Source organism: Streptomyces sp. NPDC031111 (genome assembly GCF_055570675.1).
The window spans coordinates 3,918-61,125 of the sequence record NZ_JBVIGS010000011.1; the positions used below are offsets into that span (position 1 = coordinate 3,918).

52 protein-coding genes (1 of these 52 running past the window's edge) are annotated in these 57,208 nt (G+C 71.0%); 17 read left to right on the forward strand and 35 right to left on the reverse strand.

Translation table 11 applies throughout. From position 1 onward, the window contains the following. Positions 1–111 precede the first annotated feature (111 nt). From ACZ470_RS22595 to ACZ470_RS22650, 12 genes are all read right to left on the reverse strand, one after another. Positions 112–351 (reverse strand): hypothetical protein, encoded by a 240-nt coding sequence (locus ACZ470_RS22595; protein ID WP_468429745.1) that lies wholly within the window; start codon positions 349–351, stop codon positions 112–114. A gap of 138 nt (positions 352–489) precedes the next feature. After that, a complete protein-coding gene (dapD, locus tag ACZ470_RS22600; RefSeq protein WP_468429747.1) occupies positions 490–1,479 on the reverse strand; it encodes a 2,3,4,5-tetrahydropyridine-2,6-dicarboxylate N-succinyltransferase in 990 nt (329 codons plus the stop codon). Positions 1,480–1,570: 91 nt separating this feature from the next. Further along, entirely contained in the window at positions 1,571–2,113 is a 543-nt protein-coding gene (locus ACZ470_RS22605) for a TetR/AcrR family transcriptional regulator (RefSeq protein ID WP_468429749.1), read from the reverse strand. Continuing rightward, the gene (locus ACZ470_RS22610; RefSeq protein WP_468429751.1) at positions 2,113–2,433 is read right to left on the reverse strand and encodes a DMT family transporter; all 321 of its coding nucleotides are present in this window, start codon (positions 2,431–2,433) and stop codon (positions 2,113–2,115) included. Before ACZ470_RS22610 ends, ACZ470_RS22605 begins: the two co-directional genes overlap by 1 nt. 84 nt (positions 2,434–2,517) lie before the next feature. Further along, positions 2,518–2,850: a metal-sulfur cluster assembly factor gene (locus tag ACZ470_RS22615; RefSeq protein ID WP_129797254.1), complete on the reverse strand. Its 333-nt coding sequence runs from the start codon at positions 2,848–2,850 to the stop codon at positions 2,518–2,520. Next, entirely contained in the window at positions 2,847–3,311 is a 465-nt protein-coding gene (gene sufU, locus ACZ470_RS22620; protein WP_467643035.1) for a Fe-S cluster assembly sulfur transfer protein SufU, read from the reverse strand. Before sufU ends, ACZ470_RS22615 begins: the two co-directional genes overlap by 4 nt. Before the next feature lie 11 nt (positions 3,312–3,322). Beyond that, positions 3,323–4,579 carry a cysteine desulfurase gene (locus ACZ470_RS22625; RefSeq protein WP_468429754.1) on the reverse strand — a complete coding sequence of 419 codons (1,257 nt, stop codon included), beginning with the start codon at positions 4,577–4,579 and terminating at the stop codon, positions 3,323–3,325. Next, positions 4,576–5,340 carry a Fe-S cluster assembly ATPase SufC gene (sufC, locus tag ACZ470_RS22630; RefSeq protein WP_468429756.1) on the reverse strand — a complete coding sequence of 255 codons (765 nt, stop codon included), beginning with the start codon at positions 5,338–5,340 and terminating at the stop codon, positions 4,576–4,578. Before sufC ends, ACZ470_RS22625 begins: the two co-directional genes overlap by 4 nt. Before the next feature lie 7 nt (positions 5,341–5,347). Next, complete coding sequence (locus tag ACZ470_RS22635; protein ID WP_468429758.1) at positions 5,348–5,665, reverse strand: non-heme iron oxygenase ferredoxin subunit; 318 nt, start codon at positions 5,663–5,665, stop codon at positions 5,348–5,350. Further along, positions 5,662–6,846: a Fe-S cluster assembly protein SufD gene (sufD, locus tag ACZ470_RS22640; RefSeq protein WP_468429760.1), complete on the reverse strand. Its 1,185-nt coding sequence runs from the start codon at positions 6,844–6,846 to the stop codon at positions 5,662–5,664. Before sufD ends, ACZ470_RS22635 begins: the two co-directional genes overlap by 4 nt. A 58-nt stretch (positions 6,847–6,904) precedes the next feature. Further along, entirely contained in the window at positions 6,905–8,326 is a 1,422-nt protein-coding gene (sufB, locus tag ACZ470_RS22645; RefSeq protein WP_468429762.1) for a Fe-S cluster assembly protein SufB, read from the reverse strand. Further along, complete coding sequence (locus ACZ470_RS22650) at positions 8,323–9,036, reverse strand: helix-turn-helix transcriptional regulator (protein ID WP_468429764.1); 714 nt, start codon at positions 9,034–9,036, stop codon at positions 8,323–8,325. The genes sufB and ACZ470_RS22650 overlap by 4 nt, the downstream gene beginning before the upstream one ends. Positions 9,037–9,197: 161 nt before the next feature. Here ACZ470_RS22650 and ACZ470_RS22655 point away from each other — a divergent pair, with 161 nt between their 5' ends. The 4 genes from ACZ470_RS22655 to ACZ470_RS22670 all read left to right on the forward strand — a co-directional run bounded on the left by ACZ470_RS22655 (position 9,198) and on the right by ACZ470_RS22670 (position 12,911). Then, complete coding sequence (locus ACZ470_RS22655; RefSeq protein WP_468429766.1) at positions 9,198–10,010, forward strand: AAC(3) family N-acetyltransferase; 813 nt, start codon at positions 9,198–9,200, stop codon at positions 10,008–10,010. 31 nt (positions 10,011–10,041) lie between these two features. Continuing rightward, positions 10,042–10,965, forward strand: coding sequence for an ABC transporter ATP-binding protein (locus ACZ470_RS22660; RefSeq protein ID WP_468429767.1), 924 nt, complete (start codon positions 10,042–10,044; stop codon positions 10,963–10,965). After that, positions 10,962–11,732 (forward strand): ABC transporter permease, encoded by a 771-nt coding sequence (locus ACZ470_RS22665; RefSeq protein WP_468429769.1) that lies wholly within the window; start codon positions 10,962–10,964, stop codon positions 11,730–11,732. Before ACZ470_RS22660 ends, ACZ470_RS22665 begins: the two co-directional genes overlap by 4 nt. Positions 11,733–11,876: 144 nt before the next feature. Further along, positions 11,877–12,911: a COX15/CtaA family protein gene (locus ACZ470_RS22670; protein ID WP_468429770.1), complete on the forward strand. Its 1,035-nt coding sequence runs from the start codon at positions 11,877–11,879 to the stop codon at positions 12,909–12,911. On the opposite strand, the gene ACZ470_RS22675 is transcribed toward ACZ470_RS22670, so the two are convergent. The 4 genes from ACZ470_RS22675 to ACZ470_RS22690 all read right to left on the reverse strand — a co-directional run bounded on the left by ACZ470_RS22675 (position 12,869) and on the right by ACZ470_RS22690 (position 16,175). Then, positions 12,869–13,603: a nucleotidyltransferase domain-containing protein gene (locus tag ACZ470_RS22675; RefSeq protein ID WP_468429772.1), complete on the reverse strand. Its 735-nt coding sequence runs from the start codon at positions 13,601–13,603 to the stop codon at positions 12,869–12,871. The two genes, ACZ470_RS22670 and ACZ470_RS22675, sit on opposite strands and share 43 nt — an antisense overlap. Before the next feature lie 18 nt (positions 13,604–13,621). Then, complete coding sequence (locus tag ACZ470_RS22680; RefSeq protein ID WP_468429774.1) at positions 13,622–14,728, reverse strand: amidohydrolase family protein; 1,107 nt, start codon at positions 14,726–14,728, stop codon at positions 13,622–13,624. An 80-nt stretch (positions 14,729–14,808) separates the two neighbouring features. Continuing rightward, positions 14,809–15,129 carry a hypothetical protein gene (locus tag ACZ470_RS22685; protein ID WP_468429775.1) on the reverse strand — a complete coding sequence of 107 codons (321 nt, stop codon included), beginning with the start codon at positions 15,127–15,129 and terminating at the stop codon, positions 14,809–14,811. A 92-nt stretch (positions 15,130–15,221) separates the two neighbouring features. Next, positions 15,222–16,175, reverse strand: coding sequence for a heme o synthase (locus ACZ470_RS22690; RefSeq protein ID WP_468429776.1), 954 nt, complete (start codon positions 16,173–16,175; stop codon positions 15,222–15,224). Positions 16,176–16,517: 342 nt separating this feature from the next. Between ACZ470_RS22690 and tkt the strand changes: the two genes are divergently transcribed. The 5 genes from tkt to pgl are packed head-to-tail and all read left to right on the forward strand — an operon-like array spanning position 16,518 to position 23,135. Next, positions 16,518–18,605, forward strand: a complete 2,088-nt coding sequence (gene tkt / locus ACZ470_RS22695; RefSeq protein WP_468429777.1) for a transketolase — start codon at positions 16,518–16,520, stop codon at positions 18,603–18,605. Positions 18,606–18,639: 34 nt separating this feature from the next. Continuing rightward, complete coding sequence (tal, locus tag ACZ470_RS22700; protein ID WP_468429779.1) at positions 18,640–19,758, forward strand: transaldolase; 1,119 nt, start codon at positions 18,640–18,642, stop codon at positions 19,756–19,758. A gap of 4 nt (positions 19,759–19,762) precedes the next feature. Then, entirely contained in the window at positions 19,763–21,286 is a 1,524-nt protein-coding gene (zwf, locus tag ACZ470_RS22705; protein ID WP_468429781.1) for a glucose-6-phosphate dehydrogenase, read from the forward strand. Beyond that, positions 21,283–22,353 (forward strand): glucose-6-phosphate dehydrogenase assembly protein OpcA, encoded by a 1,071-nt coding sequence (gene opcA, locus ACZ470_RS22710; protein WP_468429783.1) that lies wholly within the window; start codon positions 21,283–21,285, stop codon positions 22,351–22,353. Before zwf ends, opcA begins: the two co-directional genes overlap by 4 nt. Further along, complete coding sequence (pgl, locus tag ACZ470_RS22715) at positions 22,350–23,135, forward strand: 6-phosphogluconolactonase (RefSeq protein WP_468429785.1); 786 nt, start codon at positions 22,350–22,352, stop codon at positions 23,133–23,135. The genes opcA and pgl overlap by 4 nt, the downstream gene beginning before the upstream one ends. A 122-nt stretch (positions 23,136–23,257) precedes the next feature. Here the strand turns inward: pgl and ACZ470_RS22720 are convergent, their stop codons facing one another. The 5 genes from ACZ470_RS22720 to ACZ470_RS22740 all read right to left on the reverse strand — a co-directional run bounded on the left by ACZ470_RS22720 (position 23,258) and on the right by ACZ470_RS22740 (position 29,900). Further along, on the reverse strand, positions 23,258–24,097 hold the full coding sequence (locus ACZ470_RS22720; RefSeq protein ID WP_468429787.1) for a carbohydrate ABC transporter permease: 840 nt from the start codon (positions 24,095–24,097) through the stop codon (positions 23,258–23,260). Beyond that, on the reverse strand, positions 24,094–25,458 hold the full coding sequence (locus ACZ470_RS22725; protein ID WP_468429789.1) for an ABC transporter permease: 1,365 nt from the start codon (positions 25,456–25,458) through the stop codon (positions 24,094–24,096). The genes ACZ470_RS22720 and ACZ470_RS22725 overlap by 4 nt, the downstream gene beginning before the upstream one ends. A 5-nt stretch (positions 25,459–25,463) precedes the next feature. After that, positions 25,464–26,792, reverse strand: coding sequence for an ABC transporter substrate-binding protein (locus ACZ470_RS22730; RefSeq protein WP_468429791.1), 1,329 nt, complete (start codon positions 26,790–26,792; stop codon positions 25,464–25,466). Between the two features lie 34 nt (positions 26,793–26,826). Continuing rightward, positions 26,827–28,446 (reverse strand): glycoside hydrolase family 13 protein, encoded by a 1,620-nt coding sequence (locus ACZ470_RS22735; protein ID WP_468429793.1) that lies wholly within the window; start codon positions 28,444–28,446, stop codon positions 26,827–26,829. Positions 28,447–28,628: 182 nt separating this feature from the next. After that, a complete protein-coding gene (locus tag ACZ470_RS22740; RefSeq protein WP_468429795.1) occupies positions 28,629–29,900 on the reverse strand; it encodes an ABC transporter substrate-binding protein in 1,272 nt (423 codons plus the stop codon). Positions 29,901–30,028: 128 nt separating this feature from the next. On the opposite strand from ACZ470_RS22740, the gene ACZ470_RS22745 reads away from it, so the two are divergent. Genes ACZ470_RS22745 through ACZ470_RS22755 form a run of 3 tightly spaced genes read left to right on the forward strand, consistent with a single transcriptional unit; the run spans position 30,029 to position 33,618 of the window. Then, positions 30,029–30,544, forward strand: a complete 516-nt coding sequence (locus tag ACZ470_RS22745) for a PadR family transcriptional regulator (RefSeq protein ID WP_468429797.1) — start codon at positions 30,029–30,031, stop codon at positions 30,542–30,544. Beyond that, a complete protein-coding gene (locus ACZ470_RS22750) occupies positions 30,541–31,293 on the forward strand; it encodes an ABC transporter ATP-binding protein (protein WP_468429799.1) in 753 nt (250 codons plus the stop codon). The genes ACZ470_RS22745 and ACZ470_RS22750 overlap by 4 nt, the downstream gene beginning before the upstream one ends. Positions 31,294–31,335: 42 nt before the next feature. Further along, complete coding sequence (locus ACZ470_RS22755) at positions 31,336–33,618, forward strand: FtsX-like permease family protein (protein ID WP_468429800.1); 2,283 nt, start codon at positions 31,336–31,338, stop codon at positions 33,616–33,618. Positions 33,619–33,739: 121 nt separating this feature from the next. On the opposite strand, the gene ACZ470_RS22760 is transcribed toward ACZ470_RS22755, so the two are convergent. The 12 genes from ACZ470_RS22760 to uvrC all read right to left on the reverse strand — a co-directional run bounded on the left by ACZ470_RS22760 (position 33,740) and on the right by uvrC (position 49,044). Then, on the reverse strand, positions 33,740–34,699 hold the full coding sequence (locus ACZ470_RS22760; RefSeq protein ID WP_468429802.1) for a hypothetical protein: 960 nt from the start codon (positions 34,697–34,699) through the stop codon (positions 33,740–33,742). Positions 34,700–34,788: 89 nt separating this feature from the next. Continuing rightward, positions 34,789–36,441 carry a glucose-6-phosphate isomerase gene (gene pgi, locus ACZ470_RS22765; protein ID WP_468429804.1) on the reverse strand — a complete coding sequence of 551 codons (1,653 nt, stop codon included), beginning with the start codon at positions 36,439–36,441 and terminating at the stop codon, positions 34,789–34,791. 105 nt (positions 36,442–36,546) lie between these two features. After that, entirely contained in the window at positions 36,547–36,882 is a 336-nt protein-coding gene (locus tag ACZ470_RS22770; RefSeq protein ID WP_078066843.1) for an RNA polymerase-binding protein RbpA, read from the reverse strand. 222 nt (positions 36,883–37,104) lie between these two features. Further along, a complete protein-coding gene (secG, locus tag ACZ470_RS22775) occupies positions 37,105–37,341 on the reverse strand; it encodes a preprotein translocase subunit SecG (RefSeq protein WP_208026456.1) in 237 nt (78 codons plus the stop codon). 95 nt (positions 37,342–37,436) lie between these two features. Continuing rightward, positions 37,437–38,213 carry a triose-phosphate isomerase gene (tpiA, locus tag ACZ470_RS22780; protein WP_468429806.1) on the reverse strand — a complete coding sequence of 259 codons (777 nt, stop codon included), beginning with the start codon at positions 38,211–38,213 and terminating at the stop codon, positions 37,437–37,439. 5 nt (positions 38,214–38,218) lie between these two features. Next, on the reverse strand, positions 38,219–39,430 hold the full coding sequence (locus tag ACZ470_RS22785) for a phosphoglycerate kinase (protein WP_468429807.1): 1,212 nt from the start codon (positions 39,428–39,430) through the stop codon (positions 38,219–38,221). 145 nt (positions 39,431–39,575) lie between these two features. Beyond that, positions 39,576–40,583 carry a type I glyceraldehyde-3-phosphate dehydrogenase gene (gene gap, locus ACZ470_RS22790; RefSeq protein WP_468429809.1) on the reverse strand — a complete coding sequence of 336 codons (1,008 nt, stop codon included), beginning with the start codon at positions 40,581–40,583 and terminating at the stop codon, positions 39,576–39,578. A 227-nt stretch (positions 40,584–40,810) separates the two neighbouring features. Further along, positions 40,811–43,765 (reverse strand): M14 family metallopeptidase, encoded by a 2,955-nt coding sequence (locus tag ACZ470_RS22795; protein ID WP_468429810.1) that lies wholly within the window; start codon positions 43,763–43,765, stop codon positions 40,811–40,813. Positions 43,766–43,911: 146 nt separating this feature from the next. After that, positions 43,912–44,901, reverse strand: coding sequence for a DNA-binding protein WhiA (gene whiA / locus ACZ470_RS22800; RefSeq protein ID WP_468429812.1), 990 nt, complete (start codon positions 44,899–44,901; stop codon positions 43,912–43,914). Next, complete coding sequence (locus tag ACZ470_RS22805) at positions 44,892–45,959, reverse strand: gluconeogenesis factor YvcK family protein (protein WP_468429813.1); 1,068 nt, start codon at positions 45,957–45,959, stop codon at positions 44,892–44,894. Before ACZ470_RS22805 ends, whiA begins: the two co-directional genes overlap by 10 nt. After that, positions 45,956–46,960, reverse strand: a complete 1,005-nt coding sequence (gene rapZ / locus ACZ470_RS22810) for an RNase adapter RapZ (protein WP_468429815.1) — start codon at positions 46,958–46,960, stop codon at positions 45,956–45,958. The genes ACZ470_RS22805 and rapZ overlap by 4 nt, the downstream gene beginning before the upstream one ends. After that, entirely contained in the window at positions 46,957–49,044 is a 2,088-nt protein-coding gene (gene uvrC / locus ACZ470_RS22815) for an excinuclease ABC subunit UvrC (RefSeq protein WP_468429816.1), read from the reverse strand. The genes rapZ and uvrC overlap by 4 nt, the downstream gene beginning before the upstream one ends. A 170-nt stretch (positions 49,045–49,214) precedes the next feature. Here uvrC and ACZ470_RS22820 point away from each other — a divergent pair, with 170 nt between their 5' ends. Together ACZ470_RS22820 and ACZ470_RS22825 are read left to right on the forward strand one after the other, a co-directional pair. Beyond that, a complete protein-coding gene (locus tag ACZ470_RS22820) occupies positions 49,215–49,382 on the forward strand; it encodes a hypothetical protein (RefSeq protein WP_468429818.1) in 168 nt (55 codons plus the stop codon). A gap of 194 nt (positions 49,383–49,576) precedes the next feature. Continuing rightward, on the forward strand, positions 49,577–50,524 hold the full coding sequence (locus tag ACZ470_RS22825) for a hypothetical protein (RefSeq protein WP_468429820.1): 948 nt from the start codon (positions 49,577–49,579) through the stop codon (positions 50,522–50,524). A gap of 5 nt (positions 50,525–50,529) precedes the next feature. Here ACZ470_RS22825 and ACZ470_RS22830 read toward each other — a convergent pair whose 3' ends face one another. Continuing rightward, the gene (locus ACZ470_RS22830; protein ID WP_468429822.1) at positions 50,530–50,949 is read right to left on the reverse strand and encodes a Rieske (2Fe-2S) protein; all 420 of its coding nucleotides are present in this window, start codon (positions 50,947–50,949) and stop codon (positions 50,530–50,532) included. 328 nt (positions 50,950–51,277) lie between these two features. Between ACZ470_RS22830 and ACZ470_RS22835 the strand changes: the two genes are divergently transcribed. Next, the gene (locus tag ACZ470_RS22835) at positions 51,278–52,402 is read left to right on the forward strand and encodes a LacI family DNA-binding transcriptional regulator (protein WP_468429824.1); all 1,125 of its coding nucleotides are present in this window, start codon (positions 51,278–51,280) and stop codon (positions 52,400–52,402) included. Continuing rightward, positions 52,383–53,300: a carbohydrate kinase family protein gene (locus ACZ470_RS22840; RefSeq protein WP_468429825.1), complete on the forward strand. Its 918-nt coding sequence runs from the start codon at positions 52,383–52,385 to the stop codon at positions 53,298–53,300. Before ACZ470_RS22835 ends, ACZ470_RS22840 begins: the two co-directional genes overlap by 20 nt. Before the next feature lie 65 nt (positions 53,301–53,365). Here the strand turns inward: ACZ470_RS22840 and uvrA are convergent, their stop codons facing one another. Next, on the reverse strand, positions 53,366–56,389 hold the full coding sequence (gene uvrA, locus ACZ470_RS22845) for an excinuclease ABC subunit UvrA (protein ID WP_468429827.1): 3,024 nt from the start codon (positions 56,387–56,389) through the stop codon (positions 53,366–53,368). 223 nt (positions 56,390–56,612) lie between these two features. Between uvrA and ACZ470_RS22850 the strand changes: the two genes are divergently transcribed. After that, positions 56,613–57,208: the 5' portion of a maleylpyruvate isomerase family mycothiol-dependent enzyme gene (locus ACZ470_RS22850; protein ID WP_468429828.1), read on the forward strand. 94 nt of this gene lie beyond the right edge of the window; only the first 596 of its 690 coding nucleotides appear in the window; it begins with the start codon at positions 56,613–56,615; the stop codon falls past the right edge of the window.

Below are 57,208 nucleotides of genomic sequence, written 5' to 3' on the forward strand. Positions count from 1 at the left end.
CACCCCCCCACCACCACAAACGAAAACAAAAAACACAAACACCACCCCCCCCCCCCCCCCCCCCCCCCCCCCCCCCCCCCCCCCCCCCCCCCCCCCCGGCGGGGTGAGTCGTCAGTCCCAGACGTACCCGTCCCCGAACAGCAGGGTGTGCTCCAGCACATCCTCCGCGGGGTCGTCGACCTGGCCGACGTTGGCGTTGATCAGTCCGACCCGGTGGCCGTTGTGGGAGGCGGTGTTGGTCTCGTCCGCGTGCGCGGATCCCGCCAGCGTGCCGCACAGCATCAGCACGGACACCACACCCATCACTCCGACCGCGCAGCGCAGCACGCCCCACACCCACTTGTTCGTCATCGCCCGTTCGTCCCCATTTCCGTATGTCAGTCGTCCCGGCGTCTGATCGGACCCTGTGTCCACCAGTTCATCTGCCAAAACGACCCCGAAGTCACGGGGAGTAACCCATACGTGAGCGTGCGGGGGTGACGAGCGGGGTCAGTTGTGGCTGTGGAGGATCTCGTTGAGGCCGCCCCAGACGGCGTTGTTCGGGCGGGCCTCGACCGTGCCGGTGACGGAGTTGCGGCGGTAGAGGATGTTGGAGGCGCCGGACAGCTCACGGGCCTTGACGATCTGGCCGTCGGGCATGGTGACGCGGGTACCGGCGGTGACGTACAGGCCGGCCTCGACCACGCACTCGTCACCGAGGGCGATGCCGACGCCCGCCTCGGCGCCGACGAGGCAGCGCTCACCGATGGTGATGCGCACGTTGCCGCCGCCGGAGAGGGTGCCCATGGTGGAGGCGCCGCCGCCGATGTCGGAGCCGTCGCCGATCACGACACCGGCCGAGATGCGGCCCTCGACCATGGACGTGCCGAGCGTGCCGGCGTTGAAGTTGACGAAGCCCTCGTGCATGACGGTGGTGCCCTCGGCGAGGTGGGCGCCGAGCCGCACCCGGTCGGCGTCGGCGATGCGGACGCCCTTGGGGGCGACGTAGTCCGTCATGCGGGGGAACTTGTCGACGGAGGTGACGGCCAGGTGCAGGCCCTCGGCGCGGGCGTTGAGCCGTACCTTCTCGAGGTCGTCCACGGCGACCGGGCCGAGGGAGGTCCAGGCGACGTTGGCGAGGAAGCCGAAGATGCCGTCCAGGTTCTGGCCGTGCGGCTGGACCAGGCGGTGCGAGAGCAGGTGCAGGCGCAGATACACGTCGTGCGCGTCGACCGGCTTCTCGGTCAGCGAGGAGATGACCGTACGGACGGCGACGACCTCGACGCCCCGGCGGGCGTCCGGACCGACCGCCGCGGTGGCGCCGCCGCCCAGCAGTTCCGCGGCCCGCTCGGCGGAGAGCCGCTCGGTGCCGGACGGGCCGGGCTCGTCGGCCAGTACGGGGGCGGGGAACCAGGTGTCGAGAACGGTGCCGTCGGCGGCGATGGTGGCGAGGCCGGCGGCCACTGCGCCGGAGGTGCTGTGAGCAGTCGTGTCGGTCATGAGGGCAACCTAACCGCCCGGCGGCCACGGACGCGAACCAGTGCTCCGGCATCTCACGCGCCGGACGACGGGGCCCCGGCCCGACGCGCGGTCACGCTCCCGCGACCACCCGCGCCAGGACCTCCCTGGCGTACGCCTCGTCGTAGGGCGTGTCGGTGAGCAGCACCTGGAGGCAGATGCCGTCCATCAGCGCGACCAGTGCCCGCGCCGTGACCGGGTCCGTGCGGCGGGACAGCTGCTCGGCGACGCCCTCGCACCATTCGGCCGCGACGGGACGCAGCGCGGGGCGGCGCAGGGCGGCCAGATACAGCTCGTACTCCAGCTCCACGCCGGTGCGCTCGCCGGCCAGCCACTCGCCCATCAGGGCCGCGAGTTCGGCCGCCAGGTCGGTGCGCGGGTCCTCCAGGCCGCCGCGGGCGGCGACCACCTTGGCGAAGCCCTCGTTGGCCTGGCGCAGGGCGGCGACCATCAGCTCGTCGAGCGTCCTGAAGTGGTACGTGGTGGAGCCGAGCGGGACATCGGCCTCCATGGCGACGCTGCGATGGCTGAGACCGGCGATACCGCTCCGGCCCACCACCCGGATCGCCGCGTCGATGATCCGCTGCCGCCGCTCGGGGTCGTAGCGCCGGGCCATCAGTGCGCGCCGCCCAGGTTCAGCACCACGACGCCGACGATGATCAGCGCGATGCCCGCGGCCCTGGCGGCGGTGAGCCCCTCCCCCAGGAACATGATGCCGATCGTGGCGATGGCGGCGGTGCCCACACCGGCCCAGATCGCGTACGCGGTGCCGATGGCGACCGTACGGAGCGTCTGGGCGAGGAGGGCGAAGGAGACCACGTAGCCGACCACGGTCAGCAGTGAGGGCCAGAGCCTGCTGAAGCCGTCGCTGTACTTCATGGCGGTCGTGGCGCACACCTCGGCGGCGATGGCCCCGGCCAGCAGCAGGTATCCCATGTGTACGAGCGTACACAACGGCGCCGTGCCGGAACACGGGAACGGCGGCGCCGAAGGGCGCCGCCGTTCTCGTCGAAGCGGGTCTCAGACGTTGAAGCCCAACGCCCGCAGCTGCTCACGACCGTCGTCCGTGATCTTGTCGGGGCCCCACGGCGGCATCCAGACCCAGTTGATGCGCAGCTCGCTGACCAGACCGTCCGTGGCGGACTTGGCCTGGTCCTCGATGACGTCCGTCAGCGGACAGGCCGCGGAGGTCAGGGTCATGTCGACGGTCGCCACATTGGAGTCGTCGATGTGAATGCCGTAGATGAGGCCGAGGTTGACGACGTCGATGCCCAGCTCGGGGTCGACGACGTCCATCAGGGCCTCGCGGAGCTCCTCCTCCGAGGCCGGCTTCATCTCCAGGGTCTCGCTCATGCCGTAGTCCTTTCGGCGTCGGCGCCCAGCGCCTGGGCCGTCGCGTCCTTCCACGCCATCCAGCTGAGGAGGGCGCACTTGACCCGGGCGGGGTACTTGGAGACACCGGCGAACGCGACCGCGTCCTCCAGCACCTCCTCCATCGCGTCGTCGGGCTCGATCTTCCCCTTGGACTGCATCAGTTCCAGGAAGGTCGCCTGGATCCTCTGCGCCTCGGCGAGGTCCTTGCCGACCAGCAGGTCGTTCAGCACCGAGGCCGAGGCCTGGCTGATGGAGCAGCCCTGCCCCTCGTAGCTGACGTCGCTGATCGTCGTGCCGTCGTACTTCACGCGGAGCGTGATCTCGTCACCGCACGTCGGGTTGACGTGGTGCACCTCGGCGTCGCCGTCCCGGAGACCACGCCCGTGCGGGTTCTTGTAGTGGTCCAGGATGACGTCCTGGTACATGGAGTCCAGCTTCACGCCTCAGCCCCTCATCCGAAGAAGTTCCGTACGTGCTCCAGGCCGTCGACCAGTGCGTCGATCTCGGCCGGCGTGGAGTACAGATAGAACGACGCTCGCGTGGTCGCAGGAATTCCGTACCGCAGGCAGACGGGGCGGGCGCAGTGATGACCCACGCGGACCGCGATGCCCTGTTCGTCGAGGACCTGGCCCACGTCGTGCGGGTGGATGTCGCCCAGGGTGAACGAGATCGCGGCACCGCGGTCCTCGGCCGTGGCGGGGCCGATGATGCGCAGGTCCGGGACCTCGGTGAGGCGCTTGACCGCGTACTCGGTGATGGCGTGCTCATGGGCGAGGATCTTGTCCATGCCGATCGCCGACAGGTAGTCGATCGCGGCGCCGAGACCGACCGCCTGGGCGATCGGCGGGGTGCCCGCCTCGAACTTGTGCGGGGCCGGCGCGTAGGTCGACGAGCTCATCGACACGGTCTCGATCATCTCGCCGCCGCCGAGGAACGGAGGCAGGTCCTCCAGCAGCTCCTGGCGGCCCCACAGCACGCCTATGCCGGTCGGACCGCACATCTTGTGGCCGGTGAAGGCCACGAAGTCGGCCTGGAGCGCCTGGACGTCCAGCGGCATGTGCGGCGCGGCCTGGGAGGCGTCGACGCAGACCAGCGCGCCGACCTCCTGGGCGCGGCGCACGATCGCCTCGACCGGGTTGACCGTGCCCAGGATGTTGGAGACCAGCACGAAGGAGACGATCTTCGTCTTCTCGGTGATGATCTCGTCGATGTTGGACAGGTCGAGGCGGCCGTCGTCGGTGAGGCCGAACCACTTCAGCTTCGCGCCCGTGCGCTGCGCGAGCAGCTGCCACGGCACGATGTTGGAGTGGTGCTCCATCTCCGTGATGACGATCTCGGTCTCGTGGTCCACGCGGTAGGGCTCGTCGGCCCAGCCGAGCATGTTGGCCACGAGGTTGAGCGACTCGGAGGCGTTCTTGGTGAAGATCACCTCGTCGCGCGAGGGCGCGTTGACGAACTCCGCGACCTTGTCGCGCGCGCCCTCGTACAGCGCCGTGGCCTCCTCGGCGAGCACATGCACACCGCGGTGGACGTTGGCGTTGTAGCGCTCGTAGTACTCACTGAGTGCGTCCAGCACCTGGCGCGGCTTCTGGCTGGTCGCCGCGTTGTCCAGGTACACGAGCTTGCGCCCGTCGTGGACCTGACGGTCCAGGATGGGGAAGTCCTTGCGGATCGCCTCGGTGTCGAGGAGGCCCGGCAGCTGTGTCACTCGGATGCGCCACCCTTCGTGTAAGCCTCGTAGCCCTCGGCCTCCAGCTTGTCGGCGAGCTCGGGGCCGCCGGACTCGGCGATCCGCCCGGCCGCGAACACGTGGACGTGGTCGGGCTTGATGTAGCGCAGGATGCGCGTGTAGTGCGTGATCAGCAGCGTGCCGACCTCACCGGACTCACGGACCCGGTTGACGCCCTCGGAGACGACGCGCAGGGCGTCGACGTCCAGGCCGGAGTCGGTCTCGTCGAGGATCGCGACCTTCGGCTTGAGCAGTTCGAGCTGGAGGATCTCGTGGCGCTTCTTCTCACCGCCGGAGAAGCCCTCGTTGACGTTGCGCTCGGCGAAGGCGGGGTCCATGTTGAGGCGCTCCATGGCCTCCTTGACCTCCTTCACCCAGGTGCGCAGCTTGGGGGCCTCGCCGCGGATGGCGGTGGCGGAGGTGCGCAGGAAGTTGGAGACGGAGACGCCGGGGACCTCGACCGGGTACTGCATGGCGAGGAACAGGCCGGCGCGGGCGCGCTCGTCGACGGACATCTCCAGGACGTCCTCGCCGTCGAGGGTGACGGTGCCGCCGGTGATCGTGTACTTGGGGTGACCCGCGAGGGAGTAGGCGAGGGTCGACTTGCCGGAGCCGTTGGGGCCCATGATGGCGTGCGTCTCGCCCTGCTTCACGGTGAGGTCGACACCCTTGAGGATTTCCTTAGTGCCGTTCTCGACCTCGACGGTGACGTGCAGGTCTCGGATTTCAAGCGTTGCCATGGGTGCCTCAGGACTCCTGGGTGAGGGAGACGAGCACGTCGTCCCCTTCGATCTTTACGGGGTATACGGGGACGGGGCGCGTCGCCGGAAGGGCGTCGGGCTTGCCGGAACGGAGGTCGAAACGCGAGCCGTGCAGCCAGCACTCGATGTGGCAGTCGTCCACCTCGCCCTCCGAGAGGGAGACGTTCGCGTGCGAGCAGATGTCGTTGATCGCGAACACCTCGCCCTCGGTCAGCACGACGGAGACCGGCGTGCCGTCGAGTTCCACCCGCTTCGGGGTGTCCTCCTCCAGCTCGCTCAGCCCGCAGGCGCGTCGGAACGTCATGCGACCGCCGCCTCCAGCTCCTCCTCGATCTTGGCGATCAGGCGCTCCTCGATGTCCGGGACGCCGATCTGCTGGACGAGCTCGGCGAAGAAGCCGCGGACCACCAGACGGCGGGCGTCCTTCTCGGGGATGCCGCGTGCCATCAGGTAGAAGAGCTGCTCGTCGTCGAAGCGGCCGGTGGCACTCGCGTGCCCCGCTCCGACGATCTCGCCGGTCTCGATCTCCAGGTTGGGCACGGAGTCGACGCGGGCGCCGTCGGTGAGGACCAGGTTGCGGTTCATCTCGTAGGTGTCGGTGCCCTCGGCCTTGGCCTCGATCAGCACGTCACCGATCCACACGGCGTGCGCGTCGTCGCCCTGGAGCGCGCCCTTGTAGGCGACGTTGGACTTGCAGTGCGGGACGTTGTGGTCGACCAGGAGGCGGTGCTCCTGGTGCTGGCCGGCGTCGGTGAAGTACAGGCCGAACAGCTCGGCCTCGCCGCCGGGGCCGGCGTAGGCGACGCGCGGGTGGAGCCGGACGACGTCGCCGCCGAAGGTGACGACGACCGACTTGAAGGAGGCGTCGCGGCCGACGAGGGCGTTGTGCTGGCCCACGTGGACGGCCTTGTCGTCCCAGTCCTGGACGGAGACGACGGTCAGCTTGGCGCCGTCGCCGAGCACGTACTCGACGTTGGCGGCGAGCACCGCGTCGCCGGTGTGGTCGATGACCACGACCGCCTCGGCGAAGGCGCCGAGCTCGATCACCTGGTGACCGTAGGCGGTGCCGCCCTCGCCGTGCACCGCGACGCGGATCGGCTCGGTGAGGACGGTCTCCTTCGGCACGGTCACGACCGAGGCCTGAGTGAAGGCGGAGTACGCCTGGGCGGCGACACGGTCCACCGGGGCGCCGGCGCGGCCGAGCCGCGCGTCGTCGCGGCCGACGGTCTCGACGGTGACGCCCTCGGGCGCCTCGACGGCGACCTTCACACCCTCGCCGGTGGCGGTGGCGGTGCCGTCGTGCAGACCGCGCAGCCGCTCCAGCGGGGTGAACCGCCACTCCTCCTCGCGGCCGTGGGGGACGGGGAAGTCCGCCACGTCGAAGGACGGGGGCGCGCTCATGCGGGTGGCGACGGTCGACTCCGCGGCCACCGCGATCGAGCCCGCGGTGGTGGAACCCACGGGGATGTTCTGAGCCTCAGCCATGGCTGTCGTAGTGCTCGCTTTCCTTTGCGTAAGGGGCTTGACGGAACGGCGTGGTGCTTTAGCCGACCGCGCCTTCCATCTGGAGCTCGATCAGCCGGTTGAGCTCGAGCGCGTACTCCATCGGCAGTTCCTTGGCGATCGGCTCGACGAAGCCGCGCACGATCATCGCCATCGCCTCGTCCTCCGACATACCGCGGCTCATCAGGTAGAAGAGCTGGTCCTCGGAGACCTTGGAGACGGTCGCCTCGTGGCCCATGGACACGTCGTCCTCGCGGACGTCCACGTAGGGGTAGGTGTCGGAGCGGGAGATGGTGTCGACGAGCAGCGCGTCGCACAGCACGTTCGACTTGGAGCCCGGGGCGCCCTCGCCGATCTCGATCAGACCGCGGTAGGAGGTGCGGCCGCCGCCTCGCGCCACCGACTTGGAGACGATGTTGGACGAGGTGTTCGGGGCCATGTGGACCATCTTGGCGCCCGCGTCCTGGTGCTGGCCCTCGCCGGCGAAGGCGATGGACAGGGTCTCGCCCTTGGCGTGCTCGCCCATCAGGTAGACGGCCGGGTACTTCATCGTCACCTTGGAGCCGATGTTGCCGTCGACCCACTCCATGGTCGCGCCCTCGTAGGCCACGGCGCGCTTGGTGACCAGGTTGTAGACGTTGTTCGACCAGTTCTGGATGGTCGTGTAGCGGCAGCGGGCGTTCTTCTTGACGATGATCTCGACGACCGCGGAGTGCAGCGAGTCCGACTTGTAGATCGGGGCGGTGCAGCCCTCGACGTAGTGCACGTAGGCGCCCTCGTCGACGATGATCAGGGTCCGCTCGAACTGGCCCATGTTCTCGGTGTTGATCCGGAAGTAGGCCTGGAGCGGGATCTCGACGTGCACGCCCGGCGGGACGTAGATGAAGGAGCCGCCGGACCACACGGCGGTGTTCAGCGAGGCGAACTTGTTGTCACCCGCCGGGATGACCGTGCCGAAGTACTCCTTGAAGAGCTCGGGGTGCTCCTTCAGGGCGGTGTCCGTGTCCAGGAAGATGACGCCCTGCTCCTCCAGGTCCTCGCGGATCTGGTGGTAGACGACCTCCGACTCGTACTGCGCGGCGACACCGGCGACGAGGCGCTTCTTCTCGGCCTCGGGGATGCCCAGCTTGTCGTAGGTGTTCTTGATGTCCTCGGGCAGGTCCTCCCAGGACTCCGCCTGCTTCTCCGTGGAGCGCACGAAGTACTTGATGTTGTCGAAGTCGATGCCGGAGAGGTCGGAGCCCCAGTTCGGCATGGGCTTCTTGTCGAACAGGCGCAGGCCCTTGAGACGGAGCTTGGTCATCCACTCCGGCTCGTCCTTCTTCGCGGAGATGTCCCGGACGACGTCCTCGCCCAGTCCGCGGCGCGCCGACGCACCGGCTTCGTCACGGTCGGCCCAGCCGTATTCGTACTTGCCCAGACCCTCGAGCTCGGGGTGGGCAGTCTCCGTGGGGAGAGTCATGCGGGGTTCCTCCCGGACGTGCTTTCAGATGCGTGGTGGGAAATCTTGGGGATGAACGTCGTGCAGACGCCGTCGCCGTGCGCGATGGTGGCCAGTCGCTGCACATGCGTACCGAGAAGCTCGGCGAAAAATTCCGTCTCGGCCTCGCAGAGCTGCGGGAACTGTTCGGCGGCGTGGGCGACCGGGCAGTGGTGCTGGCAGAGCTGCTCGCCGACCGGCGCGGTCCGCGCGGTCGCAGCGTACCCGTCCGCGCTCAGCGCCTTGGCCAGTGCTTCCGTGCGCTCCTCGGGGGCCGCGTCCTCGACCGCCTTGCGGTACGCGTCGGCCTGGGCGGCGATCCGGGCCCGGGCGAACGCGGCGATCGCCTCGCCGCCGCCCTCCCGCTCGCCGATCCAGCGCAGGGCGTCCACGGCCAGCTTGTCGTACGACTGGTCGAAGGCGTCCCGCCCGCAGTCGGTGAGGGCGAAGACCTTGGCCGGGCGCCCGCGCGTGCGCGCGCCGTAGACGCGCCGCTCGCGCGCCTCCACGACATTGTCGGCGGCCAGCGCGTCCAGGTGCCGGCGTACGGCCGCCTGGGTGAGCCCGAGTCGCTCGGCGAGCTCGGCGACGGTCGACGGGCCGTGGTCCAGGACGGAGCGGGCGACACGGTTGCGGGTGGACCGCTCACCTGTCGCCAGTTCCTCGTGGGGAGCCTCGCCAACGTTTTTCACAACGCCATTGTTGCGTAATTCATCTGAGCCGGGCAAGCCGCGTCCGGACGGCCCGAAGGTGCGCTGCATCACTTAGGTAAACCTAATTTGACCTGCGGAAACGATCTTTGATCGATCAAATCGGTGGCGGCCCCACGTTACTTCCGGGACACTCCGGGAGCATGCCCACACCCCCTCCGACCGGCCCTCTTGTCACCCTCGACACCCTCACCGCGCAGCTCCGCGAGCTCGGTGTGCGGCCCGGCGAGACCCTCCTCGCGCACTCCTCGCTCAGCGCCCTCGGCTGGGTCAACGGCGGACCGGTGACGGTCGTCCGGGCACTGCTCGACGCGCTGGGTCCGAACGGCACCCTGGTCGTCCCCGCCCAGACCGGCGACCTCTCCGACCCGGCGCTGTGGCAGGCCCCGCCCGTGCCCGAGGAGTGGTGGGAGACCATTCGGGCCACGATGCCCGCCTACGACCCGCCGACCACGCCCTCGCGCGGGGTCGGGGTGATCCCGGAGACCGTGCGGACCTGGCCGGGAGCGCTGCGCAGCGCGCATCCCCAGACGTCGTTCGCGGCGGTGGGCCCCCTCGCGGCGGAGATCGTCGCGGGGCACGCGACCGACTGCCGGCTCGGCGAGCTCAGCCCGCTGGCGAAGCTGGAACGGCTCGGCGCGCGGGTGCTGCTGCTCGGCGCCGGATACGACAGCTGCACCAGCTTCCACCTGGCCGAGTACCGCGTCCCGTCCCCGCGCGTGGAGGTGGGCCGTCCCGCGCCCGGCGGCTGGGAGACGGTGACCGAGGTGTCGATCACCTCCGAACGCTTCGACGAGCTGGGGCACGACTTCGAACGGGACCGTCCGGTCGTACGCGGCCGGGTCGGGGCGGCCGAGGCACGGCTGTTCCCCGTGGCGGACGCGGTGGCCTACGCGGAGCGGTGGCTGCCGGTGCACCGCCCCCGGGAGGAGGAGTTCCAGCACCCCGCGGTCTGAGTCCCCCGCCGCCTACCTAGACTCGTGACCCATGCGAAGTGAGCCCGTGGTCCAGGTGCAGGCCCTGGTGAAGCGGTACGGCACGAAGACCGCGGTGGACGGCCTCGACCTGGAGGCCCGGCAGGGCGTGACCGCCGTGCTCGGACCCAACGGGGCGGGCAAGACGACCACGGTCGAGACCTGCGAGGGGTACCGGCGGCCGGACTCCGGCACGGTGCGCGTCCTGGGCCTCGACCCGGTCCGGCAGTCGGCGGCGCTGCGGCCCCGCATCGGTGTGATGCTCCAGTCCGGCGGCGTCTACTCGGGCGCGCGGGCCGACGAGATGCTCCGGCACGTGGCGAAGCTGCACGCGCGGCCGCTGGACGTGGACGCGCTGATCGAGCGCCTCGGGCTCGGCTCCTGCGGCCGTACGACGTACCGGCGGCTCTCCGGCGGCCAGCAGCAGCGGCTCGCGCTGGCGATGGCCGTGGTCGGGCGCCCTGAGCTGGTGTTCCTGGACGAGCCCACCGCCGGTCTCGACCCGCAGGCCCGCCACGCCACCTGGGACCTGGTACGGGATCTGCGCGCCGACGGCGTCTCCGTCATCCTCACCACCCACTACATGGACGAGGCCGAACAGCTCGCCGACGACGTGGCGATCATCGACGCCGGCCGGGTCATCGCCCAGGGCTCCCCCGAGGAGCTGTGCAAGGGCGGCGCCGAGAACACGCTGCGCTTCTCCGGGCGGCCGGGGCTGGACGTGGCGTCCCTGCTGAAGGCCCTGCCCTCCGACTCCTCGGCCGCCGAGGTGGCGCCGGGCTCGTACCGGGTCGTCGGCAAGGTCGACCCGCAGCTGCTCGCCACGGTGACGTCCTGGTGCGCGCAGCACGGGGTGATGCCGGACCGGATCTCGGTGGAACGCCACACCCTCGAAGACGTCTTTCTGGAGCTGACCGGCAAGGAGCTGCGCGCGTGACGGCCACCGGTACCTACGCGCCGAAGCCCGGCGCGGCGCCCCTGACCCGGATGATCGCGGCGCAGGCCGCGCTCGAGACGAAGATGCTGCTGCGCAACGGCGAGCAGCTGCTGCTGACGGTGATCATCCCCACGCTGCTGCTGGTGCTCTTCGGCACCGTGGACATCGTGGACACCGGCGACGGCGAGACGGTCGACTTCCTCGCCCCCGGGATCCTGGCGCTCGCCGTGATGTCGACGGCGTTCACCGGGCAGGCCATCGCGACCGGCTTCGAACGCCGCTACGGCGTGCTGAAGCGGCTGGCGTCCTCGCCGCTGCCCCGCTGGGGCCTGATGACCGCGAAGACGCTGTCGGTGCTGGTCACCGAGGTGCTCCAGGTGGCCCTGGTGACGGTGATCGCCCTCGCGCTCGGCTGGTCCCCGCAGGGCAACCCCCTCTCCGTGTTCCTGCTGCTGGTCCTGGGCACCGCCGCCTTCTCCGGGCTCGGCCTGCTGATGGCCGGCACGCTGAAGGCCGAGGCGACGCTCGCCGCCGCCAACCTGGTCTTCCTGCTGCTGCTCGTCGGCGGCGGGGTGGTCGTACCACTGGACAAATTCCCGGACGCGGCGCAGAACGTCCTGGCCCTACTGCCCATCACCGCACTCTCGGAGGGCCTCCGGGACGTACTCCAGCACGGAGCCGGCATGCCGTGGGCCGACCTGGGAATCCTCACGGCATGGGCGGCAGCGGGCCTGGCGGCAGCCGGAAGATTCTTCCGCTGGGAGTAGGCCCCCCGCCTCCCGCGGGCAGTCGTGCCGCTGGGGCGGCACGGGTGGGCGCGACGGCACCCCGCAAGCGCCGGGCGGCGCGACCCACCCCCGCCCAGCCCCAAGACGCCCCCTCGTGAATGCATGCACAAGCGGCGTCCTACGATGGGACGCGTGCCAAACGTGACCCGCGCCGACGCCCAGGCGGCCCTGCGCAACCCGCTCGCCTTCATCGCCGCACGCTGGACCCCGGACCCCCGGACCGTCCGACGTGCGGCCCTCGCCGCACTCGTCATGGCGGTGGTCATCGTGGTCACCGGCGGCGCCGTGCGGCTGACCGGCTCCGGCCTGGGCTGCCCCACCTGGCCCAAGTGCACCGACGACTCCCTCACCACGACCAGCGAGATGGGCCTGCACGGCGTCATCGAGTTCGGCAACCGCATGCTGACGTACGTGCTCTGCGCCGCCGTCGGCTGGGCGATCATCGCCGCGCGCTCGGAGAAGCCGTACCGGCGCAGCCTGACCCTGCTGGGCTGGGCGCAGTTCTGGATCGTGATGGGCAACGCGATCCTCGGCGGCATCGTGGTCCTCGTCGGCCTGAACCCGTACACGGTCGCGGCGCACTTCCTGCTGTCGACCGCGCTGATCGCGGTCGCCACGGTGATGTGGCAGCGCACCCGCGAGGGCGACGCGGAGCCCCGGCCGCTGGTCGGCAAGGCCGTACGGCAGCTGGTGTGGTTCATGGTGGCGGCGTCCGTGCTGCTGATCGCGGTCGGCACGGTGGTCACCGGGGCGGGCCCGCACGCGGGTGACTCCAGCGAGGTCCCGCGGATGCCGCTGGACTGGGAGATGGTCAGCAAGCTGCACGCCGTGCTGGCGTGGATCGTGGTGACGCTGACGTTCGCCCTGTGGTTCGTCCTCAAGGCGGTCGACGCCCCCCGGGGCCCCCTGGCCCGCACCCGCGAGCTGTTCCTGATCCTGCTCGCCCAGGGCGCCATCGGCTACGTGCAGTACTTCACCGATCTCCCCGAGGTCCTGGTCGGCCTGCACATGTTCGGCTCCTGCGTGATGTGGATCTGGGTCCTCCGCGTCCTGCTCTCGCTGCGCGAGCGCCCGGAGGCCGCGGGGCCGGCGCCGGTCCCGGCCGCACCGGCTGCTCAGGAACCCGCCACGAGCGCGTCGATCGCCGCTCCCAGGTAGTCCCGGGTCAGCCGGGCCCGGCGTACGGTCCACTCCTCGGCGGGCGGCGCCGGATCGTCGTAGCGCCGCCTCCGGATGTCCGCGACGACCTCCTCGGGCGCGCCGAGGCCGAGCAGGAGGTCCAGCGCCTCCCGCTTGGAGATCAGACGGCCCTCGCGGAGGGTGACGGTGGCGCGGGCGAAGGTCAGCAGGCCCAGATCGACCCAGATGTCCTGCGTCCAGTTGGCGGCCCGGTCCACCTCCCGCCGCCAGTAGTCGCGCTGGTCGCGCACCACGAAGTCGGCGAGTTCGCCGTCCGGAACCGGCGGCAGCACGTCGGCGGGCGGCTTCCCGCGCAGGACCCGGCCGAAGGTGTGCAGCTCCGTCCGGGTGACCGGGGTGACGGGGCGCTTGAACAGCTGCTCGTGGGCCCAGGTGAGATGGCGCCGCCCGGAGCCCGCCGCGGTGTCCGGTGTGAGGTAGGTGCAGTGGAGCCGGTCGGCTAGCGGCTCGCTCCGCAGCCGGGCGTGCGGCAGCGCGATCCGCCACACCGTCCGCGGAGTGATCGGGTGGTCCAGGACCGCGATCAGGTCCAGGTCGCTGCGGCCCTCCACGTAGTCGCCGGCGGCCAGTGAGCCGTGTGCCCATACGGCGACGGGCGCGAGCGGTGCCAGGCCGGAGAGGAAGCGGTCGAGCAGGGCGTCGGTCGGCATCCGGCCAGTCTTCACGTCTCAGCCCAGTCCGTACACCCGGCCCGCGTTCTCCGACGCGATCAGGCCGGCCACCCGTTGCGCGTCCTCGAGGGACCACGCGCCCTCGGCCACCCAGGTGCCGAGGACCCGGCCGAGCGACTCGCGGAACAGGCAGGCGCCGACGACGTGCAGCTCGGGCAGGCCGCGGGCGCCGCTGGAGAAGAGGATCTTGCCGAAGGGCGCGAGTTCCAGGATCTCCGCGAGGACGGTCGCCGCGCGGGCGCCGGTGCGGACCAGGGCGGCGCCGCAGTCGGCGTAGACGTGCGGGAAGACACCGGCGAGGTGGGCGGCCTGGCGGTGGTACGGATAGCCGTGCAGCAGGACCAGGTCGGTGCCGAGCCCCGCGGTGGCCCGGACGAAGTCCGTGAGCAGCACCGGATCGGTGCGGTCGGTCCGCGCGCCCGGCTCGGCGAGGCCGGCGTGGAGTTGCAGGGGCAGTCCCGAGGCGACCGCGATCCACAGCAGGTGCCGCAGCAGTACGGGGTCGGTCAGCTCGTCCCCGACCCTGCGTGCGGCCAGCCAGCGCCCCGCCGCCCCGCGCACCTCCCCCGGTCCGGGCGGCTCGGGCGCGAGCGCCGGACCGTGCCGCAGGCCGGCCACGGAGGTGAAGGCGACGGCGTGCGCGGCGGCCCCGTGCACCGACTCGGCGAGGTTGGCGAGGAAGGACTCCACGGTGCCGGAGGTGTCGGCGACCTGTTCGGCCAGCAGCTCCAGCCGGACGATCTCGTGGGCGTCGGCGTCCCCCGCCCTGCCCAGCTCGGTGGGGCCGGTGAGATCGCCGGGCAGCCCGGTGTCGACCAGATAGGCGGTGATGCCGCTGCCCCGCAGCAGCCGGCGCCCCGCCTCGACCACGCCCAGTTCCCGGCGCCGGGCCAGATAGCGGGCCGGCGGGCAGTGCGGCTCCAGGCCGAGCAGGGGCGGGCACCAGCGGCGTACGGCGAACCCGGTCTGGGTGTCGAAGAGGGTGGTGCCGGGGGCGGGCGGGCCCTCGGTGCGGGACAAATGGGCCTCGAAGGTGCCGAGGCCCAGCTCTGTACGCAGTACGCCGTGGCAGTACTGGTCCACGAGGGACGGCGGGTCGATCATCCTGGCCTCTCACCGTGCGGCGCGCTTGACCGGCCTAACGGGTGAAGAAGCCTTTAGGTGTTGCCCCTGAGCCGCGCGGTTCAGCCGCCCACTTGGATGCCGGCCATCCGCTTCCACTCGTACGGACCCGTCCGCACCTTCGCGGCGAACTCGCCGTCGAAGGCCTCGTGGACGGTGATGCCCGCCTTCTCGACGGCCTTGCGGGCGATCTCCATCGAGGGCGCGAACACGTCGCCCCACTCGCCGTCCTCGCCGACGAGGACGATGCGGGCGCCGCGCTGCCCGAGGTACGCGACCTGTCCCTCGGCGCCGCCGTGCGCCTTGACGAAGCCGCCGATCTGCTTGGCGAGCCGGGCGGCCTTCTGCTCGGCCTTCGGGTCCACCTGCTGCGTGTCTGCCATGACCAGGATGCTACCGACGGGTAGATCAAACGGCGACGGGCGGGGTCCGTGGCCTTGACCACGTACCCCGCCCGGTCGGCGTCCGGATGGCGTTACCGCAGGAACGGGTCCACCGCGATGGCCACGAAGACCAGCGACACATAGGTGATGGACCAGTGGAACAGGCGCATCTCCTTGAGCTTGCCGCCCGTCACCTCGGCCTTGGCGCGGTTCAGCAGCGCGTGCGCCTCCCACAGCCACCAGCCGCCCGCCGCCAGGGCGACCGCCGTGTAGAACCAGCCGGTGTAGCCGAGCGGGGTGAGCAGCAGGGAGACACCGACCATGACCCAGCTGTAGAGCACGATCTGCTTGGCGACCGCCTTGTTGCCGGCGATGACCGGCAGCATCGGCACGCCGACGCGCGCGTAGTCGTCCTTCACCTTCATCGACAGCGGCCAGTAGTGCGGCGGCGTCCAGAAGAAGATGACGAGGAAGAGGATGACCGGCGCCCACGAGAGCGAGTTGGTGACCGCGGACCAGCCGATCAGCACGGGCATGCAGCCGGCGATGCCGCCCCACACGATGTTCTGCGACGTACGCCGTTTGAGGATCATCGTGTAGACGACGACGTAGAAGAGGAGTGCGCCGAGGGAGAGCCACGCGGAGAGCCAGTTGACGGTGAGACCGAACAGCAGCGTCGAGACGACCGCCAGCGTGATGCCGAAGGCCAGGCACTCGCGCGGGCTGACCATGCCGGTCACCAGCGGACGCTGCGACGTGCGGTCCATCAGCGCGTCGATGTCCCGGTCGATGTACATGTTGAGCGCGTTGGCTCCGCCCGCCGACAGGTAGCCGCCGACACAGGTCAGCAGCACCAGGGTCAGGTCGGGCACACCCTGCTGCGCCAGGAACATCACCGGGACGGTGGTGATGAGCAGCAGTTCGATGATCCTCGGCTTGGTGAGAGCCACGAACGCCATCGCACGGGCCCCGAACGGCCGACGGGCAGGGCTCTGACTGGTCCCCACTACCCCCGCTGGACGGGATTCAACGGCCGTCACGCACACCCCTACAGAGACATCCCAGCAAGCCTCCCCAGGTGAAGTGGCGGTAAAGGCTCGCGCGTACCACGCCACTGTAGACGTTGCCCAGACCCGGACATTCGCGGGGGTCCGCTCGTGTTGGCCGGCGCCCTCCGAGGTGCGCCTCCGGGCTCGATTGAGCACCCGGATGAGCGGCCCCGTATTCATCTGCCGAATGCGGAAACTTCCCAGTCAGGAGGCGGATCGAAGGGAGTGCCCGCACTCTGGAACGACGCGGAAGAACGCACGTCCTACGGGGGTAGGCTCAACCTCGCCGGTGGGCCGTCACCGGCATCCGAAACATGTGGAGAGGAGCCCTGACTCAGGGTGAGCACAAAGCCGACCACCACAGACCTCGAGTGGACCGAGTTGGACCAGCGGGCCGTCGACACCGCCCGCGTCCTGGCCGCCGATGCCGTACAGAAGGTCGGTAACGGCCATCCGGGTACGGCGATGAGCCTGGCGCCTGCCGCGTACACCCTCTTCCAGAAGGTGATGCGGCACGACCCGGCGGACGCCGACTGGGTCGGGCGCGACCGCTTCGTGCTGTCCGCTGGCCACTCGTCCCTCACGCTCTACACCCAGCTGTACCTGGCCGGCTTCGGCCTGGAGCTGGACGACCTGAAGGCCTTCCGCACCTGGGGCTCGAAGACCCCGGGCCACCCGGAGTACGGCCACACCACCGGTGTGGAGACCACGACCGGCCCGCTGGGCCAGGGTGTCGCCAACGCGGTGGGCATGGCGATGGCCGCCCGCTACGAGCGCGGTCTGTTCGACCCGGAGGCCGCCGAGGGCGAGTCCCCCTTCGACCACTACGTCTACTGCATCGCCGGTGACGGCTGCCTCCAGGAAGGCATCTCCGCCGAGGCGTCCTCGCTGGCCGGGCACCAGAAGCTGGGCAACCTGGTGCTGCTGTGGGACGACAACCACATCTCGATCGAGGGCGACACCGAGACGGCCGTCTCGGAGGACACGGTCAAGCGGTACGAGGCGTACGGCTGGCACGTGCAGCGCGTGGCCCCGAAGCCGGACGGCGACCTGGACCCGAACGCGATCTACGACGCGATCCAGGAGGCGAAGAAGGTCACGGACAAGCCGTCCTTCATCGCCATGCGGTCGATCATCGCCTGGCCCGCCCCGAACGCCCAGAACACCGAGGCCGCGCACGGCTCGGCGCTGGGCGACGACGAGGTCGCGGCCACCAAGCGCGTACTGGGCTTCGACCCCGAGCAGGCGTTCGAGGTGACCGACGAGGTCATCGGCCACACCCGCAAGGCACTGGAGCGCGGCGCCGAGGCGAAGGCCGAGTGGGAGAAGTCCTTCCAGCAGTGGCGGGACAACAACCCCGAGCGCGCCGCCGAGTACGACCGGATCGCCGCCGGTGAGCTCCCCAAGGGCTGGCAGGACGCGATCCCGGTGTTCGAGCCGGGCAAGGGCGTCGCCACCCGTGCCGCGTCCGGCAAGGTGCTCCAGGCGCTCGGCGCCGTGGTCCCGGAGCTGTGGGGCGGCTCGGCCGACCTGGCCGGCTCCAACAACACCACCATCGACAAGACCTCGTCCTTCCTCCCGGCCGGCAACCCGCTCCCCGAGGCCGACCCCTACGGGCGGACGATCCACTTCGGCATCCGTGAGCACGCCATGGCCGCCGAGATGAACGGCATCGCGCTGCACGGCAACACCCGCATCTACGGCGGCACCTTCCTGGTGTTCTCCGACTACATGCGCAACGCGGTGCGCCTGTCCGCGCTGATGCACCTGCCGGTGACGTACGTGTGGACGCACGACTCCATCGGTCTCGGTGAGGACGGCCCGACGCACCAGCCGGTCGAGCACCTGGCCTCGCTGCGCGCCATCCCGGGTCTGAACGTCGTCCGCCCGGCGGACGCCAACGAGACCGCGATCGCCTGGCGCGAGATCCTCACCCGCTGGACCAAGGAGTTCGGCAAGGGAACCCCCCACGGCCTGGCCCTCACCCGCCAGGGCGTGCCGACCTACGAGCCGAACGAGGACGCCGCGCGCGGCGGCTACGTGCTGTTCGAGGCCGAGGGCGGCGAACCGCAGGTGATCCTCATCGCGACCGGTTCCGAGGTGCACGTCGCTGTCGAGGCGCGGGAGCGGCTCCAGGCCGACGGTGTGCCGACGCGGGTGGTGTCCATGCCGTCCGTGGAGTGGTTCGAGGAGCAGGACCAGGGGTACCGGGACAGCGTCCTGCCGCCCTCCGTGAAGGCCCGGGTCGCCGTCGAGGCGGGGATCGGCCTCACGTGGCACAAGTACGTCGGGGACGCCGGCCGCATCGTCTCCCTGGAGCACTTCGGTGCCTCCGCCGACGGCAAGGTCCTGTTCAAGGAGTTCGGCTTCACCGCCGAGAACGTGGCCGCCCAGGCCCGGGAATCGATCGCCGCAGCCCAGCGCTGACGCTCACATACGACACGTAGGAGATGGAATTTCCATGACAGACGCACTCAAGCGCCTTTCCGACGAAGGCGTCGCGATCTGGCTGGACGACCTGTCGCGCAAGCGGATCACGTCCGGCAACCTCGCCGAGCTGATCGACCAGCAGCACGTCGTGGGCGTCACCACCAACCCGACGATCTTCCAGAAGGCGATCTCCGAGGGCGACGGCTACGACCAGCAGCTCTCCGACCTCGCCGCCCGCAAGGTCACCGTCGAAGAGGCCATCCGCATGATCACCACGGCGGACGTCCGCGACGCCGCCGACATCCTGCGCCCGGTCTTCGACGCCACCGACGGCCAGGACGGCCGGGTCTCGATCGAGGTCGACCCGCGGCTGGCCCACAACACCAAGGCGACGGTCGCCGAGGCCCGGCAGCTGGCCTGGCTGGTGGACCGGCCCAACACGCTGATCAAGATCCCGGCCACCAAGGCGGGTCTGCCGGCGATCACCGAGACGATCGGCAACGGCATCAGCGTCAACGTCACGCTGATCTTCTCGCTGGAGCGCTACCGCGAGGTCATGGACGCCTACCAGGCGGGCCTGGAGAAGGCGAAGGCCAAGGGCCTGGACCTGTCGAAGATCCACTCCGTGGCGTCCTTCTTCGTGTCCCGCGTGGACACCGAGATCGACAAGCGGATCGACGCCCTGGGCACCGACGAGGCCAAGGCGCTGCGCGGCAAGGCCGCCATCGCCAACGCGCGCCTCGCCTACCAGGCGTACGAGGAGGTCTTCTCCACCGACCGCTGGTCCGCGCTGGAGCGCGAGGGCGCCAACCAGCAGCGTCCGCTGTGGGCGTCGACCGGTGTGAAGGACAAGGCGTACAAGTCCACGATGTACGTCGACGAGCTGGTGGCGCCGAACACGGTGAACACCATGCCCGAGGCGACGCTGGTCGCCACCGAGGAGCAGGGCGAGATCCGGGGCGACGCCGTCGCCGGCACCTACGAGCAGGCCCGCGCCGACCTGGACGCGGTCGAGGCGCTCGGCATCGCGTACGACGACGTGGTGCAGCTTCTGGAGGACGAGGGCGTCGACAAGTTCGAGGCGTCCTGGAACGACCTGCTGAAGTCGACCGAGGCGGAGCTCCAGCGCCTCGCCCCGTCGGAGGGCTGAAACCTTGTCGAGCAGCAACCCGCTGCGTGACCCCGCCGACCGACGGCTCCCGCGTATCGCGGGGCCGTCGGGCCTGGTCATCTTCGGCGTGACGGGCGACCTGTCCCGCAAGAAGCTGATGCCGGCCGTGTACGACCTCGCCAACCGGGGGCTGCTGCCCCCGGGCTTCTCGCTGGTGGGCTTCGCCCGCCGCGAGTGGGCGCACGAGGACTTCGCCCAGGTGGTCCACGACGCGGTCAAGGAGCACGCCCGCACCCCCTTCCGCGAGGAGGTCTGGCAGCAGCTCATCCAGGGCATGCGCTTCGTGCAGGGCACCTTCGACGACGACGAGTCCTTCGAGCGGCTGCGCGGCACGATCGAGGAGCTGGACAAGGCGCAGGGCACGGGCGGCAACTTCGCCTTCTACCTGTCGGTGCCGCCGCGTTCCTTCCCGGTGGTCATCCAGCAGCTGAAGAAGCACGGACTGGCCGATCAGACGGGCGGCTCCTGGCGCCGGGCGGTCATCGAGAAGCCGTTCGGGCACGACCTGAAGTCGGCCGAGGAACTGAACGCGATCGTCCACGAGGTGTTCGCCCCGGAGCAGGTCTTCCGCATCGACCACTACCTGGGCAAGGAGACGGTCCAGAACATCCTGGCGCTGCGCTTCGCCAACACCATGTTCGAGCCGATCTGGAACCGGTCGTTCGTGGACCATGTGCAGATCACCATGGCCGAGGACATCGGCATCGGCGGCCGGGCCGGCTACTACGACGGCATCGGCGCCGCCCGCGACGTCATCCAGAACCACCTGCTCCAGCTGATGGCCCTCACCGCGATGGAGGAGCCGGCCTCCTTCGACGCGGACGCGCTGGCGGCGGAGAAGACCAAGGTGCTCGGTGCCGTGCGGCTGCCGAAGGACCTGGGCCGGGACACGGTCCGCGGGCAGTACTCGGCCGGCTGGCAGGGCGGCGCGAAGGCGGTCGGGTATCTGGAGGAGGACGGCATCGACGCCTCCTCGAAGACCGACACCTATGCCGCCATCAGGCTGGGCATCGACAACCGCCGCTGGGCGGGCGTCCCCTTCTATCTGCGCACCGGCAAGCGGCTGGGCCGCCGGGTCACCGAGATCGCGGTGGTCTTCCAGCGGGCGCCGCACTCCCCCTTCGACACGACGGCCACCGAGGAACTGGGCTCGAACGCGATCGTCATCCGCGTCCAGCCCGACGAGGGCGTCACCGTCCGCTTCGGTTCCAAGGTGCCGGGCACGTCGATGGAGATCCGGGACGTGTCGATGGACTTCGCGTACGGCGAGTCGTTCACCGAGTCCAGCCCGGAGGCGTACGAGCGGCTCATCCTCGACGTCCTGCTCGGCGACTCCAACCTCTTCCCGCGCACGGAGGAGGTCGAGCTGTCCTGGAAGATCCTGGACCCGATCGAGGAGTACTGGGACGCGAACGGCAAGCCGGCCCAGTACCCGGCCGGTACCTGGGGACCCGTCGAGGCGGACGAAATGCTCGAGCGAGACGGACGGAGCTGGCGCCGGCCATGAAGACAGACCTCACGGACACCACGGCCAGCAAGATCAACAAGGCACTGGTGCAGGGCCGCCGGGCCATCGGCACACCGGCCGTCGGCATGGTGCTCACGCTGGTCATCGTGACGGACGAGGAGAACGCCTACGACGCGCTGAAGGCGGCCGGCGACGCCTCGCACGAGCACCCCTCGCGCACGCTGGTCGTCATCAAGCGCGTCTCCCGATCCCCCCGTGACCGCACCCAGTCCCGCCTCGACGCCGAGGTACGGGTGGGCGCGGACGCGGGCACCGGTGAGACCGTCGTGCTCCGCCTGTACGGCGAGGTCGTCGACCACGCCCAGTCGGTGGTGCTGCCGCTGCTGCTGCCGGACGCCCCGGTGGTGGTGTGGTGGCCGGTCAACGCCCCGCTGGACCCGGCGAAGGACCCGCTGGGCGCGCTGGCCCAGCGCAGGGTGACCGACACCTACGCCTGCGAGAAGCCGGTGGAGGAGCTCGCCGCCCGCGCGGACGCCTACACCCCCGGTGACACGGACCTGTCGTGGACCCGCATCACGCCGTGGCGTTCGATGCTGGCCGCGGCGCTGGACCAGGTCGCCTGCGAGGTGCAGGGCGTCGAGGTGGAGGGCGAGGAGTTCAACCCGAGCTGTGAGCTGCTGGCGATGTGGCTCGCGGACCGGCTGGACGTCCCCGTCAGGCGGTCGCGGTCCAGCGGCCCGGGGCTCACGGCGGTCCGGATGGACACCGACTGCGGGCCGATCGTGCTGGACCGTGCCGACGGTTCGCTGGCGACGCTGTCCATCCAGGGTCAGCCGAAGCGCGCGGTGGCGCTCAAGCGCCGGGACACGGCGGAGCTGATCGCGGAGGAGCTGCGCCGCCTGGACCCGGACGACACGTACGCGTCGGCGCTTCGCTACGGCGTGGAGCGCCTGAAGACCTCGGACGGGGGTGACGCTCCGGCCGCTCCGGCCGGTCCGGCCAAAGGAGGACCGGAAGCGGTCCCCGCTCCCGTCGAGGAGGCTGCGAAAGGTCCCGCGGCAGAGGCGACGGCGCAGGCCCCGGTGAAGAGGGCGGCGGCGAAGTGAGTACGGCACCGCAGCTGGTCGTGCACCGGGACAAGGAGCTGATGGCGCAGGCCGCGGCGGCCCGGCTGATCACGAAGATCGTGGATGCCCAGGCGTCGCGGGGTTCGGCCTCCGTCGTCCTGACCGGCGGCCGCAACGGCAACGGCCTGCTGGCCGCGCTGGCGGCGGCCCCGGCGCGGGACGCGATCGACTGGGCCCGGCTCGACCTGTGGTGGGGCGATGAGCGCTTCCTCCCGGAGGGCGACCCGGAGCGCAATGTCACCCAGGCCCGTGAGGCGCTGCTCGACACGGTGCCGCTGGACCCGAGGCGCGTGCACGCCATGCCCGCGTCGGACGGCCCGCACGGCACGGACGTGGACGCGGCGGCGGCCGCCTACGCGGAGGAGCTGGCCGCGGCGGCCGGTCCCGAGAACCACGGCCCGGTCCCGACGTTCGACGTCCTGATGCTGGGCGTCGGCCCGGACACGCATGTGGCCTCCCTCTTCCCGGAGCTCCCGGCGGTCCGGGAGACGGAACGCACGGTGGTGGGTGTCCACGGCGCCCCCAAGCCCCCGCCGACCAGGGTCACGCTGACCCTCCCCGCGATCCGGGCGGCCCGCGAGGTCTGGCTCCTGGCCGCGGGCGAGGACAAGGCGGAGGCGGCGGAGATCGCCCTCTCGGGCGCGGGAGAGATCCAGGCCCCGGCAGCGGGCGCCTACGGCCGAGCCCGCACGTTGTGGCTCCTGGACGCGGCAGCGGCCTCCCGACTCCCAAGGTCCCTGTACCCACCGGCGTCCGCATAACCCAGCCCGTCCGGCGTTTGAGGACGAGGCCCGAAGGGCCGAAAAAGGGGGTCTGGGGGCGAAGCCCCCAGGGACGGGACGGGAAGGGGCGGCGGGGGCGAAAACCCTCGACCGCCCCACCCCTACTTCACGGACCCCGCCATGACCCCCTGCACGAAGTGCCGCTGGAACGCGAAGAACACGACCACCGGCACCACGAGCGACAGAAACGCCCCGGGCGCCAGCACATCCACGTTGCTGCCGAACTGCCGAATCTGCGACTGAAGTTGCACAGTCAACGGCTGCGACGAACTGTCCGCGAACAGCAACGCCACCAGCATGTCGTTCCACACCCACAGGAACTGGAAGATCGCGAGGCTCGCGATCGCCGGCCGCCCCACCGGCAGCACCAGCCGGGTGAAGATCCGCCACTCGCTCCCCCCGTCCATCCGCGCCGCCTCCAGCATCTCCTTCGGCATCTCCGCGAAGTAGTTCCGCAGCAGGAACACCGCGAACGGCAGCCCGTACGCCACGTGGAACAGCACGACCCCGGGAATCGTCCCGAACAGCCCCAGCTGCCCGAAGAGTTTCGCCACCGGCAGCAACCCGATCTGCACGGGCACCACCAACAGCGCGACCACGACGAGGAACACCGGTTCCCGGCCGGGGAAGTCCAGCCACGCGAAGGCGTATCCGGCGAGCGCCGCCACGACCACGACCAGCACGGTCGTGGGCACCGAGATCAGCACGGTGTTCCAGAACGCCTGCGTGATACCGGAGTTCTCCAGCAGCGCCGAGTAGTTGTCGAAGGACAGCTGCCCGGGGCTGGTGAAGACCGTCCACCAGCCCCCCGTGGCCGTGTCCTCGGCGGACCGCAGCGAGGACAGGAACAGACCGGCCAGCGGAGTCATCCACACCAGCCCGATCACCACCAGGAACGCCTGCACCACCGCGTTGCCCAGGACACGCCGCACCGCGCTCATCGCTGACTCCTACGAAAACGACGGACGTTGAACACCATGGCCGGAATGACCAGGAGCAGCAGCAGGACGCCGAGCGCGCTGCCCAGACCCTGGTTGTTGCCGCCGCCGAACGACACCAGCCACATCTGTGTCGCGAGGACGGTCGCGTCCTCCTGCACCGGTCCGGGCGCGATGATGTAGACGAGGTCGAAGACCTTCATCACGTTGATCACCAGCGTCACGAAGACGACGGTGAGCACCGGCGCCAGCAACGGCACCGTGATCCGCCGGAAGATCTGCCACTCGTTCGCCCCGTCCATCCGCGCCGCCTCCAGGGCGTCCCGGGGCAGCGTGGAAAGACCCGCCCCGATCAGCACCATCGCGAACCCGGTCCAGATCCACAGGTACGCGCCGATGATCGCCGGTGTGACGAGCGCCGGGCCGAGCCAGGAGACGCCGTCGTAGGGCGCCGCGAAATTGGACGAGGGCAGCTTGAGGGCGTACGAGCCGCTGTCCAGCCCGGCGAACCGGAAGGAGCCGTCGGCCGCGGTGGTGGTGCTCGCGACCGTCTCCCCGTCGCGCACCGCCTCGACCGTCACCCCGGGCAGTCCGCTCTCCTTCCGGTCGACCGCGCCCGGCCGGCCTCCCCCGCCGGGCGTGAAGTCGAGGTAGACGACACCGCGCACCTCGTCGGCGCCGGCCTCGCGGGCCGCCGCGGCGGAGGCGGGTTCTGCGTCCCCCGGCAGATCCTTGGGGGCGACACCGACCAGCCCCAGTGCCGCCGTGCCGCCGGGCGAGACGTCCGCCCCGGTGCTGTACGACCCGTCCGCCCCCTTGGTCAGCCCCTCGCCGTCACGGGCGCGGGCGGTCGGGTAGGAGGAGGTGCCCTTGAAGGCGTCGTGGACGGAGACGACGGCCGCGTTGAGCACGCCCTTGTCCGGGTCCTCGTCGTAGGCGAGCCGGAAGATGATGCCGGCGGCGAGGAAGGACACCGCCATCGGCATGAACAGCAGCAGTTTGAAGGCGGTGGCCCAGCGGACCTTCTCCACCAGGACGGCCAGGATCAGGCCGAGCCCGGTCAGCAGCGTCGGTGCCACGACGACCCAGATCGCGGTGTTCCGGACGGCCTTGAGGGTGGCCGGGTCGCGGAACATCTCGGCGTAGTTCTCGCCGCCCACGAACCGGGTGCCGGAGGCGTCGAAGAGGCTGCGGCCGACGGAGAACAGGACCGGGTACACGACCAGCGCGCCCAGCAGGAGCAGCGCGGGGAACACGAAGAGCAGGGCGATGACCCGTCCCCGCCGGCGCGAGCGCCGGCCGTGCGCGCCGTCGGGGTGCGCGGGTGTCGGAGGGCTCGCCTCTTTCAGCAGTGTGGCGGTCACGGCCGTCAGTTCCCGTACGCCTTGGCCGCGGCGTCCTCGAGCTCGGCGGCGGTCTTGCGCGGGTCGGCCGGGTCGCGCAGGAAGTCCTGGAGGATCTTCCACTCACCGGTGCCCTTGGTGCCGCCGAAGGCCGCCGGGGCCTGGTCGGACATGTCGAAGCGGACCGAGTCGCCGGCCTCGATCAGGGACTCGGCGGTGGCGCGGGTGACGTCGTCGCCGTAGGAGGAGAGGTCGAGCTTCTTGTTCGGGGAGAGGAAGCCGCCCGCCTCGGCCCACACGGCGGCGGCCTCCGGGGTGGCCAGGTACTCCACGAGTGCCATCCCGGCCTCGCTGTTCTTGCCGTCCTTGAGGACGACGGCCGCGTCGCCGCCGCTGACGACGGGTGCCTTGCCGTCGCCGACCGGCGGGAAGGGGAAGAAGTTCGCGTCGGTGCCGATGGTCCTGCCGAACTGGTCCTTGGCGACGCCGGCGACGAAGTCGCCCTCGTAGACCATGGCGGCCTCGGCCTCGGGGCCGAAGACCTTCTCCACGGAGCCGGGGAAGTCGGTGTTGAGGGCCTCCTTCTGACCGCCGGCGACGAGCTGCTTGTCCTTGAAGAGCTTGCCGAGGGTGGTGAGTGCCTCGACCACGGTCGGGTCGGTCCACTTGAGTTCGTGCGCGGCGAGGGCGTCGTACTTCTCGGGTCCGGCCTGGGAGAGGTAGACGTTCTCGAACCAGTCGGTGAGCGTCCAGCCGTCCTGTCCGGCGACGGAGAACGCGGCGAGACCGGAGTCGGAGATGGTCCGCCCGTTCTCCAGCATGGCGTCGTAGGTCTTCGGCGGGGTGACGCCGGCCTGTTCGAGGGCGTCGGGGCTGTACCAGACGGTCGACTTGTGGGCGGCCTTGAAGTACAGGCCGTACAGCTTGCCGTCGACGCTGCCGTAGTTCTGCCACACGTCGGCGAAGTTGCCGCCCACCGTGGACCGCACCTTCTCGTCGAGGGGCTTGAGCCAGCCCTTCTCGGCGAACTGCTTGAGCACGCCGACCTGGGGGACCATCACGACGTCGGGGGCGTTGCCGCCCTCGATCTTGCTGCCGACGACGGTGGAGACGTTGTCGCCGGTGGACACGAACTGGGTCTTGGCGCCGGTCTTCTCGGTGAAGGCGTCGAGCACCTTCTGGAAGTTCTTCTGCTCGCTGCCGGACCAGACGCCGGCCACGGTGACGGTCTGGCCGTCGAGCGACTTGTCGCCGCCTCCGGCCGAGACGGGGTCGCCGCTGCCGCAGGCGGTCGCGCCGAGCGCGAGGACGAGGGCGGTGCATCCGGTGAGCAGGGTGGTACGTCGTCGCATCATCGTCGATGTCCCTTCGGGAGTGTCGGTCGGGCGTTCAGGAGCCGTCGATCCACCAGGCGGCGGTGGAGCCGGGGAGCACCCCGGGCGGGCAGGGGCCGCTGGCGAGCAGCGGGGTGCCGGCGACCGGGGCGGGTACGGGGGCCGTGCCGAAGTTGACGGCGCAGACCAGGCCGTCGCCGCGGGTGAAGGCGAGGACGCCGGGCTGGGTGTCCAGCCAGCGCAGCGTTCCCTCGCCCAACTGGGGCAGGGCAGCGCGCAGTTGCAGTCCGTCGCGGTAGAGGTGCCAGGAGGAGCGGGTGTCGGCGAGGGCGCGGTGGGTGGCGTACTCGGCGAAGTACTCCGGCTGCGGCAGCCACGGCTTGGCCCCCTCGGCGCCGGAGGTGAAGCCGAACGGGGAGGCCTGTCCCGACCAGGGCAGCGGCACCCGGCAGCCGTCGCGTATCCGGGCGCGACTGCCGGTGCGGCGGAAGATCGGGTCGGTGAGCACGTCGTCGGGCAGGTCGACGACCTCGGGCAGGCCCAGTTCCTCGCCCTGGTAGATGTACGCGGCGCCGGGCAGCGCCAGCATCAGCAGGGCGGCGGCGCGGGCGCGGGCGGCGCCGAGCCCGCTGCCGCCGGCGGGTTCGCCGTAGCGGGTGACGGTGCGGACCTGGTCGTGGTTGTTGAGGACCCAGGTGACGGTGGAGCCGGTGCCGGCGATGTCCTGCATGGCCTCGGAGATGACCTTGCGGAAGGCGTCGGCGTCCCAGGGGGCGCCGAGGAGGTCGAAGAAGAAGGCCTGGTGGAGCTCGTCCTCGCGGACGTAGCGGGCGTGTTCGCGGGCCGTCGGCACGGACACCTCCCCGACCAGGAGCCGTTCGCGGCCGTCGCGGGCGGTGTACTCCTCGCAGACGGCCCGCCAGTGCCGCCACACCTCGTGCACCTCGGGCTGGTTCCAGGCGAGCGGGTTGACCGAGTCGCGGGTGCGGGCGTCGGCCTCCGGGTCGGGTGAGTCGGGCAGTTCCGGGTGCTTGAAGAGGCCCGCGGCGACGTCGATGCGGAAGCCGTCGACGCCCCGGTCCAGCCAGAACCGGAGGGTTTTCTCGAACTCGGCGGCGACCTCGGGCTCGCGCCAGTTCCAGTCGGGCTGTTCGGGCGTGAACATGTGCAGGTACCACTGGCCGGGGCGGCCGTCCGGCTCGGTGACCCGGGTCCAGGCGGGGCCGCCGAACATGGCGTGCCAGTTGTTGGGCGGCTCGGCGCCGTCGGGTCCGCGGCCGGCGGCGAAGTGGAAGCGGGCGCGTGCGGGGCTGCCGGGGCGGGCGGCGAGGGCCTCGCGGAACCAGGGGTGCTCGCTGGAGCAGTGGTTGGGGACGATGTCGAGCAGCACCTTGATGCCGAGCCGGCGGGCGGCGGCCACCAGCAGGTCGAACTCGGCGAGGTCGCCGAAGACGGGGTCGACGTCGCGGTAGTCGGCGACGTCGTAGCCGTGGTCGTGCTGCGGAGAGGGATAGAAGGGGCTCAGCCAGATGCCGTCCACGCCGAGCTTCCTGAGGTAGGGCAGCCCCGCCCTGACCCCGGCGAGATCGCCGATGCCGTCACCGGTGCTGTCCAGAAAGCTGCGGACGTACACCTGGTAGATCACCGCGTCACGCCACCAGTGGTGCCTGTTCACCCCGTTGACCTGTCTGTGAGGAGCGCTGTTCGTTATGCATGCATGTTAGGTAGCGATGTCGCGAGGGTGTCAATGAACGTACCCAAGCTACTGACGAGTTGACGGGTGCATACCGGAACTCAATGGCACATAACGGGCACGTTTGAGACGTCCGCGTTACCTAACAAGTAACTACGGAGGGTCTAGCGAGAGGAGACGGCGGCGAGTTCGGTCGCCAGCCGGCGCACCGCGGCCTCGGGCGTCTGCCGCCCGGTCATCGCGTCGTGCACCACCGCCTGCACCACCAGGCTCACCTGGTCGTAGCGCGGGCTCTTGGGGCGCGGGGCGGCGGCGAGCACGCTCTCGCGCAGGGTCGGCAGATAGGGGAAGCGCCGGACCAGTCCGGGATCGTCGTAGAGCGCGGCCCGCACCGGCGGCAGGGCGCCGCGCGTGAGGACCTGGCGCTGCACGCGCTCGCTGGTGAGGTACGCGATCAGGCGGGCGGCGGAGTCGGGGTGCCGGGCCTGGCTGCTGACGGCCAGGTTGGAGCCGCCGAGGACACTCGTCCCCGGGCCGTCCGGCCCCGGCAGCGGTACGGCGCCGACCTTGCCGGCGACCTCGGAGCCCGGGGCGGAGGCGGCGACGTAGGCGTAGGGCCAGTTGCGCAGGAAGAGCAGCCTGCCGTCCTGGAAGGCCCGCTTGGACTCCTCCTCCTTGTACGTCAGCGCCTCTCGCGGTATCCAGCCCTCGCGGACCCCGCGGGCGAGGAAGCCGATGCCCTCGGCGGCGGCCCGGGAGTTCACGGTGACGCGTTCGCCCTCGTCGCCGAGGATGGTGCCGCCCGCCGAGTAGACGGCCTCGGCGGCGTTCACGGTGAGCCCCTCGTAGGGCAGGAACTGGCCCGCGTAGCCGTCGAGGCCGTGCTCCGGGGCGACGGTCCTCGCGGCCCGCTCCAGTTCGGCCCAGGTCCGCGGCGGCGGGACACCCGCGTCGGCGAGGACGTCCTTGCGGTAGAGGAGCAGCCCGGCGTTGGTGACGTACGGGACGGCGTACAGGCGCCCGTCATAGGTCGCCGTGTCCACGACGCGGGGCAGGAAGGTGCCGAGCGGGAAGCGGTCGCGGGGCAGCGGGCGGATCCAGCCGGCGGCGGCGAACTCCGAGGTCCAGCTGACGTCGATGTTGAGCACGTCGAACCGGCCGCGCTCGGCGCCGCGCAGGTCGGTGATCATCTGCGCCCGGGTCTCGTCGGCGGAGTCGGGCAGCTCGACGAGCGTGACCCGCTCGCCGGGGTGGGTGCGGTTCCAGCCGTCGAGCACGGAGCCGAGATAGCCGGTGAGGTCGCCCGCGGTGGCCAGGGTGAGCGGTCCGCGACCGCTCCCGTCGCCCTCGTCGGCCCGCGCGCCGGAGGCGACGTAACCGGTCAGGACGACGATCAGGACGAGGAGGCCCCTACCCGCGGCATGGATCCACCGCATAGGTTCCTCCCTGTAACACCGGCACCCCGGGCACCATCGCCCGGCGGTCAGTGGCCATGTATACCTGTTAGGTATGCGCGATACTAGAGCCCGGTGCACATTACCCACGGGCGAGGAGGAGAGCACGAGTGCGGCTGCCCCTCCTCGCGCTGCTCGCCCGTGGTCCGGCCCACGGCTACGAGCTCAAGCAGGACCTTGAGCAACTGCTGGGCTCCGCGTACCCTCAGCCGAACGTCGGCCAGATCTACGTCACCCTCGGCCGCCTCGAGAAGTCGGGACTGATCGAGGGCGAGGACGTCGAGCAGTCGAGCCGGCCCAACAAGAAGGTCTACCACCTCACCGACGCCGGGCGGGAGGCGCTGCGCGCCTGGTACGAGGAGACGGCGGACGAGCCGCGGGTGCGGGACGAGTTCTTCATGAAGCTGGCCCTGGCCCCGCAGACCGGTCTCGCCGACCAGATCTCCCTGATCAACAGGCAGCGGCGCCAGTATCTGAACACCATGCGGCAGTTGTCGAAGCTGGCCGCCGCCGAGGACCGGGACAACCGCATCTCCCATCTGCTGATCGAGGGCGCGATGCTGCATCTTCAGGCCGACCTCGACTGGCTGGAGCGGTGTCAGGAAGAGCTGGAGGAGCTGGAGTGAGCGAGAGCACCGCTCCCGTGCTGCGCGCCGAAGGCCTGGTCAAGACGCACCACGGCGAGGGCGCACCGGCGCACGCCGTACGCGGCGTCGATCTGCGGGTGGCGCGCGGCGAGTTCGTGGCGATCACCGGCCCGTCCGGCGCGGGCAAGTCGACCCTGCTGCATCTGCTCGGCGGGCTCCAGCGGCCCGACGCGGGCAGCATCTGGCTGGACGGCGAGTGCACCGACGGCTACGGCGAGGCGCGTTGGGCGGTCGAGCGCCGCAAGCGCATCGGGATCGTCTTCCAGTTCTTCAACCTCGTCTCCGACCTGTCGGTCGCCGACAACGTGGAGCTGCCCGCCCTGCTCGCCGGGGTGCCGCCGAAGAAGGCGCGCGCCGGGCGGGAGGAACTCCTCGCCGAGCTGGGTCTGGAGGGCAAGGAGCGGAGCATGCCGGGCGAACTGTCCGGCGGTGAGCAGCAGCGGGTCGCGCTCGCCCGGGCGCTGGTCAACCATCCGCCGCTGCTGCTGGCCGACGAGCCCGCGGGCAGCCTGGACAGCAAGGGCACCCGCGAGGTGATGCGGCTGCTGTCCCGCTTCCACGGGCGGGGCCAGACGATCCTGCTGGTCACGCACGACGCCCGGCTGGCGAGCGCGGCCGACCGCGTGATCAGCTTCTTCGACGGCCGGATCGCCGACGACGCCGAACTCGACGGCGGCACACCGCCGCGCCGGGCCGGGACGTCCGGCGTGCTGGAGCTCAAGGACTGACATGGGCCATCACGACCGCCCCCGGCCGAGGGGCTGAGGCCGGTGCGGGCCACCCTGCGCTGGGCGCACTCCGATCTGCGCACGCACCGCGGCGAGGCGCTGTTCCTGGTTCTCGCGACCGCGGGCATCGTCGCGTCCCTGCTGCTGGCGGCGGCCCTGTTCGGGTACGCCACCAACCCCTGGCAGCGCGTCTTCACCCAGGCACACGGCGCGCACGTCACGCTGCACACCACCGCCTCCGCCGACGCCGGCAGGCTGGCCGCCCTGGACGGCGTGGAGTCCGTCGCCGGTCCCTACCCCACGGCCGCGACCACCCTCGCCTCCCCGGGCGGCCGTGCCTCCGTCGAACTGCGCGGCACCCCGGAGAAACCCGAGGTGGGCCGTCCGCTGATCACCTCGGGGCACTGGCTGGACCCGGCGACCCCGGACGGGGTGGTCCTGGAGAGCCGGCTGGCCCGGGCCCTGCTGACGGCACCCGGTGACACCCTCACCGTGCCCGGCACCGCCCGGAAGCTGACCGTGGTGGGCGTCGCCGACACAGCCGAGCCCCGCTACCGGACGGGCGAGCGGGCGGGCCTGGTGTGGGCCCTGCCGTCGGCCGTGGCGGATCCGGGCGGCCAGGTGGTCGGGCTGCGGCTGGCCGACCCGGGCGACACCGGGTACGCCGTGCAGCGGGCGGTCACCGAGCTGGGCGCCGGGGCGATCGGCGAGGTGGCGACCTGGCAGCAGGCCCGCGCCGAGGCCCAGGGCGACAACCGGCTGCTCGGCCAGGTGCTCGGGCTGTTCGGACTGGGCGCACTGCTGGCCGCCGGGTTCGCCGTGCACGGGGCGATCGGCACCCGGATCCGGGGGCATCTGCGGGACATCTCCATCCTCAAGGCGATCGGCTTCACCCCCGGTCAGGTCGTACGTGTCTTCCTGATCCAGCACCTCCTCTACGCCCTGCTCGGTGCCGTGGCCGCCGCCGTGCTCACCGAGGCGCTGGGCGGCGCGGTGCCGGGCCGGCTCGGGGACGCGGTCGACGTGTGGCAGGGGCTGCCCGGACACACCGTGGCGCTGTTCACGGTGCCGGTCGGGGCCGTGCTGTTCATCGGCGCGACCACCGGGCTGGCCGCCTGGCGGGCGGGACGGGTGCCGCCGGTGCCGGTGCCGCGCCCGGCGGCGGCCCCGTCCGGGCGCCTGACCGGCGTGGCGCGACGGGCGCTGGGCGCGCGGGTGCCGCCCGCGCTGGTGCTGGGCTGGCACAAGGCGTTCACGCGCCGCCCGCGTTCCCTGGCGGCGGTGGGCAGGCTGGCGCTGCCGCTGCTGCTGATCGTCGTGGCGCTGAGCGCCTGGACCACCATCGACCGCTTCCACAGCAGCCCCGAGCGGATGGGGCTGCCCACCGCTCTGAGCGTCCGCGCGGACGCCTCGCTGGGCGACCGGGAGGCCCACGCGCTGCTGGAACGCGATCCGCAGGTCGCCGCCGCCTATCCGGGCGTGGAGGTGGCCGCGCTGGTCCCCGGCCAGACCGCCACGATCGCCCTGCGCGGCCTCGGCACGCACGCCGAGCCGTACCCGTTCACGCTGGCCGAGGGCCGCGCCGCGCGCGGGCCGGACGAGGCGGTGGCCGGGCAGGGGCTGCTCGACCTGCTGCACGTGCGGGTCGGTGACTGGGTGCGGATGACCGTCGGCGACCAGCCGCAGATCCTGCACATCGTCGGCCGCAGCATCGAACCGGAGAACGCCGGCCGGGTCATCTCGACCTCGCTGGACACCCTCCGCGCCAACGACCCCGGCCTGCGGCCCGCCCTCTACCAGCTCCGGCTGGACCCCGGCGCGGACCCGGGCGCGGTCGCCGGGCGGCTGACGGCCGCGGGGCGCGGCCATCTGGACGTGCACACCGTGACGAACCCGGCCGACGGGCTGTCCCCGCTGCGGGCGGTCGTCCTCGGGCTGGTCGTGGTCCTCGCGCTGATCGGTCTGATCGAGCTGCTGACGGCGATCGGCGGCACGGTCCGGGAGGGCGAGCGCGATCTGCTGGCGCTCAAGGCCATCGGCCTCTCGCCCCGGCAGATCACCGCCGTCACGGTCACCGCCACCGCCGGTACGGCACTGGCGGCCGTGCTCCTCGCCACGGCCCTGGGGCTGCCGCTGGCGCACTGGCTGATCGACGCCCAGGGGAGGTCGAGCGGCATCGGCGCCGGGATCGCCCAGGGGCCCTCCCCCGTCCTCCTGCTGCTGCTCGGCACGGCCGCCGTGCTGGGTGCCGCGACCCTCGCCGCCCTCCCCGCCGCGCGGGCGGCCCGGCGGCGCCTCGCGGACACGCTGAGCGCGGTGGCCTGACTTCCTTCAAACGCCGGAGGTGCTGAATTCAGCCCCTCCGGCGTTTGAGGAGCGGGGGTCCGGGGGCAGCGCCCCCGGGGACGGGAGCGGGAAGGGGCGGCGGGGGCGAACACTCCCGGCGTCAGCCGCCGTAGGGGCCCCGCGGGTTCCGCGGGTGGTACGGCGGCTGCGGATGCGGGGCGTACGGGTTGGTGCCCGCGCCGGGCGCGTAGGGGTTGCCGCCCATCCCGGGGACGTACGGGGGCTGCTGCGGCTGCGGATGGCCGTAGGGGTTCCCCTGCGGCGGTACGTGCGGCAGTCCCGTCGGCATCGGCGGGGTGGGGCCCGGGGCCGGCGGGAGGCTCGCCGGGTGGGTGCCCAGCCGGATGCCGTAGCGCCGCTTCAGCCGGCCCATCTCCGTCAGGGCGATCGCCGTGACCGTGACCGGGGCGCCCAGGATGAAGACGATGCCCATGGTGAGGCCCAGCCCGTGCAGATCGCCGGTGACGAGGTCGGGGATCGCCATCAGCCAGCTGGTCACCGTGGCGAGCAGCGCGGGCAGACAGCGGTGCACGGCGGCCGTGCCGAAGAAGTTGCCGGAGACCCGCACGGCTCCGTTGGCCACGAAGACGAGCATCCACATCATCGTCAGACCGGCGCCCAGGATCACGGCGACGTTGCCCCCGGCCGAATTCGTCGTCTGCACCAGCAGCACCACGGCCACGACGCAGCCGATGAACAGCAGCAGCAGTTTCAGGGCGTTGAAGAGCGGCACCCGCAGCTGGCGGACCGTGCCGGTGCGCCGCCACACGAAGAGCATCACGCCGACGGTCAACGGGGTGATGAACAGCAGCACCGCCGAGGCGGTCAGCGCGTTCTCCAGCAGTTCCGTGACGGCGAAGCCGCCCTCGATGTAGGTGTAGACACCCAGCGAGGCCACCGCGCCGGCGATGATCCGGAAGCGTTTGAGCCGCTCGATGGTGGGGTCGAGCGAGTCCGGGATCCAGGCCGGGTGGAACACCGCGCGGGCGAAGTGGTGAGGCATGAGCACGGACCGGAGTGTCAGCGTGCCACCGGTCCAACTTCCGGGCGTACGTGCCACCTTGTGCTCCCCCGAGCGCTCGCTGTGATGAACGCGGTGGATTCTACGGTAAGCGGACGGCGCCCCGCCGCCCGCTTACCGCACCGTGCTCACTGCCGCCCGCGCAGCTCCCGGTAGGTGGCGACCAGGGCCTTGGTGGAGGCGTCCAGGCCCGGCACCTCGGCCCCTTCGGTGAGCGCGGGCTCGACGCGCTTGGCGAGGACCTTGCCGAGTTCGACACCCCACTGGTCGAAGGAGTCGATGTTCCAGATCGCGCCCTGCACGAACACCTTGTGCTCGTAGAGCGCGACGAGCTGGCCGAGCACGGACGGCGTGAGCTCGCGCGCGAGGATGGTGGTGGTGGGGTGGTCGCCCTTGAACGTCTTGTGCGGGACGAGTTCCTCCGGCACCCCTTCGCCGCGCACTTCGTCCGGCGTCTTGCCGAAGGCCAGCGCCTGGGTCTGGGCGAAGAAGTTGGCCATCAACAGGTCGTGCTGCGCCTTGAGTTCGTCGCGCAGCTCGGCCACCGGCTCGGCGAAGCCGATGAAGTCGGCCGGGATCAGCTTCGTCCCCTGGTGGATCAACTGGTAGTAGGCGTGCTGCCCGTTGGTGCCGGGCGTGCCCCAGACGACCGGGCCGGTCTGCCACTCCACCTCGCGTCCGTCCCGGCCGACGTACTTGCCGTTGGACTCCATGTCGAGCTGCTGGAGGTAGGCGGTGAACTTCGACAGGTAGTGCGAGTACGGCAGCACCGCGTGCGACTGCGCGTCGTGGAAGTTGCCGTACCAGACGCCGAGCAGGCCAAGCAGCAGCGGCACATTGGACTCGGCGGGAGCGGTGCGGAAGTGCTCGTCGACGATGCGGAATCCGTCGAGCATCTCCCGGAAGCGGTCCGGGCCGATGGCGATCATCAGCGAGAGGCCGATCGCGGAGTCGTAGGAGTAGCGGCCGCCCACCCAGTCCCAGAACTCGAACATGTTCGCCGTGTCGATGCCGAACTCGGCGACCTTCTCGGCGTTCGTGGAGAGGGCGACGAAGTGCTTGGCGACGGCTGCCTCGTCCTTCAGGGCGTCGAGCAGCCAGGTGCGCGCCGAGGTGGCGTTGGTGACCGTCTCGATGGTGGTGAAGGTCTTGGACGCGACGATGAACAGCGTCTCGGCCGGATCCAGGTCGCGGGTGGCCTCGTGCAGGTCGGCACCGTCCACGTTGGAGACGAAGCGGACCGTGAGATCGCGGTCGGTCCAGGCGCGCAGCACCTCGTACGCCATGGCGGGGCCCAGGTCGGAGCCGCCGATACCGACGTTGACGACATTGCGGATGCGCCTGCCGGTGTGGCCGGTCCACTCGCCGGAGCGGACCCGGCCGGCGAAGTCGGCCATCCTGTCGAGCACGGCGTGCACGGCCGGAACGACGTTCTCCCCGTCGACCTCGATCACCGCGTCCCGGGCGGCCCGCAGCGCGGTGTGCAGCACGGCCCGGTTCTCGGTGGTGTTGATCCGCTCCCCGCGGAACATGGCGTCACGCAGCCCGAACACATCGGTGGCGGCGGCCAACTCCCGCAGCAGCCGCAGGGTGTCGTCGGTGACGAGGTGCTTGGAGTAGTCGACGTACAGGTCGCCGACCCGGAGGGTGTACGCGGTGCCGCGGCCGGGGTCGCCGGCGAACAGCTCGCGCAGCCGCACCTCACCCAGCTCCTCACGGTGCTTGGCCAGTGCGGTCCACTCCGGCGTCTGGTTGAGCCTGGTACGACCGTCTGCGTTCATCTCGGACTTCAGCCTTCTTCCTTGGGTGTCCCCGCTGTGCCGGCTGTGCCCAACCTAATTGATCAGCGGTGAGGAAGACCGAGGGTGTCCGGAGTCCGAGCCGGTCTAGATCTCGCCCCGTAGTTTGGCGAGCGCCTCGGCGAGGATCGCCTCGCCGTCCGCGTCGCTGCGCCGCTCCCGCACATAGGCGAGGTGGGTCTTGTAGGGCTCGGTGCGCGGCGGGTCCGGGGGGTTGTCGCGGTCCTGTCCGGCCGGAAAGCCGCAGCGGGGGCAGTCCCAGGTATCGGGCACCTGCGCGTCGCTTGCGAAGCTCGGCTGTGTCTCGTGCCCGTTGGAGCACCAGAAGGAGACGCGCAGCCGGGGCGCGGACTCGCCGCGCTCGGCCTCGCCCATCGGCCCCGCCCCGACCCGGCTTCCCCGGATCGCGTTGCCACTTGCCACGGTCGTAACTCCCTGCGTGATGGTGCCGCGAAGCGAGTCGGCGTTCCGCTTCGCTGCGAGCGCCTCAGTCTACGTAAGGCCCAACGCGCGTCCAGTGGTAGGAGTTACCTGCCCCCGCATCCAGACGCAAGCCCCATGATAGGCCGCGCTCAGCTGCGCGTACCCAACATGGGGCCTTACGTGGGGAATGCGGGGGTGATGCGGGCGGATCGTGCCCTCGGGTCAGTTGTTGACCTTCATCATGATGCCGAGCACGACAATGCACGCAAACCACAGCAGACCGACCACGACGGTGATCCGGTCGAGGTTGCGCTCGGCGACCGAGGAGCCGCCGACGGAGGACTGCATGCCACCACCGAACATGTCGGAGAGGCCGCCGCCCTTCCCCTTGTGCATCAGCACCAGCAGCATCAGCAGCAGGCTGAAGACGATCAGGGCGATGGAGAACCCCAGAACCACGGCTGGACCAACTTCCTCGGATGCGGATGGACGACGCGGGGCCCAGCACACTGCTGGACCCCGCAAGGGTACGACGGATCGCCGCTAGCGCATACTCACTGGTCGCGGAAACGAACGATCTTGACGAACTCGTCGGCGTCCAGCGAGGCGCCGCCGACCAGGGCGCCGTCGATGTCGGCCTGCGCCATGATCTCGGCGACGTTGCCGGACTTGACCGAGCCGCCGTACTGGATGCGGACCTTGTCGGCCAGCTCCTGCGAGTACAGCTCGGCGATCTTGCCGCGGATGGCGGCGCAGACCTCCTGGGCGTCCTCGGCGCCGCAGACCTTGCCGGTGCCGATGGCCCAGACGGGCTCATAGGCGATCACGATCGTCTCGGCCTGCTCGGCCGGGAGGTCCTTCAGACCGCCCTCGACCTGGGCGAGGGTGTGGGCAACGTGGTTGCCCGCCTCGCGGACCTCCAGCTCCTCGCCGACGCACAGGATGGGGGTGATGCCGTGCTTGTAGGCGGCCTTCACCTTGGCGTTCACGAGCTCGTCGGTCTCGCCGTGGTACTGGCGGCGCTCGGAGTGCCCGATCGCCACGAACGTGCACTTCAGCTTGGCCAGCATCGGGCCGGAGATCTCACCGGTGTAGGCACCGCCGTCGTGCGCGGAGATGTCCTGGGCGCCGTACATGATCCGCAGCTTGTCGCCGTCGACCAGGGTCTGTACGGAGCGCAGGTCGGTGAAGGGCGGCAGGACGGCGACCTCGACGGCCTCGTAGTCCTTGTCGGCCAGGGCGAAGGCGAGCTTCTGGACGTGGGCGATGGCCTCGAGGTGGTTGAGGTTCATCTTCCAGTTGCCCGCCATCAGCGGCGTGCGGGTGGTCATTGAGGTCAGTCCTCCAGTGCGGCGAGGCCGGGGAGCGTCTTGCCCTCGAGGTATTCGAGGGAGGCGCCGCCGCCGGTCGAGATGTGGCCGAATGCGTTCTCGTCGAATCCGAGCGTACGGACGGCCGCGGCGGAGTCGCCGCCGCCGACCACGGTGAAGCCCGGGGAGTCGATGAGGGCCTGGGCGACCGCCTTGGTGCCCTCGGCGTAGTCGGGGTGCTCGAAGACGCCCATGGGGCCGTTCCAGAAGACGGTGGCGGCGTCGGCGAGCTTCGAGGCGTACAGCTTGCGGGTTTCCGGACCGATGTCCAGGCCCTGCTGGTCGGCCGGGATGGCGTCCGCGGCGACGGTGGTGGGGTGGGTGGCGGCCTTGGCCTTCATGTCGGGGAACTCGCCGGAGACCAGCGTGTCGACCGGCAGGACCAGCTCGACGCCGTTCTTCTCGGCGCGCTCCAGGTACTCCTGGACGACCGGGATCTGGTCCTCCTGGAGCAGGGAGCCGCCGATCTCGTACCCCTTGGCCTTGAGGAAGGTGTACGCCATGCCACCGCCGATGAGGAGCCGGTCGGCCTTGCCGAGCAGCTCGTCGATGACGGCGAGCTTGTCGGAGACCTTGGCGCCGCCGAGGGCGACGACGTAGGGCCGCTGGACGTCGTCGGTGAGCTTCTTCAGGACGCCGACCTCGGTGGCGATGAGGTGACCGGCGTAGTGCGGCAGCCGCGCCGGGAGGTCGAAGACCGAGGCGTGCTTGCGGTGCACCGCGCCGAAGCCGTCGCCGACGTAGCGGTCGGCGAGGGCGGCGAGCCGGTCGGCGAAGGCGGCGCGCTCGGCGTCGTCCTTGCTGGTCTCGCCGGCGTTGAAGCGGAGGTTCTCGATGACGGCGACCTGTCCGTCGGCGAGGCCGGCGACGGTGGCGGTGGCGGACTCGCCGACGGTGTCGGTCGCGAACGCCACGTCGGCGCCGAGGAGTTCGCCGAGCCGCGTGGCGGCCGGGGCGAGCGAGAAGGCCGGGTCCGGGGCGCCCTTGGGGCGGCCCAGGTGCGAGGCGACGACCACGCGGGCGCCCGCGTCGGCGAGGGCCTTGACGGTGGGCAGCACGGCGCGGATACGGCCGTCGTCGGTGATGGTGGTGCCGTCCAGCGGCACGTTGAGGTCGGCGCGGACGAAGACCCGCCGGCCCGCGACCCCTTCGGAGAGGAGTTCGTCGATCGTCTTCATGGGGGCTCCCTGGTAGAGCTCGTGTTCGCTCGTGATCGCTCGTGATCGAAAGAGGGCGACTGTTCCGATACGTGCGTCAGGGCTCGGACAGCGCGTTGCCGCACCGGCCGAGCCCTGCACTCATATCAGGCTGCCCGCTCCGCGATCAGAGCTGGTCGCCCACGAAGACCGTCAGGTCGACGAGGCGGTTGCTGTAGCCCCACTCGTTGTCGTACCAGCCGATGACCTTCACGTTCTTGCCCTCCTGGACCATGGTCAGGGAGGAGTCGAAGGTGCAGGACGCCGGGGCGTTGACGATGTCGGAGGAGACGATCGGGTCCTCGGTGTACTCCAGGAGGCCCTTGAGCTCGCCCTCCGCGGCCTTCTGGAAGGCGGCGTTGACCTCTTCCTTGGTGACCTCGCGGCCGAGCTCGACGACCAGGTCGGTGACCGAGCCGGTGGGGACCGGGACGCGCATCGCGATGCCGTCCAGCTTGCCCTTCAGCTGCGGGAGCACCAGGGCGGTGGCCTTCGCGGCACCGGTGGTGGTCGGGATGATGTTCTCGGCGGCGGCACGGGCGCGGCGCAGGTCCTTGTGCGGGAAGTCCAGGATGCGCTGGTCGTTCGTGTACGCGTGCACCGTGGTCATCAGACCCTTGACGATGCCGAAGTTCTCGTCGAGGACCTTCGCCATCGGCGCCACACAGTTGGTGGTGCAGGAGGCGTTGGAGATGACGTGGTGGTTCGCCGGGTCGTACTTGTCGTGGTTGACGCCCATCACGATGGTGATGTCCTCGTCCTTGGCCGGGGCCGAGATGAGGACCTTCTTCGCACCGCCCGCGATGTGCTTCGCGGCGTCTTCCTTCTTGGTGAAGATGCCGGTCGACTCGATGACGATGTCGACGCCCAGCTCGCCCCACGGGATGTCGGCGGGGTTGCGCTCGGAGAGCACCTTGATCGTCCTGCCGTCGACGGTGATCGTGTCGGCGGTGTGCGAGACCTCCTGCTTGAGGCGGCCCAGGATGGTGTCGTACTTCAGGAGGTGCGCAGTGGTCGCCGTGTCACCCAGGTCGTTGACGGCCACGATCTCGATGTCGGCGCCCTGTTCCAGCAGTGCGCGGAAGTAGTTGCGACCGATGCGGCCAAACCCGTTGATGCCTACGCGGATCGTCACGAACCGATCTCCTCGTTGGTACGCCGGCTCTAGTCGCCGGCGAGCTGTATTTGGGATGTCCCCGACCACTGTCGACCCTACCTCTCCGGGGCCCCGGCCGTGACATCGAGTTGCCCCATACCCGGCAGGGCGGTCCGTACCCGTCAGTAGGGTGCGGACCGCCCGGGCCGATGGCCTGTTTTCACTCCATTTCGCTACGGATCGTCAGTGTGCGTTGACATCCGGTGTCACCCGTCGAGGGCGGCCAGCGCCTTCCTCAGCAGCGCGGACCGGTCGGCCGCGGAGGTCAGGTGCTCCAGGCCGAAGCCCAGCAGCACGGTGTCCTCGGTGGTGACCGCCCCGTGGGTCCGGAAGAGCTCTCCGGTGCGCGTCCAGTCCTTCGGCACGGCCGGGCTGCCGGTGGGCGGCCCGGACACCTGCCAGGCGCCCAGCGAGCTCTCGAAGCCCTCGGTGTCGGCCGCGGTGCCGCCGACCACGAGCGAGGCCTCGTCGGCGAGGACGCCGTGGCCGCCGCTGCCCGGGTCGGTGACGTAGGCGAGGGAGACCTCGACCGTCTTCCCGGCATAGGCGCTCAGATCGAACTCCACCTGCCGCCAGCCGCCGGAGGACCCGGTGAGGCTGTTCCAGGAACCGGTGCTGCCGGTCGCGGCGCAGCCGTCGTCGGAGAGGGTCAGGTAGTGCTCCAACCAGGGGTGCCCGCCGATGTAGAACCCGGCCGCGCACTCGCTGGGGACGGTGGTGCCGGTCGCGCCGCCGGCCTCGGGCAGGGTCGTCCAGTCGTCGGCGCCGGTGGTGTGCGCCTCGACGATGACGTTGTCATAGCCCGGCTCGGTGTCCCACAGCAGCTGGGTGCGCAGGGTGGGCCGCTCGGCCGCGGTGACCCCGGTGAGGTCGACGGTGCGGGTGAGGCGCTTGTAGCCGTCGTCGGTGTGCACGGCGGCCGCCATGTAGGAGCCGGCGTAGGGCCCGTACGGGTTGACCGTGCCGGGGTACTGTCCGGCGCCGGCGCTCGCGAACTGCGGGTACCGCTCGGCGGGCAGCTCGTCGGAGGTGACTCCGTAGGTGCCGGCCTCGTCCAGCGGGTTGCCGGGCGCCTCGCCCAGCGGCCCGGCGAAGCCGTTCAGGCCGCCGGCGCCGGTGAACGCCGTGGCCCCCGGGGTCGAGGTGCGTGAGTAGGCGCCCAGGTAGTACTGGCTGAAGTCGTCGGAGAGGGCGCCGCCGCCGAGGTCGACGCTGCCGCCGGCCTGCTCGCCCGCCTCGATCAGCCGACCGCCCTCGTTGAGGAAGGCCCGCAGCTGGAGCTGGGTGGCGATGCCCGGCGTGCCGGCGCCGGTGTAGTGGACAGCCGTGTCGAAGTGGCTCAGCACGCCGAGCGCGTCCGGGGCGCCCCGTTCGGCGACGTCCCAGACCGCCGCGCGGCGGCCGTTGGCCCTGAGCGCGTCCGCGTACTTCTGGGCCTGTGTGGCCTTCGCGCCCTCCTCGGCGACGACGAGGACGTCCGCGCGGGGCCGCTCGGCCACCGTGTAGGTGAAGTGGTCGCTGGAGACGTTCCGGCCCCCGCGGGTCTCACCGGTGAACCACACCTCGACCTCGTCGCCGGGCTCTCCGTGCCGCACCTTGGCCCGGTACTCGTCGAAGTAGAGGTTGTCCTCGCCGCCGTACCGCTCGCCGCCCTTCCAGGGCCTGAGGTCCACGTCGTGCGTACGGCCGCCGTTGACGCGGTACTTGAGCTCCTTGTCGCGCACGGCCTTGCGGACGACGACGGAGACCTCCTGGTCGGCGCCGCGCGCGTACGACGTGCCGAAGGCCGCCGGCGTGAAGTCCGCGGCGTCCAGGCCGACCGAGGAGGACGGCTGGTCCGGATGGGAGGCCGACTCCGCGACGGAGAGTGCGAACGGGATGTTCTTGGCGAACTCCTGCTGGATCAGCTTCTCGTCGTCGGGGAAGTTGAAGCCGGACCGGCAGTCGCTCGCGTTCCACTCGTCGTCGGGGTCGAGGTCGGACACGGTCTGGCAGGTCGACATCTCGGGGGTGAACATCGCCATGCCGTTGACGTTGGCCGCGTGGCCGTCGGCCTCACCGTTCGTGGTGTACAGCTCGGAGGAGAGCTGCGGGTGGTAGCCGGGGATGGCGGAGTTGCCGGGCGTGCCGGCGAGGGCCTTGTAGAGGACGTCGTCCGGGGTGGGGGTGGCCACCTGCCAGCCGACGCCGTAGAGGAGGAGTTCGGCCGCGGAGTGGTAGTTGATGCCGTAGGTGAAGCCGATGCGCTTCTGGAAGGCGTCGATGGCCTTGGTCTCGGGCTCGGAGCCGGGGCTCGCGCCGCGGTAGGTCTGGCTGGTGGGGTTGGGGGACGAGCCCTCGTCGTCGTAGCCCCACTTGTAGGGGAAGTTGCGGTTGAGGTCGACGCCGTCGCCGGTGCCGATGGCCCCGTCGCCGTTGACGTCCCGCAGGTTCTTGCGCCACAGGCGGTTGTCGTCGTCGGCGAAGGTGTGGTCGTAGCCGTCGGGGTTGGCGGAGAGGACGAACCACAGCTCGGTGGTGTCGACGATCCTCTTGATCCGCTTGTCCGTCCGGTACTCGTCCAGGTAGTGGTGCATCAGCCGCCGGGTCATCTCCGGCGTGATCCACTCGCGCGCGTGCTGGTTGGACAGGTAGAGGACGGCCGGCCGGGAACCGTCCTTGCTCTTCCTGGCCTGCTTGGTGAGCTTGAGGGCGAGGATGTCCTTGCCCTGGACGGTCCTGCCGATGGAGACGACCTTCGTGAGGTCGGGGTGGTCCCGCGCGGTGCGCAGGATCTCCTCCCGGAGGCCGCCCTCTCCGCTGTACGGGCGGAACACGCCCTCGGCGGCGTCCTCGACGCGGCTCTCCGCCCGCGCGGAGATCGTGTGCTCGGTGAGGTCGATGCCCTGTTTCTCCAGCTTGTCGGCCTGTCCCTCGGTGAGGTAGACCTCGACGGTGGCCGTGCCCCTGTCGGGCACCCGCTCGCCGAGTTCGTGGCCGTCCTGCCCCGCCGCCAGCAGCAGGGATACCTGCGCCTTGGTGACGTCGGCTCGGAAGACCTTGACCTCGTCGGTGTCGGAGGCAGCGGGGTTTCCGGGTTGTGCCTGGGCGATGGGTGCGAAGCCCGCTCCGCCGATCAGGAGCGTGCCGACAGCGAGGATCGATCTCGCTCTGTGTCTCATGAGCCCCCCTGGGAGTGGTCCGCCACAGCGGCGAACAGATGCCAGGCTCATGACACAACATGATCGAGTCAAGGGCGCCGCCACGACACGCGAAGACCGGCGCCGGTCACCCAAGTGGGCGCCGACGCCGGTCCCCTGATCGTCCGTCAGACCATGAGCTTGTCGTCCAGCTCCTCGCCGAGGTTGGCCTCCGTGCCCGGGATGCCGAGGTCGGCGGCGCGCTTGTCGGCCATCGCCAGCAGCCGGCGGATGCGGCCGGCCACGGCGTCCTTGGTGAGCGGCGGGTCGGCGAGCGCCCCCAGCTCCTCCAGGGAGGCCTGCTTGTGCTCCATGCGCAGCCGGCCGGCCGCGGCGAGGTGCTCGGGGACGTCGTCGCCGAGGATCTCCAGGGCGCGCTGCACGCGGGCGCCGGCCGCGACGGCCGCGCGGGCGGAGCGGCGCAGGTTGGCGTCGTCGAAGTTGGCCAGCCGGTTCGCCGTGGCGCGGACCTCGCGGCGCATCCGGCGCTCCTCCCAGGCCAGCACCGACTCGTGCGCGCCGAGCCGGGTGAGCAGCGCGCCGATCGCGTCGCCGTCGCGGACCACGACCCGGTCCACGCCCCGCACCTCGCGCGCCTTGGCGGCGATGGACAGCCGGCGGGCGGCGCCGACCAGCGCGAGCGCGGCCTCCGGGCCGGGGCAGGTGACCTCCAGGGAGGAGGAACGGCCGGGCTCGGTGAGCGAGCCGTGGGCCAGGAAGGCGCCCCGCCAGGCCGCCTCGGCGTCGCACGTGGCCCCCGAGACAACCTGCGGGGGCAGACCGCGGATCGGGCGGCCTCGGCCGTCCACCAGGCCGGTCTGGCGGGCCAGCTGGTCACCGCCCGCGACCACCCGGACGACGTAGCGGGAGCCGCGGCGCAGCCCGCCCGGGGCCATCACGATCAGCTCGGAGCTGTGCCCGAAGATCTCCAGGATGTCCCGCTTGAGACGGCGGGCCGCCATCGCGGTGTCCAGCTCCGCCTCGATCACGATGCGCCCGCTCACCAGGTGGAGGCCGCCGGCGAACCGCAGGATGGCGGAGACCTCCGCCTTTCTGCAGCAGGTCCGGGTGACGGGGAGCCGGGAGATCTCGTCCTTCACCGCTGCCGTCATCGCCATGGGCCGATCCTTCCATGCATCCGAAAAATACGGTCGTACGCGGCGGCCAACAGCTCCGGGTCGTGCCGGGGGCTTCCGTCGGGCCGGGCCACCGGCGCCAGCTCGACCGCGGCGCCGAACCGCTTGGCGGCGTCGGTCAGCGAATCGCGGTCGGGCACGGCGGCCTCGTCGGCCAGCACCACGTCCAGGGCGAGTTTAGGGGCGTGTCGTCCCAAAACCTCCAAATGACGCTGCGGGGAGAAGCCCTCGGTTTCTCCTGGCTGCGGGGCGAGGTTAAGGGAGAGTACCCGGCGCGCCTTGGTCTCGATGAGGGCGTCCAGCAGTTCCGGCACGAGCAGGTGCGGGATGACCGAGGAGAACCAGGAGCCGGGACCGAGCACCACCCAGTCGGCGTCGAGGACCGCCGCGACCGCCTCGGGGACGGCGGGCGGGTCGTTCGGCACGAGGTGCACGGACTGCACCTCGCCCGGGGTGAGGGCGACGGTGGCCTGTCCGCGGACGGTGCCGACCTCGTCGGGCCGCTCGGGGTCGTGCCCCTTGACCAGGGCCTGGAGCTCCAGCGGCACGGCGGACATGGGCAGCACGCGCCCGTGCGCGCCGAGCAGCCGGCCCACCAGGTCCAGCGCCTGGACGTGGTCGCCGAGCTGTTCCCACAGGGCGACGATCAGCAGATTGCCGACCGCGTGCTCGTGCAGATCGCCCTGGGACTGGAAGCGGTGCTGGATGACGCGGGCCCAGGTCTGGCCCCAGTCGTCGTCGCCGCACAGCGCGGCCAGGGCCTTGCGCAGGTCACCGGGCGGCAGCACGCCCAGTTCGTCGCGCAGGCGCCCACTGGAGCCGCCGTCGTCGGCCACGGTGACGACGGCGGTGAGGTCGCCGGTGATCCGGCGCAGCGCGGCGAGCGAGGCGGACAGGCCCATGCCGCCGCCGAGGGCGACCACCTTGGGCTGGGCGCCCCTGCGGCGCGGTCTCGCGCCGCGGGTCTCGGCCGGCCGGCCGGAGCGCCCCTCGGGGACGGCTCTGCGCAGCCGGCTCAGCCGCGGAGTACGTCGTGTCATTCCCGTCCCATGTCCCGGTGGACCACCACCGTCTCCACGCCCTCGGCGGCGAGCCGGGCGGCGAGCTTCTCCGACATGGCGACCGAGCGGTGCTTGCCGCCGGTGCAGCCGACGGCGATGGTCACATAGCGCTTGCCCTCACGGCGGTAGCCCGCGGCGACCAGCCGCAGCAGCTCGGCGTACCGGTCGAGGAACTCCTTGGCGCCGGGCTGGTTGAAGACGTACGACGCCACCTCCTCGTTGAGGCCGGTGTAGGGGCGCAGCTCCGGGACCCAGTGCGGGTTGGGCAGGAACCGCATGTCCACGACCAGGTCGGCGTCGACCGGGAGGCCGTACTTGAAGCCGAAGGACATGACGGTGGCCCGCAGCTCGGGCTCCTCCTCGCCGGCGAACTGGGCGTCCATCTTGGCCCGCAGCTCGTGCACGTTGAGGCTGGAGGTGTCGATCACCAGGTCGGCGTCGCCGCGCAGCTCGCGCAGCAGCTCCCGCTCGGCGGCGATGCCGTCGACGATCCGGCCGTCGCCCTGGAGGGGGTGCGGGCGGCGCACCGACTCGAAGCGGCGCACCAGGGCCTCGTCGGAGGACTCCAGGAAGACCGTCCGCCGGGTGACGCCCCGCGAGTCGAGGTCGGCGAGGGACTCGCGGAGGTTGTCGAAGAAGCGCCGGCCTCGGACGTCGACGACGACCGCGATCCGCGCCACGTTGCCCTGGGAGCGCGCGCCGAGCTCCACCATGGTGGGGATCAGCGCGGGCGGCAGGTTGTCCACGACGAACCAGCCCAGGTCCTCCAGACATTTCGCGGCCGTCGAGCGGCCGGCCCCGGACATGCCGGAGATGATCACCAGCTCGGGGATGGCCGCCTCGGACACCCCGGCCTTGTCGTTGCCCGTCTTCACCTGTGCTCCGTCGTCCTGGCGGGCGCCCTGGCCGGTGTCCTCGCCGCCGGTCCGCTGCTGTGTCTCGTCCCGCTCCGTCGCGGGTCCTGTCTCGTGCTCGGTCATCGTTCCTGCCCCCGTCGTTCGTCCGGGGCACCCGTGGACACGGGCTCCCCGGGAGAACCCGTCGTCTGCCCGGGTTCTTCCATGTCATCCATGATCTCGCCCGTCGCCGTGTTCACGGCGGGGGCGGCGGGTGCCGCCTGGGCGAGGGCCGCGACGATGGTCTCGGCCGTTTTGCGGCCTATGCCCGGAACATCGCAGATCTGGTCGATTGTCGCCGATCGCAGCTTCTTCACCGAACCGAAATGCTTGATCAACGCCTGTTTGCGGGTCTCCCCGAGGCCGGGCACGTCGTCCAGAGGGCTGGACCGGAAGCGTTTGGCGCGCTTGGCGCGCTGGTAGGTGATCGCGAACCGGTGCGCCTCGTCACGGACCCGCTGGAGCAGGTAGAGGCCCTCACTGGTGCGGGGCAGCACCACCGGGTCGTCGTCGCCCGGCAGCCAGACCTCCTCCAGCCGCTTGGCGAGGCCGCAGACGGCGATGTCGTCGATGCCCAGCTCGTCCAGCGCCCGCTGGGCCGCCGCGACCTGCGGCGCGCCGCCGTCGACGACGACGAGCTGCGGCGGATAGGCGAAGCGCCGGGGACGGCCGTCGTCCTCGGTGAGGGTGCTCGCGGGCGGCTCGGCGAGGCCTCCGGCGGGTCCCTCGGTGCCGGGCTCCTCGCCGTCGGTCCACTCCCCCGTGCGCTCCTTCTCGGCGAGGTAGCGGCGGAAGCGGCGGGTGATCACCTCGTGCATGGACCGGACGTCGTCCTGCCCGGCGAAGCCCTTGATCTGGAAGCGGCGGTACTCACTCTTGCGGGCCAGTCCGTCCTCGAAGACGACCATGGAGGCCACCACGTCGTCGCCCTGGAGGTGCGAGATGTCGTAGCACTCGATCCTGAGCGGGGCGCTGTCCAGGTCCAGGGCGTCGGTGATCTCCTCCAGCGCACGCGAGCGCGTGGTCAGATCGGAGGCGCGCTTGGTCTTGTGCAGCACGAGCGCCTGCTGGGCGTTGCGCTCCACGGTCTCCATCAGGGCCTTCTTGTCCCCGCGCTGCGGGATGCGCAGGGAGACGCCGGAGCCGCGCCGCTCAGTGAGCCACTGCTGGACCGGCTCCACCGGGTCGGGCAGGGCGGGGACCAGGACCTCCCGGGGGACCGCGTCGCCGGTCTCCTCGCCGTAGAGCTGCTGAAGGGCGTGCTCGACCAGGGCGCCGGTGGTGATCTCCTCGACCTTGTCGGTGACCCAGCCGCGCTGGCCGCGCACCCGTCCGCCGCGGACGTGGAAGATCTGGACGGCCGCCTCCAGCTCGTCCTCGGCGACCGCGATCAGATCGGCGTCGGTCGCGTCCGCGAGCACGACCGCGTTCTTCTCCATGGCCTTCTTCAGGGCCCCGATGTCGTCGCGCAGGCGGGCGGCCCGCTCGTACTCCATCTCCTCGGCCGCCTCCGTCATCTGCTTCTCCAGACGGCGGAGGTAGGTGCCCGTGCGGCCGGCCATGAAGTCGCAGAACTCCTCGGCCAGTTCACGGTGGTCCTCGGCGGAGATGCGCTCCACGCAGGGCGCCGAGCACTTGCCGATGTAGCCGAGCAGGCAGGGGCGGCCGGTGCGCGCGGCGTTCTTGAAGACCCCGGCCGAGCAGGTGCGCACCGGGAAGACGCGCAGCAGCAGGTCCACGGTGTCGCGGATCGCCCACGCGTGCGCGTACGGGCCGAAGTACTTCACACCCTTCTTCTTGTGACCGCGCATCACCTGCACGCGCGGGAACTCCTCGTTCATCGTCACCGCGAGGTACGGGTAGCTCTTGTCGTCGCGGTACTTGACGTTGAACCGGGGGTCGTACTCCTTGATCCAGGAGTACTCCAGCTGGAGTGCCTCGACCTCCGTGGACACCACCGTCCACTCCACGGACGCGGCCGTGGTGACCATGGAGCGGGTGCGCGGGTGCAGCCCGGCCAGGTCCTGGAAGTAGTTCGCCAGGCGCTGGCGCAGGCTCTTCGCCTTTCCGACGTAGATCACCCGGCGGTGCTCGTCGCGGAACCGGTAGACCCCCGGCGAGTCGGGGATCTCACCCGGTTTGGGGCGGTAGCTGGAGGGGTCGGCCATGTCTCACACCCTACTGGCGGGGACCGACACCGCGGCGGGCCTGTGGACGCACGGTCCCCGGCCGGGCCCGGATGGGTTACGGCGAGCGGGAAGCGGGAAGGTGGGGGTTCCGTCCCTCGGGCGAGCGGCGGACGGTCATGAGGACGGTCACGACTCGGAGGGCTGGACGGATGCGACGGACGCGGATCGAGAAACCACGACGGCCGGCCCGGACCCGCCGGTACGCGGACGAGACGTACGGGCTCACCGAGTCCCTCGACCCGCGCGACCCCGACATCGTGCGCGCCAAGCGGCCGCGCGCGCACTTCGCGGACCGGGGCGGAACCGGCACGGCCTGAACGCCGGCGCGCGCCGCTGTTGGGCCTCAGGTGTTGTCGGGACTTGGTCAACACGCTTCAATGCGGGGGAACTCGGGGCCGTGAACGACGGCGTACGGATGTGAAGATCCGCCGCGCCGCCGGGGGGCGGCCTCGGGGTGACCCGCGCGAAACGGTCTGACCAGCCGTTGTGGACTTCACAGAAAGGCCCCTGCATGCCGCACGCCACACCGCACGCGGACGTCCCCACCGCGCAACTGGACTCGGTCCTGCGCGGCGGCCCCTTCCACGTCGCCCTGCGGGCGGCGATCGCCGCGCGCGGGCTGCCGCTCCAGCGGGTGCAGCACCATCTGTCGCGCCACGGCGTGAAGGTCGGCGTCACCAGTCTGAGTTACTGGCAGCAGGGCGCCCGCCGCCCGCAGCGCCCGGAGTCGCTGCGCGCCGTACGGGCACTGGAGGAGATACTCCAACTGCCGGAGGAGTCCCTGATCCGGCTGCTCGCCCAGTCGGAGGAGCGCGCGGCGGCCCGGCACTCCCCCGGGCGGTCCTACCGCTCCCTCGTCGAGGCCTCGGGCGTACGGGAGCGGCTGCTGGCCGAATTCGGCACCCCGCGCGACGGCGGACTGCACACCCTGGGACACCACGAGCGGGTGCGCATCGGGGCGCGCCGCGAACTGGCGGAGCGCGAGTCGCACCACATCGTGCGCGCCCACCGGGAGGGCGTCGACCGCTATGTGGCCTTCCACCACGGCGACCCCGGCTCGGCGCCGGAGCGGATGACCGTGCACGCGCTGGAGAACTGCCGCACCGGGCGCGTCCGTTGGCACCACGAGACCGGGGTGCTCGCGGCCGAGCTGCTCTTCGACACCCGGCTGCGGACCGGCGACACCTTCCTCTTCCGCTACGCCGTCGAGGACGGCACGGCCGGGGTGGCACGCGAGTACGTGCGCGGGGCGGACACCCCCGGGGGCCAGTACGCGCTCCAGGTGTGCTTCGACTCCGGGGTGCTCCCGGTGCGCTGCCACCGGTTCACCCAGCATTCGGCGGCGGCACCGCGCGGGGGCCACCAGGAGCTGACGGTGAGCGGACGGCACCGCTCGGTGCATCTGGTGGAGCCGCGTGTGCGGTCGGGTTATGTGGGGATCGCCTGGGAGTGGGAGTGACCTGATCAGGTCTGCGGCTTGGCGATCAGCTTGCCGTTCCTCACCTCGACGGCGAGCGGCTTCAGGGGGGCCACGGCCGGCTCGCGCAGCACCTTGCCGGTGGTGGCGTCGAACTCGCTGCCGTGGCACGGACAGATCAGCTTCGTGCCGTCGAGCTTGTTGATGGGGCACCCCGCGTGCGTGCAGACGGTGTTGTACGCCTTGAGCGTGCCGTCCCCGCTCCGGCTGACCACGACGTTGTGGTCGCGGTAGAGCTTCGCACCGTCCTCCGCGACCTCGCTCTCGGGACCGAGCTCGACGGGCTCCGTCAGCGGGGCGGACGCCTCCTCGGCACCCTTGCACGCGGTGAGCCCCAGCCCGGCGACGGGGGTGAGGGCCGCACCCCGCAGAACGGTACGACGACTCGCGACGGGTCGGGCGGACATGAGGGCTCCACTGGTGGGACAACACGACGGGCTTCACCAGGGACGATACCGGGGCTGATCACCCCGGGTACGGGCGGGGCCGCCGCGCTCTCCGCGGGCAGCCGCCTGGCGCGTTCTCCGCGGGCAGTCGTGCCGCTGGGGCGGCACGGGTGGGCGCGACGGCACCCCGCAAGCGCCGGGCCGCGCAGACACCCCCCGGCCCGCACCAGCGCACCAACGCAGCCGCGCAAACGTATGCGTAAACGCTTGCGCAAGCGTTTACGCCACCCCCGGAATGGGATACGGTCCGGACCCAGTGACACGCACCGGCGTCGAAGGAGCAGCTCCCATGGCAACCATGGCGGACGTGGCCCGCACCGCCGGAGTCTCCGTCGCGACCGTCTCCCATGTCCTGAACGACACCCGCCCCGTGCTCCCCCACACCCGCCAGGCCGTCCTGGACGCCGTCGAGGAGCTCGGCTACACCCCGAACACCCTGGCCCGCTCCCTGGTGACGTCCCGGACCCGCTCGATCGGCCTGGCGGTCTCCGCGATCAGCAACCCGTACTTCACGGAGATCCTCCAGGGCGTGGAGTCCGCCGCCCTGGAGCACGGCTACAGCCTCCTCATCGCCGATCCGCACGACGACCCGGAACACGAGCGGAAGGTCGTCCAGCTGCTGCACGAGCGCCGCGTGGAGGGCATGATCGTCGCGCCCTCCCCACGGCCGGGCGAACTGCTCGCCTACCTCGGGCGCCATCGGGTGCCGGCCGTGTTCCTGGACCGGCTGGTCGACATGCCCGGGAACAGCGAGGGGCCGCGCTTCGACCAGGTCTGCGCCGAGAGCACGGAACCCACGGCCCGGCTGGTGACGCATCTCGCCGGTCTCGGTCACCGTCGCATCGGCCTGGTCGCGGGTCTGGCGGGGCTCAGCACGACCGCCGAGCGGATCACCGGGTACCGGCACGGTCTGGCGGCCTCCGGACTGCCGTACGACGAACGGCTCCTGGTGCACGGCGACTCCGAGTCGGAGGGCGCCGAACGCGCCACGGGCGGTCTGCTGTCCCTCGGTTCGCGTCCCACCGCGCTGGTCACCGCCAACAACGCCATGACGATCGGCGCGCTGCGTGCCCTGCGGGCGCACGGTCTGTCGGTGCCCGGGGACATGGCGCTGTGCTGTTTCGACGACTTCGCCTGGGCGGACCTGTTCTCGCCCCGCCTCACGGCGATCGCCCAGCCGAGCCGGGACATCGGTGCCCGGGCCGTGCGGGTGCTCCTGGAGCGCCTCGCCGAGCCTGACCGTCCCGCGCGGACCGAACGGCTGCCGTGCGCGTTCGTGCACCGCACGTCCTGCGGCTGTCCGGAGACACCGGAGCGGCCCACTCGGCCCCCACAACCCGAGCATCCCGAGCATCCCGAGCATCCCGAGCAGCAGTCCGAGAAAGGATCCCCTCGTGATCGTCGTAGCCGGTGAGGCACTGATCGACCTGGTACCGCGCGGCGCGGGTGCGCTCGCGGCGCTGACGCCGGCGCTCGGCGGCGGCCCCTTCAACACGGCGGTGGCGCTGGGCCGGCTCGGCTCCCCCACCGCCTTCTGCTCCCGGGTGTCGCGGGACGCCTTCGGTGAGGCGCTGCTGGACCGGCTCCGGGAGACGGGCGTGGACGTCTCGCCGGTGCTGCGCGGTGACGAGCCGACGACGCTGGCCGTCGCCACGGTCGGCGGGGACGGTTCGGCGGCGTACTCCTTCTACGTGGAGGGGACCGCGGACAGGCTGTTCACCGCCCCCGAGGCGTTGCCGGCGGGCACCCGCGCGGTGTCCTTCGGAACCTGCTCGCTCGTGCTGGAGCCGGGCGCGACCGCGTACGAGGGGCTGATGCGGACCGCCTCCGCGCGGGGCGTGTTCACGGCGCTGGATCCCAACATCCGCGCGGGGCTCATCGCCGACCCGGACGCCTACCGGGCCCGGTTCAGGAGCTGGCTGCCGTCGGTGTCGCTTCTCAAGCTGTCCGCGGAGGACGCGGAGTGGCTCGGCGGGTCCCCGAAGGAGTGGCTGGCGGCCGGTCCGGCGGCGGTCGTGGTCACTCGGGGCGGGGACGGGCTGACGGTGTTCACCCGTGAGGGCGGCGAGTACTCGGTCCCGGGTGAGCGGGTCGAGGTGGTGGACACGATCGGCGCCGGTGACACGGTGAACGCGGCGCTGCTGCACGGTCTCGCCGCCCGGGACGCACTCGATGACGCTGGCGTGGCCGCGCTGGGTGCCGAGGGCTGGGCCGGCCTGCTCGGCTTCGCGGCGCACGCGGCGGCGATCACCTGTTCACGCGCGGGCGCGGAGCCGCCGTACGCCCATGAGCTGGAGCCGGAGGGCGTCTGACGCACGCACGCGCCGTGCCGCACGGGGTCTCCCCCCGCGGCACGGCGCGTGTCGGTGCGGGCCGGTCAGGACTTGGTCGCCCGCGTCGTCTTCTTCGCGGCGGTCCTGGTGGTCTTGGCGGCCGTCTTCCCGGCGGCGGTGCCGCCGACCGCCTTGGTGGCCGTCTTCCTCGCGGTGCTCCTGGAGGCGACCGTCTTCTTCGCGGCCGTCTTGCGCGGCGCACGCACCTGGGCTCCGTCGCTGATCCGCTCCGCGCCGAGGATCTCCCTCAGGAACTTGCCGGTGTGGCTGGCCGGAACGCCCGCGACCTCCTCGGGCGTGCCCTCGGCGACGACCAGACCGCCGCCGGAACCGCCCTCGGGGCCCATGTCGACGACCCAGTCGGCGGTCTTGATCACGTCGAGGTTGTGCTCGATCACGATGACCGTGTTGCCCTTGTCGACCAGGCCGGACAGGACCTTCAGCAGCTTGCTGATGTCCTCGAAGTGCAGACCGGTGGTGGGCTCGTCCAGGACGTAGACCGTGCGGCCGGTGGAGCGCTTCTGAAGCTCGCTGGCGAGCTTCACGCGCTGCGCCTCACCGCCGGACAGGGTGGTCGCGGACTGGCCGAGCCGGACGTAGCCGAGACCGACGTCGTTGAGCGTCCTGAGGTGACGGGAGATGGCCGGGACGGCTTCGAAGAAGTTCATGGCCTCTTCGATCGGCATGTTCAGGACGTCGGCGATGGACTTGCCCTTGTAGTGGACCTCCAGGGTCTCCCGGTTGTAGCGGGCGCCGTGGCACACCTCGCACGGGACGTACACGTCCGGGAGGAAGTTCATCTCGATCTTGATGGTGCCGTCGCCCGCGCAGTTCTCGCAGCGGCCGCCCTTGACGTTGAAGGAGAAGCGGCCCGGCATGTAGCCGCGGACCTTCGCCTCCGTCGTCTCGGCGAACAGCTTGCGGACGTGGTCGAAGACACCGGTGTACGTCGCCGGGTTGGAGCGCGGGGTGCGGCCGATGGGCGACTGGTCGACGTGGACGACCTTGTCGACGAGGTCGTCGCCGTCCACGCGCGTGTGCCGGCCGGGGACGCTCCGGGCGCCGTTCAGCTCGCGCGCCAGGTGGGTGTACAGGATGTCGTTGACCAGCGTGGACTTGCCGGAGCCGGACACACCCGTGACCGCAGTGAACACGCCCAGCGGGAAGGACACGTCGATGTCCTGGAGGTTGTTCTCCCGGGCGCCGTGCACCGTGAGCCGGCGCGACGGGTCGTGCGGGCGGCGGATGTCGGGCAGCGGGATGGCCTTCTTGCCGGCCAGGTACTGGCCGGTCTGCGACTCGGCGTTGGCCAGCAGCTCCTTCAGGGAGCCGCTGTGCACGACCTTGCCGCCGTGCTCACCGGCGCCGGGACCGATGTCGACGATCCAGTCGGCGACCTTGATGGTGTCCTCGTCGTGCTCGACGACGATGAGCGTGTTGCCCATGTCGCGCAGCCGGACGAGGGTCTCGATCAGCCGGTGGTTGTCCCGCTGGTGGAGACCGATGGACGGCTCGTCGAGCACGTAGAGCACGCCGACGAGTCCGGAGCCGATCTGGGTGGCCAGGCGGATGCGCTGGGCCTCGCCGCCGGAGAGGGTGCCCGCCGCGCGGTTCAGCGAGAGGTAGTCCAGGCCGACGTCGACCAGGAACCTCAGCCGCTCGTTGACCTCCTTGAGCACGCGCTCGGCGATCTTCTTGTCGCGGGCGGTGAGCTTCAGCTCGCCCAGGAAGTCCGCGCAGTCGCTGATGGACATCGCGGAGACCTCGGCGATGGACCTGCCCATGACCGTGACCGCGAGGACGACCGGCTTGAGGCGGGTGCCCTCGCACGAGGGGCAGGGCACCTCGCGCATGTAGCCCTCGAAGCGCTCCCGGCTGGCGTCGCTCTCGGCCTCGCTGTGCCGGCGCTTGACGAACGGGACGGCGCCCTCGAAGGCCGTGGTGTACCGGCGCTCGCGGCCGTAGCGGTTGCGGTAGCGGACCTCGACCTGGGTCTTGTGGCCGTGCAGCAGGGCCTTCTTGGCGCGCTGCGGCAGTCCCGCGAACGGGATGTCGGTGCGGAAGCCCAGCGCGTCCGCGAGGGCGCCGATCAGACGGTCGAAGTAGTCCTTGGTGTGGCCGTGCGACCACGGGTGGATGGCGCCCTCGTCCAGGCTCTTGTCCGGGTCGGGGACGATCAGCTCGGGGTCGACCTCCATACGCGTGCCGATGCCGGTGCACTCGGGGCAGGCGCCGAAGGGCGAGTTGAAGGAGAAGGAGCGGGGCTCGAGCTCCTCGAAGGACAGGTCGTCGTACGGGCAGTACAGGTGCTCGGAGAACATGCGCTCGCGCTCGGGGTCGTCCTCGGGGAGGTCGACGAAGTCGAGCACGACCATGCCGCCGGACAGTCCGAGGGCGGTCTCCACGGAGTCGGTGAGGCGGCGCTTGGCGCTGTCCTTGACGGTGAGGCGGTCGACGACCACCTCGATGGTGTGCTTCTCCTGCTTCTTCAGCGTGGGCGGGTTGGAGAGCTGGACGGTCTCGCCGTCCACCCGCGCGCGGGAGTAGCCCTTGGTCTGGAGGTCGGAGAAGAGGTCGACGAACTCGCCCTTGCGCTCGCGCACCAGCGGGGACAGCACCTGGAAGCGGCTCCCCTCCGGGAGCTCCAGGACCCTGTCGACGATGGCCTGCGGCGACTGGCGGGAGATCGGCCGGGAGCACTCGGGACAGTGCGGCTTGCCGATGCGCGCGAAGAGCAGACGCAGGTAGTCGTAGACCTCGGTGATGGTGCCGACCGTGGAGCGCGGGTTGCGGGAGGTCGACTTCTGGTCGATGGAGACCGCCGGGGACAGGCCCTCGATGAAGTCGACGTCCGGCTTGTCCATCTGGCCGAGGAACTGCCGGGCGTACGAGGAGAGCGACTCCACGTAGCGCCGCTGTCCCTCGGCGAAGATCGTGTCGAAGGCCAGCGAGGACTTGCCCGACCCCGACAGGCCCGTGAAGACGATGAGCGAGTCGCGCGGGAGATCGAGCGAGACGTTCTTGAGGTTGTGCTCGCGCGCTCCACGGACGATGAGACGGTCGGCCACGCCGGTCCGCACCTTTCTTGAGAGAAGTGACAGGGGCGGGGCCCCCGTCTTTCTCAGACTAGGGGGAGCCACTGACAACGCCGGTTCGGATTCACGGGTTGTCAACAATCCCCGGCTCTCCAGCATGCCCGACGCCGCACACGACCTTATAGCACGTGCATTCGATTTAACGCCGGGCTTCACCACCTTCACCCGATGGTGTGACGGGGCTAGGGTCAGCACCATGATTGATCACGCTGATGACCTGGCGTCTGTACAAGCAGCGACCGAGCGGCTGCTCAGCGCGGTCGCCGCCCTGGACAACGCGGCTGTGACCCAGTTGTCACGCCTCCCCGGCTGGACCCGCGGCCATGTGCTGGCCCACCTGGCCCGCAACGCCGACGCCCTGGTGAACGTCCTCGAGGGCCGCCCCATGTACGTCTCCGGCGAGGCCCGGGACGCCGACATCGAGCGGGACGCGCCGCGCCCCCTCGACACGCACCTCACCGACCTGCGCGAGAGCGCCGAGCGCTTCCGCGCGGTGGGCGCGGCACCGGCGGACTGGTCGCGCACGGTGGAGCTGCGCAACGGCGTCACGGACCGCGCGGAGCGCGTGCCGTTCCGGCGCTGGGTCGAGGTGGAGCTACACCACGTGGACCTCGGGATCGGCTACGAGCTGGAGGATCTGCCGGCGGAGTTCACGGACCGGGAGATCGACTTCCTCGCGGAGCGGTTCGCCGGTCACCGGGACGTACCCGCGACCACCCTGGCCACCGCGGACGGCCGCGGCTGGACGACCGGCGGCGGGGCGGACGGCGGCCCGGTCGCGGTCGAGGGGAC

Bases quoted from the DNA above. Each gene is read 5' to 3' on its own strand.
- ACZ470_RS22795 (WP_468429810.1), bottom strand. From the start codon at position 43,765: ATGAGACACAGAGCGAGATCGATCCTCGCTGTCGGCACGCTCCTGATC.
- ACZ470_RS22720 (WP_468429787.1), bottom strand. From the start codon at position 24,097: ATGAGCGCGGTGCGGCGTGTCCTGGGCAACGCGGTGGTGCAGGCGTTC.
- dapD (WP_468429747.1), bottom strand. From the start codon at position 1,479: ATGACCGACACGACTGCTCACAGCACCTCCGGCGCAGTGGCCGCCGGC.
- ACZ470_RS22805 (WP_468429813.1), bottom strand. From the start codon at position 45,959: ATGACACGACGTACTCCGCGGCTGAGCCGGCTGCGCAGAGCCGTCCCC.
- ACZ470_RS22605 (WP_468429749.1), bottom strand. From the start codon at position 2,113: ATGGCCCGGCGCTACGACCCCGAGCGGCGGCAGCGGATCATCGACGCG.
- ACZ470_RS22660 (WP_468429767.1), top strand. From the start codon at position 10,042: ATGCGAAGTGAGCCCGTGGTCCAGGTGCAGGCCCTGGTGAAGCGGTAC.
- sufD (WP_468429760.1), bottom strand. From the start codon at position 6,846: ATGGCTGAGGCTCAGAACATCCCCGTGGGTTCCACCACCGCGGGCTCG.
- ACZ470_RS22825 (WP_468429820.1), top strand. From the start codon at position 49,577: ATGCCGCACGCCACACCGCACGCGGACGTCCCCACCGCGCAACTGGAC.
- ACZ470_RS22635 (WP_468429758.1), bottom strand. From the start codon at position 5,665: ATGACGTTCCGACGCGCCTGCGGGCTGAGCGAGCTGGAGGAGGACACC.
- ACZ470_RS22670 (WP_468429770.1), top strand. From the start codon at position 11,877: ATGGGACGCGTGCCAAACGTGACCCGCGCCGACGCCCAGGCGGCCCTG.
- ACZ470_RS22785 (WP_468429807.1), bottom strand. From the start codon at position 39,430: ATGAAGACGATCGACGAACTCCTCTCCGAAGGGGTCGCGGGCCGGCGG.
- ACZ470_RS22595 (WP_468429745.1), bottom strand. From the start codon at position 351: ATGACGAACAAGTGGGTGTGGGGCGTGCTGCGCTGCGCGGTCGGAGTG.
- ACZ470_RS22615 (WP_129797254.1), bottom strand. From the start codon at position 2,850: ATGAGCGAGACCCTGGAGATGAAGCCGGCCTCGGAGGAGGAGCTCCGC.
- ACZ470_RS22835 (WP_468429824.1), top strand. From the start codon at position 51,278: ATGGCAACCATGGCGGACGTGGCCCGCACCGCCGGAGTCTCCGTCGCG.
- sufC (WP_468429756.1), bottom strand. From the start codon at position 5,340: ATGGCAACGCTTGAAATCCGAGACCTGCACGTCACCGTCGAGGTCGAG.
- whiA (WP_468429812.1), bottom strand. From the start codon at position 44,901: ATGGCGATGACGGCAGCGGTGAAGGACGAGATCTCCCGGCTCCCCGTC.
- uvrC (WP_468429816.1), bottom strand. From the start codon at position 49,044: ATGGCCGACCCCTCCAGCTACCGCCCCAAACCGGGTGAGATCCCCGAC.
- sufB (WP_468429762.1), bottom strand. From the start codon at position 8,326: ATGACTCTCCCCACGGAGACTGCCCACCCCGAGCTCGAGGGTCTGGGC.
- ACZ470_RS22685 (WP_468429775.1), bottom strand. From the start codon at position 15,129: ATGGCAGACACGCAGCAGGTGGACCCGAAGGCCGAGCAGAAGGCCGCC.
- opcA (WP_468429783.1), top strand. From the start codon at position 21,283: ATGAAGACAGACCTCACGGACACCACGGCCAGCAAGATCAACAAGGCA.
- ACZ470_RS22830 (WP_468429822.1), bottom strand. From the start codon at position 50,949: ATGTCCGCCCGACCCGTCGCGAGTCGTCGTACCGTTCTGCGGGGTGCG.
- ACZ470_RS22610 (WP_468429751.1), bottom strand. From the start codon at position 2,433: ATGGGATACCTGCTGCTGGCCGGGGCCATCGCCGCCGAGGTGTGCGCC.
- ACZ470_RS22675 (WP_468429772.1), bottom strand. From the start codon at position 13,603: ATGCCGACCGACGCCCTGCTCGACCGCTTCCTCTCCGGCCTGGCACCG.
- ACZ470_RS22730 (WP_468429791.1), bottom strand. From the start codon at position 26,792: ATGATGCGACGACGTACCACCCTGCTCACCGGATGCACCGCCCTCGTC.
- ACZ470_RS22680 (WP_468429774.1), bottom strand. From the start codon at position 14,728: ATGATCGACCCGCCGTCCCTCGTGGACCAGTACTGCCACGGCGTACTG.
- tpiA (WP_468429806.1), bottom strand. From the start codon at position 38,213: ATGACCACCCGCACGCCGCTGATGGCGGGCAACTGGAAGATGAACCTC.
- tal (WP_468429779.1), top strand. From the start codon at position 18,640: ATGACAGACGCACTCAAGCGCCTTTCCGACGAAGGCGTCGCGATCTGG.
- ACZ470_RS22820 (WP_468429818.1), top strand. From the start codon at position 49,215: ATGCGACGGACGCGGATCGAGAAACCACGACGGCCGGCCCGGACCCGC.
- ACZ470_RS22655 (WP_468429766.1), top strand. From the start codon at position 9,198: ATGCCCACACCCCCTCCGACCGGCCCTCTTGTCACCCTCGACACCCTC.
- ACZ470_RS22740 (WP_468429795.1), bottom strand. From the start codon at position 29,900: ATGCGGTGGATCCATGCCGCGGGTAGGGGCCTCCTCGTCCTGATCGTC.
- pgi (WP_468429804.1), bottom strand. From the start codon at position 36,441: ATGAACGCAGACGGTCGTACCAGGCTCAACCAGACGCCGGAGTGGACC.
- rapZ (WP_468429815.1), bottom strand. From the start codon at position 46,960: ATGACCGAGCACGAGACAGGACCCGCGACGGAGCGGGACGAGACACAG.